At 63.5% G+C, this 57,671-nt stretch carries 46 protein-coding genes, 1 pseudogene and 1 riboswitch (2 of these 48 only partly in view); of the genes and pseudogenes, 19 read left to right on the forward strand and 28 right to left on the reverse strand.

The features are described from left to right. Positions 1–12 carry the start of an NAD(P)/FAD-dependent oxidoreductase gene (locus tag OKA05_RS11810; RefSeq protein ID WP_264487345.1) on the reverse strand. Its footprint begins 1,278 nt before the window's first position, so the window shows 12 of its 1,290 coding nt (coding positions 1–12); it begins with the start codon at positions 10–12; the stop codon falls past the left edge of the window. 120 nt (positions 13–132) lie between these two features. Between OKA05_RS11810 and OKA05_RS11815 the strand changes: the two genes are divergently transcribed. From OKA05_RS11815 to OKA05_RS11825, 3 genes and pseudogenes are all read left to right on the forward strand, one after another. Beyond that, positions 133–855, forward strand: coding sequence for an RNA polymerase sigma factor (locus tag OKA05_RS11815; RefSeq protein WP_264487346.1), 723 nt, complete (start codon positions 133–135; stop codon positions 853–855). A 273-nt stretch (positions 856–1,128) separates the two neighbouring features. Then, positions 1,129–4,124 (forward strand): annotated as a pseudogene (locus OKA05_RS11820) (protein kinase domain-containing protein). A gap of 48 nt (positions 4,125–4,172) precedes the next feature. Beyond that, on the forward strand, positions 4,173–5,480 hold the full coding sequence (locus OKA05_RS11825) for a CCA tRNA nucleotidyltransferase (protein ID WP_264487347.1): 1,308 nt from the start codon (positions 4,173–4,175) through the stop codon (positions 5,478–5,480). A 64-nt stretch (positions 5,481–5,544) separates the two neighbouring features. Here the strand turns inward: OKA05_RS11825 and OKA05_RS11830 are convergent, their stop codons facing one another. Beyond that, positions 5,545–5,889 (reverse strand): hypothetical protein, encoded by a 345-nt coding sequence (locus tag OKA05_RS11830; protein WP_264487348.1) that lies wholly within the window; start codon positions 5,887–5,889, stop codon positions 5,545–5,547. Positions 5,890–5,986: 97 nt separating this feature from the next. Continuing rightward, on the reverse strand, positions 5,987–8,035 hold the full coding sequence (locus OKA05_RS11835) for a TonB-dependent receptor (RefSeq protein WP_264487349.1): 2,049 nt from the start codon (positions 8,033–8,035) through the stop codon (positions 5,987–5,989). Between the two features lie 143 nt (positions 8,036–8,178). Here OKA05_RS11835 and OKA05_RS11840 point away from each other — a divergent pair, with 143 nt between their 5' ends. Beyond that, positions 8,179–10,470 (forward strand): DUF7133 domain-containing protein, encoded by a 2,292-nt coding sequence (locus tag OKA05_RS11840; protein WP_264487350.1) that lies wholly within the window; start codon positions 8,179–8,181, stop codon positions 10,468–10,470. Positions 10,471–10,650: 180 nt separating this feature from the next. Here the strand turns inward: OKA05_RS11840 and dnaN are convergent, their stop codons facing one another. Together dnaN and dnaA are read right to left on the reverse strand one after the other, a co-directional pair. Then, positions 10,651–11,748, reverse strand: a complete 1,098-nt coding sequence (gene dnaN, locus OKA05_RS11845; protein WP_264487351.1) for a DNA polymerase III subunit beta — start codon at positions 11,746–11,748, stop codon at positions 10,651–10,653. 140 nt (positions 11,749–11,888) lie between these two features. Beyond that, entirely contained in the window at positions 11,889–13,307 is a 1,419-nt protein-coding gene (gene dnaA, locus OKA05_RS11850; RefSeq protein ID WP_264487352.1) for a chromosomal replication initiator protein DnaA, read from the reverse strand. 424 nt (positions 13,308–13,731) lie between these two features. Between dnaA and OKA05_RS11855 the strand changes: the two genes are divergently transcribed. The 4 genes from OKA05_RS11855 (at position 13,732) to pyrG (ending at position 18,201) form a co-directional block, all read left to right on the forward strand. After that, a complete protein-coding gene (locus OKA05_RS11855) occupies positions 13,732–15,510 on the forward strand; it encodes a sodium:solute symporter family transporter (protein WP_264487353.1) in 1,779 nt (592 codons plus the stop codon). A gap of 9 nt (positions 15,511–15,519) precedes the next feature. Further along, complete coding sequence (locus OKA05_RS11860; protein ID WP_264487354.1) at positions 15,520–15,762, forward strand: hypothetical protein; 243 nt, start codon at positions 15,520–15,522, stop codon at positions 15,760–15,762. A 64-nt stretch (positions 15,763–15,826) separates the two neighbouring features. Next, entirely contained in the window at positions 15,827–16,588 is a 762-nt protein-coding gene (kdsB, locus tag OKA05_RS11865; RefSeq protein ID WP_264487355.1) for a 3-deoxy-manno-octulosonate cytidylyltransferase, read from the forward strand. Further along, complete coding sequence (pyrG, locus tag OKA05_RS11870) at positions 16,585–18,201, forward strand: CTP synthase (protein WP_264487356.1); 1,617 nt, start codon at positions 16,585–16,587, stop codon at positions 18,199–18,201. Before kdsB ends, pyrG begins: the two co-directional genes overlap by 4 nt. Here the strand turns inward: pyrG and OKA05_RS11875 are convergent. Next, positions 18,195–18,599, reverse strand: coding sequence for a hypothetical protein (locus OKA05_RS11875; RefSeq protein ID WP_264487357.1), 405 nt, complete (start codon positions 18,597–18,599; stop codon positions 18,195–18,197). The two genes, pyrG and OKA05_RS11875, sit on opposite strands and share 7 nt — an antisense overlap. Before the next feature lie 62 nt (positions 18,600–18,661). Then, the gene (locus OKA05_RS11880; RefSeq protein WP_264487358.1) at positions 18,662–18,871 is read right to left on the reverse strand and encodes a hypothetical protein; all 210 of its coding nucleotides are present in this window, start codon (positions 18,869–18,871) and stop codon (positions 18,662–18,664) included. A gap of 47 nt (positions 18,872–18,918) precedes the next feature. Between OKA05_RS11880 and OKA05_RS11885 the strand changes: the two genes are divergently transcribed. Then, complete coding sequence (locus OKA05_RS11885) at positions 18,919–20,094, forward strand: BaiN/RdsA family NAD(P)/FAD-dependent oxidoreductase (RefSeq protein WP_264487359.1); 1,176 nt, start codon at positions 18,919–18,921, stop codon at positions 20,092–20,094. Positions 20,095–20,346: 252 nt separating this feature from the next. Continuing rightward, a complete protein-coding gene (locus tag OKA05_RS11890; RefSeq protein WP_264487360.1) occupies positions 20,347–24,795 on the forward strand; it encodes a beta strand repeat-containing protein in 4,449 nt (1,482 codons plus the stop codon). Positions 24,796–24,879: 84 nt separating this feature from the next. Here OKA05_RS11890 and OKA05_RS11895 read toward each other — a convergent pair whose 3' ends face one another. Both OKA05_RS11895 and OKA05_RS11900 read right to left on the reverse strand, forming a co-directional pair. Beyond that, complete coding sequence (locus OKA05_RS11895; protein WP_264487361.1) at positions 24,880–26,451, reverse strand: endonuclease/exonuclease/phosphatase family protein; 1,572 nt, start codon at positions 26,449–26,451, stop codon at positions 24,880–24,882. Positions 26,452–26,579: 128 nt separating this feature from the next. Further along, entirely contained in the window at positions 26,580–28,649 is a 2,070-nt protein-coding gene (locus OKA05_RS11900; RefSeq protein WP_264487362.1) for an SPFH domain-containing protein, read from the reverse strand. Between the two features lie 138 nt (positions 28,650–28,787). Beyond that, a riboswitch (cyclic di-AMP (ydaO/yuaA leader) is annotated at positions 28,788–28,969 on the reverse strand. Between the two features lie 93 nt (positions 28,970–29,062). Here OKA05_RS11900 and OKA05_RS11905 point away from each other — a divergent pair. Beyond that, a complete protein-coding gene (locus tag OKA05_RS11905; protein WP_264487363.1) occupies positions 29,063–29,998 on the forward strand; it encodes an endonuclease/exonuclease/phosphatase family protein in 936 nt (311 codons plus the stop codon). Between the two features lie 42 nt (positions 29,999–30,040). Continuing rightward, positions 30,041–30,997 (forward strand): endonuclease/exonuclease/phosphatase family protein, encoded by a 957-nt coding sequence (locus OKA05_RS11910; RefSeq protein WP_264487364.1) that lies wholly within the window; start codon positions 30,041–30,043, stop codon positions 30,995–30,997. 4 nt (positions 30,998–31,001) lie between these two features. Here the strand turns inward: OKA05_RS11910 and OKA05_RS11915 are convergent, their stop codons facing one another. From OKA05_RS11915 to OKA05_RS11940, 6 genes are all read right to left on the reverse strand, one after another. Further along, complete coding sequence (locus OKA05_RS11915; RefSeq protein ID WP_264487365.1) at positions 31,002–31,805, reverse strand: TIM barrel protein; 804 nt, start codon at positions 31,803–31,805, stop codon at positions 31,002–31,004. A 181-nt stretch (positions 31,806–31,986) separates the two neighbouring features. Continuing rightward, on the reverse strand, positions 31,987–32,505 hold the full coding sequence (locus OKA05_RS11920) for a PH domain-containing protein (RefSeq protein ID WP_264487366.1): 519 nt from the start codon (positions 32,503–32,505) through the stop codon (positions 31,987–31,989). A 60-nt stretch (positions 32,506–32,565) separates the two neighbouring features. Then, positions 32,566–33,642, reverse strand: a complete 1,077-nt coding sequence (locus OKA05_RS11925; RefSeq protein ID WP_264487367.1) for an alpha/beta hydrolase fold domain-containing protein — start codon at positions 33,640–33,642, stop codon at positions 32,566–32,568. Between the two features lie 204 nt (positions 33,643–33,846). Next, positions 33,847–34,893: a type I glyceraldehyde-3-phosphate dehydrogenase gene (gene gap, locus OKA05_RS11930; RefSeq protein ID WP_264487368.1), complete on the reverse strand. Its 1,047-nt coding sequence runs from the start codon at positions 34,891–34,893 to the stop codon at positions 33,847–33,849. Between the two features lie 213 nt (positions 34,894–35,106). Continuing rightward, positions 35,107–35,520 carry a type II toxin-antitoxin system VapC family toxin gene (locus OKA05_RS11935; RefSeq protein ID WP_264487369.1) on the reverse strand — a complete coding sequence of 138 codons (414 nt, stop codon included), beginning with the start codon at positions 35,518–35,520 and terminating at the stop codon, positions 35,107–35,109. Beyond that, positions 35,517–35,759, reverse strand: a complete 243-nt coding sequence (locus OKA05_RS11940; RefSeq protein ID WP_264487370.1) for a ribbon-helix-helix domain-containing protein — start codon at positions 35,757–35,759, stop codon at positions 35,517–35,519. The genes OKA05_RS11935 and OKA05_RS11940 overlap by 4 nt, the downstream gene beginning before the upstream one ends. A 131-nt stretch (positions 35,760–35,890) precedes the next feature. Here OKA05_RS11940 and OKA05_RS11945 point away from each other — a divergent pair, with 131 nt between their 5' ends. The 3 genes from OKA05_RS11945 to OKA05_RS11955 all read left to right on the forward strand — a co-directional run bounded on the left by OKA05_RS11945 (position 35,891) and on the right by OKA05_RS11955 (position 39,038). After that, positions 35,891–36,997 carry an Lrp/AsnC family transcriptional regulator gene (locus tag OKA05_RS11945; protein WP_264487371.1) on the forward strand — a complete coding sequence of 369 codons (1,107 nt, stop codon included), beginning with the start codon at positions 35,891–35,893 and terminating at the stop codon, positions 36,995–36,997. Between the two features lie 77 nt (positions 36,998–37,074). Continuing rightward, on the forward strand, positions 37,075–37,752 hold the full coding sequence (locus tag OKA05_RS11950; RefSeq protein WP_264487372.1) for a response regulator transcription factor: 678 nt from the start codon (positions 37,075–37,077) through the stop codon (positions 37,750–37,752). Between the two features lie 2 nt (positions 37,753–37,754). After that, positions 37,755–39,038, forward strand: coding sequence for a sensor histidine kinase (locus tag OKA05_RS11955; protein WP_264487373.1), 1,284 nt, complete (start codon positions 37,755–37,757; stop codon positions 39,036–39,038). Between the two features lie 66 nt (positions 39,039–39,104). Here OKA05_RS11955 and OKA05_RS11960 read toward each other — a convergent pair whose 3' ends face one another. Beyond that, positions 39,105–40,400, reverse strand: coding sequence for a reverse transcriptase family protein (locus tag OKA05_RS11960; protein WP_264487374.1), 1,296 nt, complete (start codon positions 40,398–40,400; stop codon positions 39,105–39,107). 368 nt (positions 40,401–40,768) lie between these two features. Between OKA05_RS11960 and OKA05_RS11965 the strand changes: the two genes are divergently transcribed. From OKA05_RS11965 to OKA05_RS11980, 4 genes are all read left to right on the forward strand, one after another. Beyond that, complete coding sequence (locus OKA05_RS11965; RefSeq protein ID WP_264487375.1) at positions 40,769–41,356, forward strand: 50S ribosomal protein L25; 588 nt, start codon at positions 40,769–40,771, stop codon at positions 41,354–41,356. Between the two features lie 70 nt (positions 41,357–41,426). Continuing rightward, positions 41,427–42,014: an aminoacyl-tRNA hydrolase gene (gene pth, locus OKA05_RS11970; RefSeq protein ID WP_264487376.1), complete on the forward strand. Its 588-nt coding sequence runs from the start codon at positions 41,427–41,429 to the stop codon at positions 42,012–42,014. Positions 42,015–42,029: 15 nt separating this feature from the next. Beyond that, a complete protein-coding gene (gene rpsF / locus OKA05_RS11975) occupies positions 42,030–42,317 on the forward strand; it encodes a 30S ribosomal protein S6 (RefSeq protein ID WP_264487377.1) in 288 nt (95 codons plus the stop codon). Positions 42,318–42,389: 72 nt separating this feature from the next. After that, a complete protein-coding gene (locus OKA05_RS11980; protein ID WP_264487378.1) occupies positions 42,390–42,896 on the forward strand; it encodes a single-stranded DNA-binding protein in 507 nt (168 codons plus the stop codon). Between the two features lie 246 nt (positions 42,897–43,142). Here the strand turns inward: OKA05_RS11980 and chrA are convergent, their stop codons facing one another. The 12 genes from chrA to OKA05_RS12040 form a co-directional block, all read right to left on the reverse strand. Then, positions 43,143–44,441 (reverse strand): chromate efflux transporter, encoded by a 1,299-nt coding sequence (gene chrA, locus OKA05_RS11985; protein WP_264487379.1) that lies wholly within the window; start codon positions 44,439–44,441, stop codon positions 43,143–43,145. Positions 44,442–44,531: 90 nt separating this feature from the next. Continuing rightward, positions 44,532–45,059 carry a hypothetical protein gene (locus OKA05_RS11990; protein WP_264487380.1) on the reverse strand — a complete coding sequence of 176 codons (528 nt, stop codon included), beginning with the start codon at positions 45,057–45,059 and terminating at the stop codon, positions 44,532–44,534. A gap of 25 nt (positions 45,060–45,084) precedes the next feature. Next, positions 45,085–46,236: an ABC transporter permease gene (locus OKA05_RS11995; RefSeq protein ID WP_264487381.1), complete on the reverse strand. Its 1,152-nt coding sequence runs from the start codon at positions 46,234–46,236 to the stop codon at positions 45,085–45,087. 2 nt (positions 46,237–46,238) lie between these two features. Continuing rightward, the gene (locus OKA05_RS12000; RefSeq protein ID WP_264487382.1) at positions 46,239–47,387 is read right to left on the reverse strand and encodes an ABC transporter permease; all 1,149 of its coding nucleotides are present in this window, start codon (positions 47,385–47,387) and stop codon (positions 46,239–46,241) included. A gap of 268 nt (positions 47,388–47,655) precedes the next feature. Next, positions 47,656–48,336 carry an ABC transporter ATP-binding protein gene (locus tag OKA05_RS12005; RefSeq protein WP_264487383.1) on the reverse strand — a complete coding sequence of 227 codons (681 nt, stop codon included), beginning with the start codon at positions 48,334–48,336 and terminating at the stop codon, positions 47,656–47,658. Next, positions 48,333–49,703 (reverse strand): efflux RND transporter periplasmic adaptor subunit, encoded by a 1,371-nt coding sequence (locus OKA05_RS12010; RefSeq protein WP_264487384.1) that lies wholly within the window; start codon positions 49,701–49,703, stop codon positions 48,333–48,335. Before OKA05_RS12010 ends, OKA05_RS12005 begins: the two co-directional genes overlap by 4 nt. 89 nt (positions 49,704–49,792) lie before the next feature. Continuing rightward, positions 49,793–50,182, reverse strand: coding sequence for a hypothetical protein (locus OKA05_RS12015; protein WP_264487385.1), 390 nt, complete (start codon positions 50,180–50,182; stop codon positions 49,793–49,795). Positions 50,183–50,196: 14 nt separating this feature from the next. Continuing rightward, positions 50,197–52,188 carry a heavy metal translocating P-type ATPase gene (locus tag OKA05_RS12020; protein ID WP_264487386.1) on the reverse strand — a complete coding sequence of 664 codons (1,992 nt, stop codon included), beginning with the start codon at positions 52,186–52,188 and terminating at the stop codon, positions 50,197–50,199. A 127-nt stretch (positions 52,189–52,315) separates the two neighbouring features. After that, entirely contained in the window at positions 52,316–52,801 is a 486-nt protein-coding gene (locus tag OKA05_RS12025) for a hypothetical protein (protein WP_264487387.1), read from the reverse strand. A gap of 58 nt (positions 52,802–52,859) precedes the next feature. Further along, a complete protein-coding gene (locus OKA05_RS12030) occupies positions 52,860–55,991 on the reverse strand; it encodes an efflux RND transporter permease subunit (RefSeq protein ID WP_264487388.1) in 3,132 nt (1,043 codons plus the stop codon). Between the two features lie 4 nt (positions 55,992–55,995). Then, on the reverse strand, positions 55,996–57,141 hold the full coding sequence (locus OKA05_RS12035; RefSeq protein WP_264487389.1) for an efflux RND transporter periplasmic adaptor subunit: 1,146 nt from the start codon (positions 57,139–57,141) through the stop codon (positions 55,996–55,998). A 19-nt stretch (positions 57,142–57,160) separates the two neighbouring features. Then, positions 57,161–57,671 carry the final stretch of a TolC family protein gene (locus OKA05_RS12040; RefSeq protein ID WP_264487390.1) on the reverse strand. It continues 689 nt past the right edge of the window, so the window shows 511 of its 1,200 coding nt (coding positions 690–1,200); its start codon lies beyond the right edge, outside the window; its stop codon occupies positions 57,161–57,163.

The raw sequence follows: 57,671 nt of genomic DNA on the forward strand, positions 1-57,671 counted from the left end.
ATCGGGTGTCATGCGGCGGGAGAGTTGCCGCGCCGTCCGGGTCTGCGAAGTCAAAAGTCCCGGCGTGCGTCATCCTCTGCCGAAGAATCGGTGTAACAGTAGCGGCCCACCGTGGTAAGTGAGGCCAAGCCCATGCCCGAGCACGACGCCGCTTTCTTCGCCTCCACCCGCTGGACGATCGTGTGCGATGCTGCGAGCGGCGGTGATGCCGTGGCAACGGAGGCCCTCGGTGCCCTCTTCCGAACCTACTGGCAGCCGCTTTACCGCTATGCCCGGCGGCGGGGAAAATCGAAGGAGGACGCGGAAGACCTGGTGCAGGGATTCTTCGGCCATCTGCTTGAAGCCCGGGCACTGCGCGACACGAGCCGCGACAAGGGCCGCTTCCGCGCCTTCCTGCTGGCCTCCTTCAATCACTGGATGATCAACACATGGAAGCGCGAGACCCGGCTGAAGCGCGGCCGCGGCATTCCTGCACTGTCATTCGATTGGGAGGAGGCGGAGTCCGGCTTGAAACTGGAGCCCGCCGACGACAGGAGCCCCGACCGCTTGTTCGACCGCGAGTGGGCGCTGACTCTGTTAGGCAAGGTGCTCGATGACCTCGAAGCAGCCAGCCGCGACGAGGGCGACCTTCGCTTTGATCGCTTGAAGCCGTGCCTGACGGCTGACTCCAGCCGCATTCCCTACGCGTCTCTGGCGGCGGACCTGGAGATGAGCGAGGGTGCCCTGCGGGTCGCCGTCCACCGGCTGCGCAAGCGCTACCGCGCCTTGCTGACGGAGGAGATCGCGCGCACGCTGTCCTCGCCCGAGGCGGTGGAGGATGAAATGCAGGCGTTGTTCGCGGTGCTGGCTGGCTGAAGATTTTTCGTAACGAATTCCGCCGCGGCTTTTTGACGGAGGCAGAGCACCATGACCCAGCCCCATTCATCCCCCTGCCCCGACTGTGGCGCGCCCCTGCCCGCTGATTCGCCGCAAGCGCTTTGCCCGGCGTGCCTGCTCCGGCAGGCGCTGGCATCCCGGACCATCGTGGCCGGCCAAGCGAGCACTCCCCCGCTGCCGCCGCCCTCGCCGGAGGAGATCGCGGACAAGTTTCCCCAATTCGAGATCACCGAATGCCTCGGCAGCGGCGGCATGGGCGTGGTTTACAGGGCCCGCCAGAAGTCGCTCGACCGTTGGGTCGCGATCAAGATCCTGCCGCCGGAGAAGATCGGCAACGAGCGCTTCGCCGAACGCTTCGCCCGCGAGGCCCAGACCCTGGCGCGGATGAATCACCCGAACATCGTCACCGTCTTCGACTATGGCGAGACCGGCGGCCTGTTCTACATCGTGATGGAGTCGTGGACGGAGTGAATCTCCGCGATCTGCTGCGCGAAGGGAAACTGGAGCCGGAGCAAGCGCTGGCGATCGTGCCGCCGATCTGCGAGGCGCTGCAGTACGCGCATGACAAGGGCATCGTCCACCGCGACATCAAGCCGGAGAACCTTTTGTTAGATCGCGATGGCCGCATCAAGATCGCCGATTTCGGGATCGCCTCGCTGGTCGGTGCCGGCGCGGAGCTGGCGGGCACGCCGCCCTACATGGCTCCCGAGCAAAGCGGTGCGCGCACGAAGGTCGATCATCGTACGGACATCTACGCGCTCGGCGTGGTGCTCTATGAAATGCTCACCGGCGAGCGACCGGCGAAGGATCTCGTCGCGCCCTCAAAGAAGGTGCAGATGGATGTGCGGCTCGATGAAATGGTGCTGCGCGCCCTCGATCAGGATCCCGAGCGCCGCTATCAAACCGCGGAGGAGTTTCGCACGATGGTGGAAACGGTCGGAGCCCCCGCCGCGCCGCCCGCGATGCCCGCAGCAGCTCCCGCCAAGCGAGGTGCCTTTGCCCGCTTCTGGTGGCTCTTTCTCGTGATGATCCCGGTCGGAGTCGTGCTGGGACTCGGAGTGGGCACCCTGCTGCTGGGTCTGGCCCCGAAAAAGTATGAAGCGAAAACGGTCCTCCTAATCAGGCCGGAGCCGGTCGATCTGAATGCTCCCACCTCCCTCGCCACTTGGATGGAAGCCATCAAGTCGCAGAAGACCTTGAGCGAAGTTGCCACGTTGCTGGACCTAAGCAATCGATGGAACACGACAGACTTTCAAGTCGCAACCACCTTGAGATCCATCGTCAGCGTGGATGAAATCCGCGGGACCTCCCTGATCCAGGTTCGCGTTCGCTACCCGGATCGAAAAGATGCTACTAAAATCGCGAGCACGCTGGCCCAGGTCTTCCGCGAGCGCTCGGGCAACACCACCTCGGGCGAAGCGATCGTCATCGTGCACGAGGAAGCCGTGGCACCGCTGAGACCGATCTCTCCAAACACCACCATCTTCCTCGGAGCCGCCGCCGGAGCCGGCCTGGTGCTGTCGCCACTGGCAGCGTTACTGCTGATCGTGGTGCTGGGTCGCGGCCGAGTCCGCGGCTGCCTAATCGTCTGCGGAGTGCTGTTTCTAACAGGGTGTGCCACGGCCGCCGTCATCTGGACGATGAGTGCCAAGCGATCACCGCAGGCTCCCCGGACCAGCTCTTCTCTGTCCACGCCGGCTGCTGCGGCCCGGCTGATGGCCACCTTGCGGATCATCGACATGCCGGTGAGGCAGGAGATCCCACAGTCCACCGAAGCCTTGAGCCCGGAAATGCGGGTGCTTGCGGTGCTGAGAAGCGTCATCGCCACAGACAAGGAAGAAGAATTGCTCATCCCGTTTATTCCCGGCCGCGAGGTGATTGGTGAATGCCGTCTCCCCCGCGAGGGAGCGCTTATGATTCGGGCGCACTTGAAGGACGGAGTCGTCACCTATGACCTCGAAGGTTTCGAAACAGGGGCGGGAGGTCCGGCGCGGACGAGCCTTGGGAGTTATCATGTCCCCTTGGGCGAGCCCGGCTTTCTGGATGAAAGGTTCGCCGCCCGCGGACGCAAGCAAGTCGCCCTGCTTTCCTTTGAGATCAATGATTCCGCCCCGGGACCACGTCCGCCGGCTACCGGTGGCTATGCTTATGGCCCCGTGATCGAGCGCGTGGTTTCCGACTGGAACTTTTCCACCACGAACTGCCTGATCGACCTCGACACGGGCAAGTTGTTCAGCATTGCCCCTGACTCCGGCCTGATTGTTCTTCCGCAGCAAGACCCGGATTGGGAGGGCTACCTAGAGAAGGAAATCCAGCCAACATCTGACGGAGCGATCGTAACGGACGCATTCGGCTTGGCACATGGCGACGGCCACGAACGGAAGCCTGGCCTAGTCGGCACTCACTTGCTCACTGCCCCTTACACTTGGAAGTCGAAAGATGCCGCGCTCCTGATGGATGCCTTCAATCTTAAAGATCTGGAGGAAATGCGGAAGCTGCCGACGCTGACCGCCATGCCGTTCCCATCATATTTCGAAGCGCAGGACGACGTTGCATGGGCGTTTTGTACGAGCGAGGGCCGCAGGGGACTGTTGCAAGTGATCGGTTTAAGCGACGACCGGAAAGGCGTGAAGATCCGCTACAAGCTCGTCGACGAACCTTCCGTAGGTTGGGATGGCACGGCCGGACTTCCTCCATCACTTGGCAGCACTCCGGAGGAAATACTCTTGCCTGGAGGCTTGTCCCCAAAGAACGGCTACCAGGTCAGGATCCGGGGATTTCCCGACGACCTGCCATTCAGCTACAGCATTCATATTTACGGGAAGGACAAGAAGGAGCTGATCTACACGCTTCCCCAAGCCGGGGGCTATCTTCGCTATTCGGCAGCGAAGGACCAATGTACGGTCTATTGGCATCACTCGGGTGAATTCGTAATCATCACGGATCGCGGCACCCAGCGATCGAAAGAGATCTACCTGCTCGCGGTTTCCGGAGACAAGGCGGAGCGCGTGGCACTCCCCGATTTCGTTGCGAACGCTCTCGGCCGGGTCGATGCCACCCGTAGTTATCGCGGAAGCATCGCCACACCCCGGCGATGGGAAGGAGACGACCTGCATCTGGATCTCGGGCTCGACACACTGAAAGGGCACTTCAACTGTCAGGTGGTCCTGGAGTTACAGCACGGCCCCAATACAGCCCCGCGAGTCATCCTGAAGAGCTGCACGACTCCCCAGCCCCCGAACGAGTGAACTGCCTCGCGTCTTGCCGTGCGAGACGCGGTCGACTAACAACAAGGCGTGTCCGATGCCCGATCGACCGCGGTTGCCCTTGCCAAGCGTCTCAAGGACGCGGGGCACACCGCGTACTTCGCCGGCGGCTGCGTACGCGACCGGCTGTTAGGAAAGCAGCCGAAGGACTACGACATCGCCACCTCGGCGATTCCGGAGCAAGTGTTGAAGTTGTTTCCCGGGGCAAACGAGGTAGGTGCGCACTTCGGCGTGGTGATCGCCAAGTCGCATGGCCATCACATCGAGATCGCGACCTTCCGCACTGATGGCTCGTATCGCGATGGCCGGAGGCCGGAAACGGTGAGCTTTTCGACGCCGGAGGAAGACGCGCAACGGCGTGACTTCACGATCAATGGGCTCTTCGAGAATCCGGAGACCGGCGAGGTGATCGACTTCGTCGGCGGCCGGGAGGATCTCGCGACCGGTGTCTTGCGAGCGATCGGCGAGCCTGCGGCGCGCTTTGCGGAGGACTCGCTGCGGCTGATGCGTGCGGCGCGGTTCGCGGTGACGCTCGGCTTCGAGATCGAGCCCGCGACGTGGGCGGCGATGTGCGAGCATGCCGATGGCCTGGCGCGGATCTCGCCGGAGCGGATTCGCGATGAGTTCTCGCGAATGATCGTGCTGCCAAAACGGGCACGGGCACTGGAGCTGCTCGTGGACTCCCGCTTGATCCAGCACTTCCTGCCAGAGGTGCTGGCACTCATCGGCTGCGAACAGCCGCCCGAATGGCATCCAGAGGGCGACGTCTTCACGCACACGAAGATCATGCTGACGATGTTAGAGAACGACGCACCGCTGGAGCTGTGCCTCGCGGTGCTGCTGCATGATATCGCCAAGCCACCGACCCAGACTCTCGATGGCGAGCGGATCCGCTTCAACGGCCACGACGCACTCGGCGCGACAATGGCGGAGGAAATCCTGCGCCGGCTGAAGTATCCGAACGACGTCATCGAAGCGGTGAGCTTCATGGTCTCACGTCACATGCAGTTCATGAATGTGCAGCAGATGCGGGTGGCGAAGCTGAAGCGCTTCATGGCGGAGCCGACCTTTCCGCTGGAGCTGGAGTTGCATCGGGTGGATTGCGCGTCGTCGAATGGCTTCACGGAGAACCTGGAGTTCGTGAAAGCCAAGCAGACCGATTTCGCAGCCCAACCGCTGATCCCGTCGCCGCTGGTGACAGGCCGGGACCTGATCGCCCTCGGCCTGAACCCCGGGCCGCTTTTCAAGGAACTGCTGGAGGCGGTGCAGACCGAACAACTCGAGGGGCGTCTGTTAGAACGCGAGAAGGCCATTGAGTGGGTAAAGGAGCGGATCTAGCAGCACCTTTCGAGCCTCCACGGGACCTATGCCAGCCAGGATCCGACTGGCGCAGTCCGATCCGCTATCCTCGCGATAGATCAGGATGCATGTCGCCTGCGACAGCAAGCTCACACCTTCTCGATACCGCTTCGCGCAAGACCTCGCAGAGCAACGGAACCTGTGGGTGTATAACTTTTCCCGCAGCATAAATTCGTTCTAGATCACTCAGCGTTTCGGAAACTTGAGTGCCGGTGAGGATAATCTCGTCATCATAACCAATTGACACCATCGCCTTGAGGGGAGAATCGCTTTCTGGCTCTTTGCAGTAGTCGAAGAGCAGCTCGTAGAACCTCTGATCAAGGTAGATCACCTTCTTGGACCAATCTACCTCTGAACAAGCTTCGTGAAAACAAACGAGGAGCGCCATGTCGTCATTCCTTTCCAATCATGGGCGAAACTTGAATGAAGGCAGGAAAAGGTGACCTGCCTGCCACCCTGCCTGCGATCGAGCAACGTGCCACCTCTCACCAAAACCACGTGAAGCTCGCCCGCAGCGTCCGCGGCTCCGTCGGGTGGAAATGGATGTCATCCACGCCGCCGGCCGGTTCACCGGGAAGCCTAGACGCATAGTAGTACTCGATGTCGTTGTCGGCGCGGTCGAGCAGGTTGAGGCAATCGAGCGCGAGTTCCCAGTTCTCGGTTCGGTAGCCGGCGCGGGCATTCACCATGAAGGATTCGCTGCCCTGCACGCCCTTCGTGGCGGTCAAAGGACGCTCACAGAAATAACGGCCGCGCAGCGCGCCGAAGAAGCCGGTGCCACCGCCCAGCGTGATGCCGCTCGAAATCACGACCGGGACCTGGTTCTCCACCCACGGGCCGCCGGTGGACCAGATGTCATTGTAGCGGCCCTCGGCCAACGAGACTTCCGCATCCACGGCGAGCCAGTTGTTAGGCCGGTAGTAGCCGGCGAACTCGATCCCGTAACGCGTGGTCGCCGGACCCGCTTCCACATTACCGGCGTCGCCGACGTAAAGCAGCTCCGAGTCATTAAACAGCGCCCACAATGCGACCGTGGTCGTGAAGCACTGCGTCCACTGGCTGCGAGTGCCGAGCTCGGTCCCCCAAGTGCGCACGATCGGATCGACAGACTGAGCCGGCGCTCCCGTGTTCGGGTCGATCTTGAGGTTCACGCCGCGCGGGTCGTTGCTGTGGAAGCCTCCGCCGAGATTCAGGTAGTACTCGTGATGGTCGCCGGGGCTGAAGATCAGGTTGAGCTTCGGCACGATCATCGCGTCCACTTCGCCGCCGCTGTTGGCAGGCAGGTCACTATCCACCTGGCTCACGAAGAGATCGCCGCGCACACCGGCCTCGGTGCGGAACCACTCGGTCCATGTCGTTTTCGATTCGGCATAGAGCGAGTAGCTGCCGATGAAGACATCGTCCTCGCGCACCGTGGCCAATTCGTTTCGCGCGACGGTGTCCGAGAGCCCGAGATCGCTGATCCAGTCGTTCTGCGTCTGGAAGCCGAAGGTGTAGGTGGTTCCGGCATTGAAGATCTGCCGGTTTTCCAGATCCACGGCGAAGTCGGCACCGGCGAAGCCACGGGCATCCGACTGGTGGAATTGGTCGCCATTGACCGGATCGTCGAGGAAGTAGGTGAAGTTCGAGAACAGATCGAGATCGTAGTAACCGGCCCACGCCTTGCCGCGGATCACGGTATCCTGATCGCGCATGCCGAAGGTGGTCGAAAGCGAGTAGCGCTGCGACTCGCCGCCGTCCGTGGGATCGATGTAGCCGAAGCGATCGATCTGCCCGCCGGCCACCGCACGCAGCGCGATCTGGTCGGTGGCCCGCCACTCGCCCTGCGAACCGAGGAAGGTGATGTTGAAATAGTTGTCCTCATCCCCGCGATGCCAGCGGACGATGCCATTGAAGCGGCTCGCGTCCTCATCCAGCACCCACGGGCCTTCGTAGTAGGTCGCCTCGCCGCCGAAGGTAAGCACGCCGCCCCAGGCATCGACCGAGTCGCCGAAGACCCCGCGCCAGTAGTTGTCCTCGCCGAAGGTCACGCCCGCGAACCCGTGCTCCAGTTCATTCACCAGCGAAAACTCGGCGGCACCCGCGGTGGTCATGTCACCCCGCTCGGTGAAGAACGGTCCCTTCTGGTAGTCGAGCTGCTGGACGAACTCGGGGATGATGAAATTGATGTCGGTGTAGCCTTGGCCGTGGGCGTGCGCGCGGTTGTTCGCTGGCATTCCATCGACGAAGACCCCGAAATCGGTGCCGTGGTCGAGGTTGTAGCCGCGGACGAAATACTGGTTCGCCTTGCCGTCGCCAGAATGCTGGGTGACCACCAGCCCGGGCACGGATTCCAGCAGTTCGCCCTTCCGCAGCCACGGCCGCTCCAGCAGTTCCTCACGGGATGCCTGCCCTTTCGAGGCCGTTTCCGCCTCGCCGAGCATGAATTCCGCCTTTCCGCTGACGATCAGCGGGGTCAGCTCGCTAGCGATATCGTGCGCTTGGAGCGTGGCGGTTCCTAGGGCCAGCAGCAGCAGCGGGGAGCGGGAGAACATGCCGCCGATTCAAGCGCCCCGGGCGGGGCTGACAACCGCTTTCCGGGAGCGATTCCGAGGCCACGCATTTCTGTCATACAAATTTTTGACTTTCCGCCACGCTTTAGGAAAAGTGCGCTCAGCAAACCCGTATTCTTTCACTCATGCGTCCGCACACTTTCGTCGCCGCCCTGCTCGGCACTCTCCAGCTCGCCGCCCAGCAGGGCGATAATAAGGCGCACACCAAGATGGACCCGGTCGTTCCGGAGAAGGACATCCCACCTTCGCCGGTGCTGTCGGTAGACGATGCCTTGAAGAGCTTCAAGATCGCGCCCGGCTTCGTCATCGAGCCCGTGGTCACCGAACCGCTGGTGGAAAAGCCGGTCTGCATCGACTTCGACCCCGCCGGCCGGATGTGGGTCTGCGAGATGCGCGGCTACATGCCGGACATCGATGGCGCTGGCGAGAAGACCCCCGAAGGCCGAATCTCCGTGCTCGAGGACACCGATGGCGACGGCACGGCCGACAAGAAAACCGTCTTTCTCGACAAGGTGCTGCTCCCCCGCGCGGTGACCGTATTCGAAGACGGCATCCTTTTCCTCGATGAAAATCGCCTGTGCTGGGCCAAACGCGACGGCCTCAAGATCGTCGGCGAACCAGAGGTGATCGACCAGAAATTCAACGGCGGCGGTAACGTCGAGCACAAGCCGAACGGGCTGATGCCCGACCTGGACAACTGGCTCTACCTCGCCAAGTCCGAGAAGCGGCTGCGCCGGGTCAACGGCAAGTGGCAGATCGAGCCGACCTCGTTCCGCGGTCAGTGGGGCATCGCCCGCGACGACTGGGGCCGCCTCTACCACAACCACAATTCCGCCTTCATGTTCGGCGAAAGCCTCGCCCCGAACCTGCTGCAGGGAAATCCGGCGGTGAAGATGAAGTACAACGATACCGCCGCGCTCGGCAACAATCGCACCTGGCCGGTCCGCGTCACACCAGGATTGAACCGCGCCTACCTCTCGAAGGCCAACGGCTACAACGAGCAGACGCTCGATCCGAAGACCCACAAGCTGATCAACTGCACTGCCGCCGCCGGTCTCACCGTCTATCGCGGCACGAATTTCCCGAAGGACTGGTATGGCACGGGATTCTCCACCGAATCCTCGGTCAATCTCGTGAAGGCGATCAAGATCGAGGAGAACGATGGCAAGCTGAGCGGCACCCACCCTCTCGGCGAGAAGGAATTCCTCGCCTCCACCGACGAGCGCTTCCGGCCGGTGAACGTGTACACGGCACCGGATGGCTCGCTCTACCTGGTGGACATGTATCACGGCATCATCCAGCACAAGACCTACCAGACCACCTATCTGCGCCAGCAGCACCTCTCGCGGGGGCTGGACAAGCCGGGCTTCGGCCACGGCCGCATCTACCGCATCCGTAGTACGTCCGGAAAGCTGGAGCCAAAGGTGGACATCGGCGCGCTCAAGGGGCTCGACCTCGTGAAGATGCTGATGCATGCGAACGCTTGGCACCGCGAAACGGCCCAGCGCGTAATGGTGCAGAGCAAGGATGCGGCACTGGTGCCATTGCTCGCGAAGCTCGCAGCCAGCGGACCGCCGGTCGCCCGCGTCCACGCATTCTGGACGCTGGAAGGAATGGGCGAGCTGAAGTCCGAGCATCTCAAGGCCGCACTGACGGACAAGGATCCGAAGGTCCAGTCGTCCGCCTTGTGGGCCTGCACCCGCCTCGATCCGGCGGAGCTTTCCAAGATCGAAGCCGGGCTGGTCGCGCTCAAGCCCGCCGCGCCGGAGGTGGCCCCCTATCTGGCCCGCGTGCTCGGTTCGCTCGGCACGCAGAAGGCACTCGACGCGCTCGCGGCGCTTTTGAAGGACGAGTCGAAGGTCCGCTTTATCCGCGAGGCCGCCGTCTCGGGCCTGCATGGCCACGAGGCCGAGTTCCAGAAGCTGGCCGACCCGAAGGACAAGGCCCTCGCCGGCTGGCTTGAACAGGGTGCGAAGAACGGCCCCGCCAAATCCGACGGACCTTCGCTCAAGGGAGCGGAGCTGGCATCCTTCAACCGCGGCAAGGCGCTCTTCGCCGGTGAAGCGGTCTGCTTTAGCTGCCATGGACCGGACGGAAGCGGCGTCGTCGGCCTCGGCCCGCCGCTCGATGGCTCCGAGTGGGTCACCGGCAAGCCGGAGATCCTGATCAATATCATGCTCCACGGCATGACCGGGCCGGTCACCGTAGCGGGTGTGGAGTACAAGCCGACCGCCGACATGCCGTCGCTGGGAGTGAATCCGATGTTCACCGACCAGAAGCTCGCCGACATCGCGACCTACGTCCGCAATGAGTGGGACAACAAGGCCCCCGCCGTCACCGAGGAGACGGTCAAGAAGCAGCGCGATGCCACCAAGGATCGCGCTGGCAAGCCATGGACGGCTGGCGAATTGAAGTAACGGCCCCTTCCAAATTTACGCGGCCCGACCGGATTTCGGTCGGGCCGTTTTGTATTCAGGAGGAGTGCACAGGGCCAGACCTATGGGTCCTATAGGTCGTATGGGACCTATTCCGCGAAACGAAAAAGCCCGGAGCACCTCGCGGCGTCCGGGCTTGGGAAAAGCAGTCTCGGCACCTCTTCAGCCCGTCACGCGCATCGGCATGATCACGTAGAGGAAGCTGCCATCGATGCGGACGACGCCGGGGCTCATCTCGTCGATCAGGTCGAGGTAAACGGTGTCGCTTTCGAGGTTGCGCAGCGGGGCCATCAGGAACTCCGGATTGAACGCGATCTGCATCGCCTTGCCGCCGTAGGCGACCTCCATCGTTTCGCGAGCTTCACCGACATCCGGCGAGTTGGCGGTGACTTCCACGACATTCTCGCCGAAGACGAGCTTCACCGAGTTCGACTTGTCGGAAGACAGCAGCGAAACGCGGCGGACGGTGTCGAGGGTCGATTCACGTGGCAGCTCGACGCGCTCGGTCGAGTCGCCCGGGATCACTTGGCGGTAGTTCGGGTAGTTGCCCTCGATCAGCTTGCTGATCAGCAGGTGCTCCCCGATGGAGAAGGAAATCTGGCTGTCGGAAAGGCGGATGAGCACTTCGCCGGCTTCGCCGAGCAAGCGCTGGAGTTCTTGGACCGCCTTGGTCGGCACGATCACGTCGGTCTCGTGGCTGGCCGGGAAATCGAGGTCGTTCTCGACCATCGCGAGGCGGCGGCCGTCGGTGGCGACGAGCGTCAGCTTGCCATCGCGGAACGAGGTGTAGATGCCGTTCAGCACGTAGCGGGTCTCGTCGGTCGAGATCGCATAGGAAGTCTTCTTGAGGCCGTCGCGCAGCAATTGCTGCGGCATGCGGAATTCCTTGGCGCCGTCGAAGTCCGGGAGCGGCGGGAAGTCGTCCTGGCCCAGGCCGATGATCTTGAAGAACGACGGGCCGCTCTGGATCGAGGCGACATTCTTGGCATCGACGGTGATCTCGACCTCGCTGGCCGGAAGCTCGCGGACGATGTTGACGAGGCGCTTGGCCGGCAGAGTAGTCGCGCCTTCCTTTTCGATCTTGGCCTCGACCGAGCCGGTGATGCCGACATCAAGGTCCGTGGTGGTAAACGTCAGACGGCCGTTTTTCGCCACCAGCAACACGTTCGAAAGGATCGGCAGGGTCGTGCGGGTGCTGACCACGTGCTGGACCTTCTGCAGCCCCTCAAGGAGGGCTTCTTTGGAAATGCTGAACTTCATGGGGAAAAGCGGGAGACGCGTTGGCTGGGCGCGATGCTCTCCGCAATCTCTAACCCTTGGCAAGCCAATCTATCGGGAATGCCATGGAAGGCCGCCCACTTCGGACGACCTCCCGGAATTTCAAAAAATCCCCGGCGGTTTCAACGCCTCAACGAGGCCTCGATCACCCCGATCGAATCCCGGGTCGAGGGGTCCAGTTCCATCTGCGCGGTGATCCGTTTTACCGCATGGATGACCGTCCCGTGATCCCGTCCGCCGAAGGCCTCGCCGATCTCCATGAGAGACTGCTTGGTGAGCGTCCGGCTCAGGTACATGGCGATCTGGCGGGGAAAAGCGATGCTGGCCGGGCGGCGGCGACTGGTCATGTCGGCCAGACGCACGTCATAATGGTCGGCCACGGCACGCTGGATGGAGTCGACGGTCACCTGCTTGCCTGTTTCCTCCCGCAGCAGGTCGCGCAGCAGGTGCTCCACGCGATCCTCGGTCACGCGCTCGCCGGCGAGCGAGGCAAAGGTGGCCACCCGCATGAGGGCGCCCTCGAGGCGGCGGACATTGCTGCGGATGCGCTCAGCCAGGAAACGGATGATCCCCTCCTCGACCTTCACCTTCCACTCGTCGCGCTTCTTCTGGAGAATGGCGAGCCGGGTCTCGAAGACCGGCGGCTGGATCTCTACGGTGAGCCCGCATTCGAAACGGGATACCAGGCGCGGCTCGAGGCTCTTGATCTCGCTGGCCGGGCGATCGCTGGTGAGGACGACCTGGCAACGGCCATCCAGCAGCGAATTGAAGGTGTGGAAGAATTCCTCCTGCGAGCGCTCCTTGCCACCGATGAACTGGATGTCGTCGATCAACATCAGCTCGGCGTGGCGATAGCGCTTGCGGAAGCGCTCAAGGTCGCCTTTCCGGACGGCATCGATGAACTCGTTGGTGAACTTTTCGCAGGTCAGATAGACGACCCGTGAGGTCGGCGAGCTGCGCAAATACGCTTGGCCGATGGCCTGCATGAGGTGGGTCTTGCCGAGCCCGGAGCCGCCATGGATGAAGAGCGGGTTGTAGCCCGGGCCCTTGCGCTTGCCGACGGCCTCGCAGGCCGCGTGGGCGAACTGGCTGTTCGCGCCGACGACGAAATTATCGAGCGTGAACTGCGGATTGAGACCGGAGGTTTTGAGGCGTTTCTCAAACGGCACCTCACCCGCTGCCGAAGCGACGTTCACCGAGCGGGCTGGCACCGCGCGGTCGAGGTCGGAGACCGGTTCAAGGATCTCCGGGAGCTTGTCCTCCACCACCAGCTTCACCCCGCGGACGCCTTCCATCGTTTCCGCCACCGCGGTGGCGAGTTCCGGCATGTAGTTCGTCTCGATCCACACCTGGTGAATGTCATTCGGCACGGCCACCACTGCCTTCGAATCCTCCACTGCCACCAACCGCGAAGCCCGGAACCAGCGCTGGTAAGCGTCCTTGCTCACCAGACCACCGAGAACTTCGCAGGTTGCCTCCCATTGAGCGGCGACGTCGGTGACGGCCGTCATTGCATCCTCTTCGAACTCCTCAGAATCCATGTTTGTCACGTGTGTAATCAGAAAATGGTTTTTGTGTGCCGCGCCCCTTTCCCAAGCAGTTGTTTGGGAGCTCCCCGAAGCGCGGCGGGGAGGAGGGATAGCCTGTCCTCCACGGCGAGTGGGATTCAAATTTCACCTGCTCTAACAGCTCCTGCGCCCGCTCCCACTTTCCACAAGCGTTCCACGACAGAAGTTTTTTAAACCTTGACCCCTACTTTCCTTAATTTTCCCGAAAGATCCGGGGTGCATCCCCATCCCCAAAAGGCGCTCACCGTTTGAAATCAACGGATTTCCGCACCTCGGATGTGACATAAAATTTCATTCGGATACGTTGAGCGCGCGGAACTCCTTACATACGAAAGGAAAGCGACGTGGACCCGCCTTTCGCTTGTCGCCCTGCACGTGACGGGAAAGACTCCGCCGCATGTCCGGAGCCGGTTTCGACCTCGCCATCATCGTCGTTTACTTCGTGGTGATCATCGGCATCGGGCTTTACGCCGCGCGGGGCCAGAAAACGATGGAGACCTACGCGCTGGGCAACCGCTCGATGCCATGGTGGGCGGTCCTCGCGTCGATTCTCGCATCTGAAATTTCCGCCGGCACTTTCCTCGGCACACCGAGCGAAGGCTACGCCAAGCTGAACTTCCTCTACGCCCAGCTCGTGATCGGCACGATCATCGCACGGCTGCTGGTGGCCGCGGTCTTCATCAAGCCCTTCTACGACCTTAAGGTGGTGAGCATCTACGAGTTCCTGGAGATCCGCTTCGGCCGGATGACGCGAAGGATCTCGTCGTTCGTGTTCCTGCTCACGCGCTCCTTGGCCAGCGGCTCGCGGATCTTCGTCGCAGCCATCTTGCTGGTGCTCGCGTGGGAGGTGCTGCATCCGGCATTCCGCCAGCTCGAGGGCGAGGCACGGTTCCAGCAGGAGCTTTTTATCTACGTCGGCGCGGTGGTGGTCATCACTTTCCTGACCGCACTCTACACCACCCTCGGAGGCATCAAGGCCGTGGTCTGGACCGACCTCATCCAAGTCAGCCTGATGTTCGGCTCCGCGATCTACGTGTTCTTCTGGCTGCTTGGAAAAACCGGCGGATGGGGCGGCTTCTTCGAGTCGATCAAGACTCCCGCCTTTGTCGATACAGGCATCGATTCCACCAAAGGCTTCGGCGAGAACGTCCGCGGGATCCTCACGCAGGAATACACGCTGTGGGCGGCCTTCCTCGGCTCCGTCTTCACCACGCTGGCAACCCACGGCACCGATCAGGACATGGTGCAGCGGATGCTCACGTCGAAGGACCACAAGAAAGGCCAGCGCGCGGTGATTCTCTCGGGTCTGATCGATCTGCCGGTGGTGATCGGCTTCCTCGCCATCGGAATCCTGCTCTTCCGTTTCTACACGCAGAATGCCGATCGCGCCCCGGCACACGATCCTGGCATCTTCGCTTGGTTCATGGTTCACGATCTCGCGCCCGGGCTGCGCGGTCTGCTGGCCGCCGGCCTTTTCGCCACCGCGATGGGCTCGCTGAGCACGGCCCTCAACGCACTGGCCACCACCTTTACGAAAGACTGGTATGTCGGCTACTTCCGTCCGAATGCGTCGTCGAATGAGCAGTTCAAGGCAGCGCGTTGGGCTACCGCGGGTTTTGCGGTGCTGCTCGCTCTCATTGGCATCGGCACTGCATTCATCAAGCTGAAGAATCCCGACCTCCGCATCATCCCCATCGTCCTCGGCAGCTTCGGCTACACCTATGGCTCGCTGCTCGGGGTGTTCCTGATCGGCATGCTCACCAAGACCCGCGGGACTTGCCGGGGCAACGCGATCGCGATGGCCGCAGGCCTGCTGGTCGTCTGCTTTTTCTCCAGCGCGCACAATGACGTTTACGACATCTTCCACGACAAGGAGGCCAAAGTCCGCAAGGCCCTCGTCGCCCTGAAGGCCGCGCCCGCCTACTCCACTTTCGCCACCTCCTTCCAACCGGCCACGCCCGAACTCGTCGCCCAGGTCGTCGAAAAGACCAAGCTTCCGGAAGCCGAGGTCCGAGACCTCTGGGCCAGTCGCACCAGCCACGAACCGTGGTACCTGCCATCGTGGGTGCCGGTGATTGCCTTCACCTGGCGCATCATGCTGGGCACGCTGGTCACCGTGATGGTGGGCCTGTGCTTCCCGCGCAAGGGAGCCGCCTACGTCGCCCAATCCGCCTGAGCCTGAACCATGCACGACGACCTCGCCGACCTGCTCCGCCGCCGCAAGGAAACCATCGCCGACCACGCGTTCCGCGACCGCGATCCCGCCGCGCACCTTGAGTCCCTGAAATCGGTCTCCGAGGAAATCCTCGCGTGGCATCAGGCGCATCGCGGCGAGATCCCGGCACGGCTTGAGCATTTCCTGACGAATTGCTCGTTCGATAAGGCGCTCGTTTTCCTCGAAAGCGGCGGCACGTGGACCGGTCACTGAGGAATTTCCACACCGCTCTTGCCCGGCCCCGGAGTCGCCCCCTAGTCTCCGCGCCGAGCAATTCATGGGCGGAGCGGCACCACACATCATCGGTATTCTTCCAGCGCGCTGGGGGTCCACTCGCTTCCCCGGAAAGCCCCTCCACCTCATTGCCGGCAAGCCGCTCGTCCAGCACGTCTGGGAGCAGTGCCGGAAATGCACGCGCCTCGACGACCTCTACATCGCCACCGATGACGAGCGGATCTTCGCTGCTGCGGAGAGCTTCGGCGCCAAGGCCATCATGACCTCGCCCGAGCACCCGACCGGCACTGATCGCTTGGCCGAGGCCGTCCGCTCGCTCCCACAAGTCGACATCATCGTCAATATCCAGGGCGACGAACCGCTGATCGATCCAGCCCTCGTCGACGAACTCGCCGCCGCGATGGCCGCCGACGCTTCGCTCGACATGGCGACCGCCGCCAACCCGCTCGATCCCGACGATCCCGCGGTGCAGGATCCGAACGTCGTGAAAGTCGTCACCGCACTCGACGGCCGCGCGCTCTACTTCTCCCGCTCTCCCCTGCCCTTCTTCCGCAATGCGGTCGAAGGCCTGCCCGTCTATCGTCACAAGGGGATCTACGCATACCGTCGTACTTTCCTTGAGCGCTTCGTCACCTGGCCCCCCTCTCCGCTCGAGCGGGCCGAATCGCTCGAACAACTCCGCGCCCTTGAAAACGGCGCGTCCATCAAGGTCTTGCCTACCCACGACACCTCGCCCGGTGTCGACACTCCCGAACAGGCCGCCCACGTCGAATCCATCCTTACCAGCCAACTGTCCCACCCATGAAATACATCTTCGTCACCGGCGGCGTCGTCTCGTCTCTCGGCAAAGGCCTCGCCGCGGCCTCCATCGGCGCGCTGCTCGAGCACCGGGGGCTCAAGACGCTGATGCAGAAATTCGACCCCTACCTCAACGTAGACCCGGGCACCATGTCGCCCTACCAGCACGGCGAGGTGTACGTCCTCGACGACGGTGCGGAGACCGACCTCGACCTCGGCCACTACGAACGCTTCACCTCCGGCGTGATGTCGCGGCTGAATAACCTGACCTCCGGCCAGGTCTTCGACGCCGTCATCAAGAAGGAGCGCAGGGGCGAATACCTCGGCAAGACGGTGCAGTTCATCCCGCACGTCACCGACGAGATTAAATCCCGCCTTCACGCCGTCACCGACAACAACCCCGACGTGGATGTGCTGATCACCGAGATCGGTGGCACCGTCGGCGACATGGAAGGACTCCTTTTCATCGAAGCCCTACGCCAGTTCGCGCTCGAAGTCGGCAAGGACAACGTCTGCTTCATCCACGTCACGCTGCTGCCTTTCATCAAGGCGGCCGGCGAGGTGAAGACCAAGCCGACCCAGCAGTCCGTCGCCAAACTCCGCGAACTCGGCATCCAGCCGGACATCATCATCTGCCGCACCGAAGCCGACCTCGACGAGGACAACCGCAAGAAGATCGCGATGTTCTGCAACGTGGAGAAGAAGAACGTGGTCGCCTTCCGCGATGTCGCCCACACGATCTACGAATGCCCGCTGGACCTGCGCCGCGACAAGATCGACCGCCTCGTGGTGGACAGGATCGGTCTCGGCCATACACCTTCTCCAGCCCTTGACGATTGGGAGCATTTCGTCCGCCGCGTCATCCACCCGAAGAACAAGGTGACCATCGCCGTCGCCGGCAAATACATCGAGCTGCAGGACGCGTACAAGTCGATCTACGAATCGCTGATCCACGCCGGCGCGCACCACGACACCAAGGTCAACATCATCCGCGTCGAAGCCGAGGCGATCGAGGACCACGGCGCAAAGGCGGTCATTGGCGAGGTCGATGGCATCCTCGTCCCCGGCGGCTTCGGTGATCGCGGCATCGAGGGCAAGATCCAAGCGGCCCAATACGCGCGGGAAAACAACATCCCGTATTTCGGCATCTGCCTCGGGATGCAGATCGCGACCATCGAGTTCGCGCGCAATGTCTGCAAGCTGCGTGGCGCAAACTCGACCGAGTTCGACAAGAACACGCCATTCCCCGTCATCTGCCTACAGGAAGAGCAGAAGGGCGTGGAGGACATGGGCGCCACCATGCGCCTCGGTTCCTGCGAGAGCATCGTCTTCGCCGGCACCAAGGCCGCCGACCTCTACGGCAATGCGGATCGCATTCATGAACGCCACCGCCACCGGTATGAGTTCAACTCCGACTTCCAGGAAAAGCTCCAGGATTGCGGGCTGGTCATCTCCTCGGTCTCCGAGAAGGAAGGCCTCGTTGAAATCGTCGAGCTGCCGAATCACCCCTTCTTCGTGGGCGCGCAGTTCCACCCCGAGTTCCAGTCGAAGCCGAACAAGCCGCACCCGCTGTTCGCCGGCTTCGTGAAGGCATCGCTCGAGCGCGCGCAGGCTCAGTGACGCCCGGCAAGCTGGCGCAGCCGCCGCCGTTGCTCGCGGCGGCGAGTCTGGTTCCGAACCACCAGCGCGGTCGCGAGAAGCGCGATGCCGCTGCCGGTCGCGATGAGCAGGCCCAGGTGCATGGCTTCGGAAAGGTTCGGCACTTCCATCTTGTAACCGAGGCCGAGCAAAAGCGCGCCACCGCCGAAGATCACCAGCGCCCACAGTCCGAGGATGAATCCGCTGATCACCATCGACGCCGTGGCAAAGCCATCGGTCGGAACACCGGCGGCCTCAGACTGCCGCTTCGAGATCACGGCGCAGATCAGGGCCGGGATTACGGCGATCCCGAAGCTCAGGATGGCTGCCACCGCGAGGATGAATGCCGCGAGGCCGGTCTTCTCATGATTCTCTTTCATGGCGCGTTCTACCGTACACCATGCCCGGATGGTCCCCGCCGCGGCAAGCCCGCATTTGCCGGCTATGCCTCCGGTTCCCCCTCGGTCTCCGACTCCACCAGCGTCGCACCCCGCACCAAGCGGCAGAATTCCTTTTTCGGCAGCACGTGGTGCTCGCCTTCCTTCGTGGACAGGTCGGCCATCGTCTTGTAGGCCACTTCGAATCGCTCCAGCCGCGTGATCCGGATGAACTCCGCGCCCTTCTTCCACAACTGGTCCTGCTGCAAACGCATGCCGCAGCCTGACGCACGCGCCCCGCAATGACCAGCCTCGCGACAACATGAAACTCGGGGTCATCGGTGGAGGACCGGCGGGACTGCGCGCCGCGGAAGTGGCGGCGTCTGCGGGCGCGTCCGTGACCATCTTCGACGCCAAGCCATCCGTGGGGCGCAAGTTGCTCGTGGCAGGTCGCGGCGGACTGAACCTCACGCATGGCGAAGACCTCGGGCGCTTCATCTCTCGTTACTCGGGTCCGGCGGATTTCTGGCAGCACGCCATTTCCGCCTTCACCCCGTCCGATCTGCGCGAATGGGCGGCCGGCCTGGGCATCGAGACTTTCGAGCAGCGCACCGGCCGCGTTTATCCGCGCGAGATGAAAGCCGCCCCCCTGCTCCGGCGCTGGGTGGACCGCTTGCGCGGGCTTGGCGTGACCTTCGAAATGAATCACCGCTGGACCGGCCTCAAGCCGGGTCCGCCGCACGAGCTGGAGTTCTCGATCTACGATGAACACCGTACTTTTACGAGCGATGCCGTGATCCTTGCACTCGGTGGTGCATCATGGCCCATCACCGGCTCGGACGGTCATTGGACATCGATTCTTACGTCCCTTGGCATCGGTGTGAATCCACTCGCTCCCGCCAACTGCGGTTGGGAGACTGCGTGGCCTCGGGAAGTCCTCGCGACCGCGGAAGGCAAGCCGCTGAAGAACCTCGTCGTCCGCGCCGGAGATCACGAAGTGAAAGGAGAACTGATGGTCACGTCCTACGGACTCGAAGGCGGTGCCATCTATCAGCTCGGCACTCACCTGCGCGCGATGCCCGAACCCGTCGTACACATCGACTTCAAACCTACCTACTCGCTTGAGGAGCTGGTCACGAAACTAGCAGCCTCCAAGCTGCCCGCCGTCACCGCCTGCAAGCAATGCTGGAGATTGAGCGATGCCACGCACGCGATCATCTGCGCCGGGCATTCGGATCAGTCCTCTGCCACAGGTTTAGCGGAAAGGGCCAAAAGCTGCGCAATCCCGCTCATTGGTCCACGTCCGATCGATGAAGCGATTTCTTCCGCTGGAGGTGTTAGATGGGACGAGCTCGATGTGAATTTGATGCTACGTAAACTTACCCGTGTGTTTGTCGCGGGAGAAATGATCGATTGGGAAGCGACCACCGGCGGCTATCTCATGCAAGGTTGTTTCGCCACTGGAACGCTTGTAGGCAAAGCGATTGCCGCCTCTTGAGCGGGGCGTATCAAACGCCGGATCGAAGAAAGCCCACTCAGGTTTTTTCTGGAATCAACTAAACCTACGGCGTCCATCGTACGTGATGGCATTGAATGGTCCGGATGCATTCATCCAGAAGCTCGCTGGCTTCTGTTAGTCGCCGACATGTTTCCTTTGGGAGGGTCTCCCCTCGCCCGACATCGCCCATGGGCGACCTGCACGTCGACTTCGAATGCACTCTGCATCGCTCATATGCCCTCGAAGCTCCCAATGAAAAAATACTCGCTCAGCTCCTACCTGCTCCCATCCTCCGTGATGGTTTTCACCTGTGCCGCGATCCACACGGCGCGGGCCGCCGATGACCTGTGGAGCGTCACCGGCCCCGCCACATGGACCGTCGGTACCAACTGGTCCCTTGGCAACCCGCCGACCACCCTCGACCGCGCCATCATCTCCAACGGCGGTTCGGCCACCCTCGCCTCCGGTGACGCCATCACGATTGACAAGTTCCGCCTCGTCAACGGCTCCCTCGCCATGACCGGGGGAACGCTCGCCACAACCACCCTCACCGACACCGATAGCCTGAAGATCGGGGACTATGCCTACAATTTGGCCGGCGGAACCGTCGCGCTGACGATGTCGGGCGCCTCCGCCATCACCGCCGCCGATCGCATCTACGTTGCGGACGGCGAGGGCACGGGCGTGACCACCGTCGTCACCAACGTCACCGCGACCCTCTCGGACACGGCCTCGCTCACCGCCACCAACGATTACGTCATCCTCGGTCGCGTGAATGGCACCGCCAACGTGACGCTAAACAACAGCGCCGTCATCGAGAAAAAGGGTGCCACCAACACCTTCATCATCGGCGATGGGGTCCGGGGCACCGGTAACGTCACCCTCAATGACAGCTCCTCCCTCAAGTCCGCCAACCAGTTCGTGATCGGCAACGCCGGAACCGGCAACGTCACCCTCAAGAGCACCTCCTCGGTGCTCGCTTCCGGCGGCACTGTCACCATCGGCAATGCGGCAAACTCCATCGGCACCGTCGCCCTCCAGGACTCCTCGACCTTTACCCTGTCCACCGGCACCTGCATCCTGGGGAACGCGAACACCGCCCAAGGCACCCTGACCCTCACGGGATCCTCGGCGTTCAACGTCCTCGCCAATGAGATGTATGTCGGCAACGCCTCCGGCGGCACCGGCACCCTCACCATCTCCGACAACGCCACCCTTACGAAAGGTGCCACCGGTTTCGCGTTCACCATCGGCCGCTCCAACGGCACCGGCACCGTCACTGTCCAGAACAGTGGCAAACTGGTCTCCCAGAACTCCCTCCGCATGACGGAAGGCGCCACGGCCAACGCCACCCTCAACGTCAAGGACAGCGGCATCGTCCAGGTGACCGGCTCGATGCAGATCGGCTACTCGGGCACCGGACTGCTCGATGTCACCTCCAACACCGCGACCGTCACCGTGGGCGGCGAGCTGTCCGTCGCCAGCAACGTGGGCAAGGGCACCCTCCGCATGACCGGCGGCACCCTCAACGCCACCGGTGCCGGCACCTACGTCATCGGCGGCGGCAATGGCGCCCAAGCCACCGTCACCCTCTCCGGCACCAGCGCCCTCAACGGAGGCAACATGAAATGGAAGGCCGGCGACTACGGCGGCGCTGCCGGGGCCACCGGCAGCACCAACGTCACCCTGTCCGACACCGCCTCGCTCACCCTTAGGGAGTTCACCCTCGGCCACATCGGCGGCGCCCCGGCCACCGCGACCGTCAACCTCCTCGGCACCTCCACGCTCACGGTGAACAACTACGTCACCCTCGGCCGCGATGACGCCGGCACCAACGGAGGCATGTCCGCCACCCTCAACCTCAACGGGGGAACCCTCGCCACCAAGTCCGTCCGCTCCGGCGGCTCCGCGTCCGCCCTTCTCAACACGATCAATGGCGACGGGGGGGCCATCAAGGCGCTCGCCACCGAGCCGGATTTCTTCCAGCCCACCGCGAACAATGCCGCGCGCCCTAGGGTGGTACTCGGCAACAGCGGACTGTCCTTCAATACCAACGGCTTCACCGTCGGCATCAAGAATGCGCTCACGGGCACCGGCGGCTTGACCAAGACGGGCGCGGGAAAACTGGTCTTTTTCTCGTCCCAGCCCTTCACCGGCACCACCGCCGTCAACCAGGGCACCCTGGAGCTGGATACGGCCAGCAGCCTCGCCGGCCCCCTCTACGCCGCCTCCGGCGGCACGGTCTCTATCAGCGGTAGCTCCGGCTCGTCGGCGTTGGTGCCGGACCTCACGCTTGCCGGTGGCTCCCAGCTGGTGCTCCCCGCCCAATCCACCGCTCCGATCACCGCCTCCACCGTCCTTGCGACACTGGGCCCCGTGACGGTCACCATCTCCGGCACGCTCGCGGTGGGAGACTACCCGCTGATCGACCACTTCGGCGCCGGCGCCATCCAGGGGGTTGGCGCCAGCGCTTTCCAGCTCGCCCCGCTGGGGCGCGGCGTGGTCGCCAGCATCGTTGACGAGGATGGGATGGTGAAGCTCCGCGTCACCGCCGTGAACCCGCTGCAGTGGACGGGCGTCAATGTCAACTCGCTGTGGGACATCAACACCACCTCCAACTGGACGCTCAGCGGCGTGTCTAACACCTACCAGGAAAACGACAACGCGCTGTTCAATGACACCGCCACCAGGACCGATGTCATCCTCAACAGCACCGTCAATCCGTCCAACGTCAGATTCAGCAACAACAGCAAGGACTACACGCTGAGTGGCACGGGAGCCATCGCCGGCGCCACCGCCGGACTCACCAAGGAGGGCAGCCGCAAGCTCACCGTCACCACCGCCAACACCTACGGCGGCACCACCGCCGTCAACGGCGGCACCCTGCAATTCGGCGACGGCACCTCCAACGGGTCCATCGCGGGACCGCTCGCGGTCAATGGCGGCAACGTCGTTTTCAACCCCACGGGCAGTTCCACCTACGCAGGATCGATCTCCGGCTTCGGCTTTGACGCGACGAGCGGCCTTTCCAAAACCGGCGGCGGCACCCAGATCTTCACCGGGCTCGCCAACACCTTCGACGGTCCGTTCGCGATCAGCGGGGGCACCGTGAAATTCGGCGACGGCGTGGTCAACGGTGCGCTTGGCACGACCACCGTGTACGATCTCGCTGCTGGCACCACGCTGGCCATCGACTTCGCGACCGCCATCAATTTCTCCGCCTCGGGAATTTCTCCGTGGTCGAAAGTCACCGGTCCGGGGCTCGTCACCCTGAACTCCGCACAGGCCGTCAACGGCTCGGCCAACTGGGGCGATCTGGCGTTCACGCCGGATTTCACCGGCACCCTGTCCGTCCTGAAGGGCCGCGTGCAGACCCCAACCCCCGACAGCATGGGCGGCACCTCCGCGCTGGTGCTCGCCGATGGCTCGCAGATCCTGGTGCTCAACAGCGGCACTCCCTACACCACCCCGCTCCAGATGGCCGGTTACGGCTGGGGTGAAGGCGGCTTCAACGCTGGAGCCCTGCGCGTGGCTGCGAATGCCGGCGCGACGTGGGGGGGAAACATTACCCTCACCGCCAACGCGGGCATCTTCGCCCAGGTCAACGGCCAGCTCACCGTCACCGGCACGATCAGCGGACCTTATGTCTTGCAACTACACTCCCAAGCGCAGGCCGCGGAAGCCTTCCCCGGCACCCTGACGCTGGCTCCGTCCGTGCAGAACTCCTATGCTTCCACGCTCATCAACGGCAACGCCGGCGGCATGGTGAAGGCGGGGAGCCAATACGCGTTCAGCACCGGACCGCTTGAGGTGAACAGCTCGAACATGTGGCTGAACGGCTATAGCTTCACCTTTGCCAGCCTCACCGGTACCGGCGGGAAGATCGGCAACTACGGCACGACCCCGTCCGTCCTGACCGTTGGCAACTCGACCAGCACCACCTATGCCGGCGTCCTCCTCGACGGCGGAACGGGCACCCTCAGCCTGGTGAAGAACGGCACCGGCACCCTCACCCTCACCGGAGCGAACACCTACACCGGCAACACCACCGTCCACGCGGGCGTTCTCTCGGTGAGCACGGCGTTCCTCGGCGACGCGTCGGCGGTGACCATCGACAGCGGCGCGGTGCTCAATCTCGGCACCGGGACGGAGGACACCGTCGGGACCCTCTTCCTCGGCGGAACGCAGGTTCCCGCCGGAACCTACGGGCCCACGACTCCCGTCTACGGCACGTATTTCACCGGCAGCACTGGCACACTCGTGGTGACCACCGGTCCGGGCAATGCGTTCGGCACGTGGGCCACCCTCAAGGGCCTCGACGGCTCGCCCGGCCGTGAAAACGGCACGGGCGACGACCCTGAGAAGGATGGCATGGACAACCTCACCGAGTTCTACCTGGATGGCAATCCGCTCGCCAGCGACCGCTCCATCCTGCCCGTCGCCAGCCTGAGCCAAGACTACCTCACGCTCACCTTCCATCGCCGCGACGACGCGGAGGGAATCTTGAGCGAGCAGCTCGTCCAATACGGCCAAGACCTCACGACCTGGGCCGAGGCCACCATCACCGCCGGTGATTCCACCGATCCGAACGGCGTGATCGTCGATGTGGAGGAAAACGATGCCGGGGCCGATCTCGTCACCGTGAAGATCCCGCGCGCGATCGGCAAGTTCTTCGCCCGCCTCAAGGTCGAAGTTCCCTGAAGATATACTTCAAAGTGGTATGGCAGGGCCGCCACCGGATCATCCGGTGGCGGCCTTCTTCTTAATCCCTCGTTACCCAGAGAGTCACGGCCAGGCGAGCTGGAACGTCACCACCACCGAGGCATGATCGCTCGGCCAGGTGTTGTTCCGCGTCGCCTGGACATTGTCGCTGTAAACATAGCCGGCGTTCTCCACGGCGTTCGTGAAAACCTCCGCTGAGACGGGGGTCGCAGGGCTGCCCTTGTGGAAGACGAAATCGATCCGGTCCTGCGCTTCATTCGGGCTGCTGTAAACCGGCGACCAAGTGATTCCCGGCTGGGATTGGGGATTGGGGAAGATTTGGCGGAACGAGTCGGTCATGCCGGCATTGGCCACCGCCACCGTGACCGGCCATTGCACGACCTTGCCATAGTGAGCCGAGGCATTCGCACTCGTCCAATCGAGATGCGAGGGGCAGTTGAAGTCACCGGTGAGGAAGACAGGAGCCGTACTTGCATTCGCCAGGTAACTCGTCATTCCACTGAGGATGCCCGCGATCTGCTCGTCGCGTTGCGAAGCGAGTTCCTCGGCCAGAACGCTGGCATTCGTGGAGCCTGCGCGCTTGGCCTCGTAGGGGCCGTAGCGCTGGTGGTCGAGATGGGTATTGAAGATCACCACCTCGCGCAGCGGATTGCTGCAAAGGCGGACCCGGGCTCCCTTGGCGACGCCATTGGCGGCGGTGTAGGTCGCCGTGATCGGGTAACGGCTCGCGATGCCGCTGTCTCCTGAGCCGGTGGGGCTGTAGTACCAGCCGAGCTCATTGGCGATCGTCTGCACCCGGTAGGCATTCGAGCCCGACACATTGTCCACCGTCTCCTGCGTGCCGATGATGTCCACGTCCGCCTCGATGATGGAACGAATGCCTTTGGTGGTGCCTTGATTCACCTGGCCCCAGCCGTGCCACAGGTTGTAGGACATGACGCGCAGCACCGCGACAGTCTCCTGACCCGCTTGGAACACGGGAATCGACATCGTGGCCGTGCTGGAATTTCCTAACAGATCCGTGGCGCGGACGACGAAGCTGCCATTACCGGCATCGCCTGCGGCCGGTGTTCCCGACAGCACGCCGGCAGCGGAAACCTGCAGCCATGCAGGACCGGAGACCTTGGAGAAGACCAACGCATCTCCCGGATCGGGATCGAAAGCGTAGGCGTGAACCTTTCCCGAATACGCCTGCCCGGCCACCGCGTGGCGCTGCACGAAGCTCGCCACGACCCACGCCGGCTGGGCCGGACCACCCGTCGGCGTCACGCTGAACTGGGCCGGACCAGCGAGCTTGGTGTAGCCATTCGCGGCGAGGAACCACACCTTGTAGTTGCCGGGGACCAGCGTCGGATTGGCGAAGGTCACGTTGCCATTCTTCAAGTTGCCGCCCGGAGTCTGCGTGCCGTTGGTGTAAAGCCAGTCAAGGTAGGTGCCGGTGGACGGCGTGGTGATGCTGGCCGGAAAGATTCCGATCCAGTCGTTGTTGTTGCCAGGGCCGCCGCCGAAGGTCGCGGTGATCGGGCTGCCCGCGGGGTACGACGCCGCATTCAGCGTGATGGTTTTGGGGGCGGCGCGCAGCGGGGCGAGGACCGCCGCGGCCCATAAGATTCCGGATACGAGGGCTTTGATCATGGCATCTCCATTCCTCCGCACTTCCACGAGGACCGCAACAGGCAGAATCGCCGCGCACGGTGGCAGAATCGACGCAAACGAGGGGTGCCGGGCATTGCCAGCACCCCTCGCGTTCGCAATTCATCGGCTCAGGCCGCCTTCGTTGGTTCCACCGGTGCGATCTTCGGTGGGGCCTCAGCGTCGGTCTCCTTCATGTTGTCCCATGCGGTGAGCAACTGCATCATGGACTGGAAGATGCCGGCTTGGGCTCCGGCACCGCCGCCCTCGCCGCCGCCGAGCATCACCAGCTTCTCGGGGACCAACGGTTGCTTGCTGTTCGCCAGTTCCCCGGCCACGAGGTTCAAGGCATACAGGCGGTTGTCGCCATAGGCCGCGACCTTCTGGCGGCTGACCTCGGCTTCGGACTCACCGATGCGGGCGATCTTGTCGGCTTCGGCCTCCGCAATCTGGCGGATGCGCAGGGCCTCGCCCTTACCTGTCAGCTCGGCCACGCGGGCTTGGCCTTCCGCCATGGCGATCTCTCGCTTGGCGAGCTTCTCGGCCTCGGCAAGCTGGGCGGAACCGCGGTTCGCGGAAACCTCGATCTCGATCTGCGTTTCCGTCAGGTGAGTCTGCCGGGCAGCTTCGGCCTGTGCCTGGTTGAGCTCCTTGAGCCGGTTGGCAGCCTCCTGCTGCTTGGCGAACGTCTCCTTCTGCTCTTCCGCCAAACGGCGCTGGCGGAGTTGGTCGAAGAGCGCATCGATCGGGTCCTCGCCATCCTTGCGGTGGACACTTTCCGGACGACCGATCAGCACGGCCACGCAGTTGATGTCATAGCCTTCGAAACGGCGGCCCAGTTCCTCGGTGGCGAGGCGCTGGATCTCTTCGCGGTGGGTCAGCAGGTCGAGCATGTTGCTGCTCTGCGCGACGTCGCGGAAGTAAGCGGTCAGGATCGGGTCGAGGGTCTGGCTGATCAGGCGGTTCACGTCACCGAAGCGCTGCACCACGCGCGGTGCCTTCTGGTAGTCGATGTGGAGCACCAGGCTGAGAGGCAAGGTCGGCTCATAGCCGTCCGCGGTGATGATCGGGATGCTGGTGAGGTGTTCATCGTACCTGTGGTTCTCCGTCTGCCCGCTGATCCAGCGAAGTACGAAGTTCACAGTAGGTACCAGCTCCACCTTCAGCGCGTAGGGATTGAGCGCATACTTGCCGGGAGTGAGCGCTTGCTTCCACACCCCGCGGCGGCCGCTTTCGACCTGCTCGCCGTAGCGGAAGTTCGCACCGGTCACGTCCGTTCCGTCCCCACCGAAATAGCCGATGACCACGCCGACGTAGCCGATGGGAATCAGCGTCTTCGGCTTCAGCTCGACCGTGGCGAACCAGCGGTTGATGAAGTAGGTGCCGTCCGTCAGCACCTGGAGCTGCTTGCCGCGGCGGCCACCGAGCTTCAGGAAGGTCTCCGGATCCTGGAAATAGTTGTGACCGGAGCCGCCTTGCGTATCGCGGACTTCCGGGGCGATCACGTCGCCGGCCTCCAGTGAGGGACCATCGTGGATGGTGACCACGCCGACATTGTCCGACTCGGCGAGACCTCCGGGTTTCGGAGGCTCCGAGGACTGCTTGCCCTTGGGATTGCCGACGATCACCGGGATGAAGCCGTTCTGCTCCTGAAGCTCCTCGCGCCAGAATTGGGCCATGCGGTTCTCCTCGGTCGAGATCGGGCCGGTGTGCACGCCCATCTCGGTGATCACCATGAAGACCGCGGTATTGATGGCATACACGCCCTCACGCAGGATGCCGCGCTGGCGACCACGCTGGCCGCCATTCTGCAGGAAGCCGACGGCGTCCTGGAAGCCATTGCAATCGGCGAAGTGGCCCAGCGTCTGCACCGGCTGCAAGGGATGGCCATCCCGCGCATAGACGTAGCCGATGCGGCCCTCCGCGACGGTCACCAGCGGGACCTTGTGGATCGTGAATTTCCAGAACGGGTAGCCGAAGTAGAGGCCCCCACGCAGGACCTTGGCCTGGAAGCCGGCCTCGCCATTGAGGGCGATGATCCGGCCCTCTGTTAGAGAGCCGCTGGCGGACCAGAGTTTCTCGATGATCCCAACCCGGCGGTGCGGTATATAGCGCACGCCGAGGAAGAGATAGACGGCCACCGCGAGCGCAAGCAATGCAGCCACGGTGACTCCCACGCTGAACAGTAAGTCAGCAATCATGTTGTTCTCCTTTTCTTTCTTTTCGAGACCGGTCCCGCCGCCTGCGGGAGGCGGGGGCCGGATGTTTGTTGTCTGGGACTGGCGAAGCGGCGGCGGCTCCGGCGTGCCCCTTGTTTCAGGAGAGACAACCGAACGATCCGCGCCCCGCGGTGATGCCTACGAGGTTAGCTGTCGGGCTGGAGCCACCACGTGCTCCCGGTGCCGCAGGCACCGCTTGCCCCAAAGACCTCCCCGCAGGAAATAGCCCTGCGACAGTCGGTCGGGATTGGTTCCCCCGCTGCTCCGGACCACACGTCCGGTGCACTCGGCTGACGGTATCGTTCTCAAAGAACTCGGGATCGTTCTAACCGTTTCCGCGGCGGTTTCAATGCAGGCGTTTGTAACCGGCCGCAGGATCTGAAAGGCTGGCCGAAATGAATTGGCCGTCGTTCCTGCCGAAGCCTCGCTTGCTCGTCGCCGCAGCGGCCTCCCTCACGGGATCGCTGCCCATCATCGGTTGGATCGGCGGTGCTTTCTTCTGGCCGCTCGATCTCTTCAATCATTTCCAAGTCCAATACGCGCTGGTGCTGCTATTGACGACGGTCGTCTTGCTCTGCCTCAAGTCACGTCGCGCCGCGATCATGAGCGCGGCGCTGCTGCTCGTTCCGCTTGCGCGCATCGTTCCATCGCATGTCGCGCCGGACTCAAAGAAGCCCGTCGGTGTGCCGGTGCGGGTGGCCTCCTTCAATGTGTTCGTTTCGAACGACCGCTACGATGACACCTTGAATTGGGTGAGGGAGGCGGCACCGGATTTCATCTACTTCACCGAAACGACGGAAATCTGGGCGAACGAACTGGAGCGACTCGGCGATGTTTATCCTCACTCGATCGAGGAGGGCACAGGTTTCGCCTTCTACTCGAAGCTGCCGATCACCAGCCACGAAATCATCCGCTGCAGCGACATCGAGTTTCCTCTGCTGGTTGCGCGGATCACGACTCCGAATGGTGAGGTCACGGTATTCGCCGTCCATCCCCTGCCCCCGGTCACCCGGCATTGGTCGGAGGCGCTCGACGAGATGATGGCCGTCCTCGCCCGCGAAGTCAGCAGGAGCTCCGGCCCCGTGATTGTTGCCGGTGATTTCAACACCACCCGGTGGAGCCACAAATCCGCGCCACTTCAAAAGGTGGGGCTGAAGGACGCCTCGCATGGAAAAGCACCCGGAGCTACCTGGATGCGGAGCAATTCCCTCATCTCCATCCCCATCGACCGCTTGCTGTTCCGCGGCGAGGGGATGCACTGCAGTCGTTTTGAAATCGGCCCGGAGCTTGGATCGGATCATCGACCGCTGATCTCGGAGTTTGCTTGGTAATTTGGAGACAGATCCGGATTGAGTGGAGTTACTTCTTCTGACATGGCCGACGCAATCAAGTGGCGCACACGCCTCCTCCCCAAGCCGCTGCCGTTCATCGCACGGCTCGCAGCGCTCGCCGGATGTTTTCCGATTCTCGGTTTCTTCGGAGGGATTCACTGGAAGATGGATCTCTTCAACCACTTCCAGGTCCAGTACGCGGTGTTCATCGCGCTCGCGGTGATCGTGCTTCTCGCTGTGAAATCGTTCCGGCTCGCTGCCTTTGCTGCCGTGTTTCTCGTGGTGCCAGCCGTGCGGCTTGCCCCGTGCTTTTTCGGAACCGCGGGAAAGCCCATCGGCACGCCGCTACGAGTAGCCACCTTCAATGTCCTCACTTCTAACATGCGCTACGACGACGCGGTGAAGTGGGTGCAGAATACGGACCCCGACGTGGTCTTCCTGCCTGAAGTGGACGCAGTGTGGGCGGAGGCCCTGCGTCCATTGCTGGCGAGTCATCCGCATTCGATTGATCACCTCGTCGAGGGCAACTTCGGCTTCGCGCTCTACTCGAAGCTTCCGATTGTTTCTCGGGAGATCATCCCGTGCGGGCAGATGGAGCTCCCCTTGCTCAAGGTGCGGCTTTCCGGGCCCAAGGAGGAATTCATCTTCTACGGCGCTCACCCGGTGCCACCCACGACGGAGTTCTGGTCCAACGAGCGGAATGCCTTCCTGCACACCCTCGCGGATCAAGTATCGAAGGAAACGCTGCCGGTCATTGCCACGGGTGACTTCAACGCCACGCGTTGGAGCCACGGCATGAAGCCGCTGTGGAATGCCGGCTTGCTCGACAGTGCCAACGGCCACGGCGCGGGAAGCACCTGGATGCGCGGCAGCCTGCTATTTGCCGTCCCGATCGATCACGTGCTGTTCCGCGCGCCCGGGGCCGTTTGCACGAAGCGCTGGATCGGCCCGGACCTGGGCTCGGATCACCGAGCAGTGGTCGCGGAGATCGCGTGGTGAATGGTTAGGCCGACTCCGAGTCCGCCTGATAGAGACGCTCGGCGGCACGGCGGGCATCCGCGCCCTTCGGCAAGCACTCGGCTCCCAACGGCAATGGCAGCCCCAACTCGCGGACCTTCCGGAAGACCTCGCTGTAACGGATCTCGCCGGTGCCGGGCTCATTGCGCGCCGGAGAATCGGCGAATTGGACGTAGCCGATCCATTCCTTCCCCTTCTCCAGATTGTCGATGAGGTTGCCCTCGTAGCGCTGCATGTGGAAGAGGTCCCAGTTCAACTTCACCCATGGCGAACCCACCGCCTCGCAGATGGCGATGCCATCGGCGCTGCCGTAGAGGCAATGGCCGGGGTGATTGTAGGGATTCATCGGCTCAAGGATGATCATCTTCCGCTTCGCCTCCAGGACTGGCACCGCCGCGCGGAGCTTCTCGATGACCGAGGCATGCATCTGCTCCTTCGTCAGCCCCGGGATGTCGTCGCCGCCGACCACGCAAAAGCGGTCGCAGCCGGGAAGCAACTCCGCAGCATCGCAAGCAGCCGCGATCTCGGCAGCGAAGTCCTCCTTCGGGAAATTCGGATCGTTGATCTGCTGACCGAAGCCCCATGCGGTGAATTGCGTGGCGATCATGCCATGCCTCTTCAGGACTCCCGCACCGGCCGCGAGATCCTTGTCGCGCCACGACCACAGCTCGATCGCGGGAAAGCCGAGTGCTGCGGCTTGCTCGATGCGCTCCGCGAAGGAGCCCTCGAACCACATCTCAATATTGACGGCGATCGGAGTGTGCGGCGTGCGTCCGGGAAGGTCAGTCATGCGCGCGGAGGAAAGCGCAAAGCCCGGACGTTGGCACGCGGGATTTTGCCCCAGCCGGGACGATCCCAGCGGCCCCGCCCCAAAGTGTAAGTAGTCCCGGCTTCAGCCGGACACGCTGGGAATGCAGGCGCTGCAAGCGGAGTCCTCCAGCTAACTTGAAAGGATCAAAAAAGCCAGCACCTCACACCACAGTCTGATCATCCGAACCAGCGGCAGTCCCCCCATCCGCGAGGCTCTCGTCGAAATCCACCTCGCGGACGCGCTTCTTGTCGCGCCAGAACTCGACCTGCTTGCGCAGCGTCTCACGCAGTTCATCGCCATTGTGTACCGCCTTGATCTCGATCCGCGGCTGCGAGCGGTCCGAGGTCTCGATGATGAGCGAGGAAAGCCCGAACATCCGATACCAGAACGGACGCTCCATCGACGTGTCCTTCACGCGGTAAAGCTCCACGTCGTCCATCTGCTGGTTGAAGACGCCCGCGGACATCCGGATCCGCTCGGTGGTCAGTTCGTGGCGGACGCTTCTCGTTTCGATGAAGATCCACAGCGCCCAGCCGAGCGGCAGCACCAGTGCCACCCACACCGGCGGGAAGAACAAGCCACCCACGGCGATACCGATAGCCAGCAACAGGGCAACGAGATACTTGCCGAGGTTGAGAACCTGCGACGGGCTGCCTTTCCAAAGAACTTCTTCGCTCACGATCGCAGGCTGCACGAAACCGGCCGGTTTCAACAAGTGGAGAATCCGTCGCGAATTGGATCACCGGATCCGGATCGGCTCCGACGAGATCTCCGCCGGCATCCCGCGGAGGTGCATGTCGAGGAAGAGCCGGATGCGGCGGTTCAGTTCCGGGCTGGCGAAGCCGTGGCCAGCTCCTTGCATGGCGACGAGATGGCTTTCCACGCCGGCTTTCTCCAAGGCCGTGTGGATGGTCGTCGCTTGGGTGAAAGGCACCAGCGTGTCCTTGGTGCCGTGGGCGGTGAAGAAGGGAGCATCGTCCTTGGTGACCCAGGACGCGGGCGAGGCGGCTTTCGCATTGCGGCGTGCCTCCGCTTCGTCGCGACCGAGGAGCTGGACCACCATCCTCCGGCCATCGGCCTTCTCCGGCGTGGGGTTCGGCAGGTAGTCGGTAAAGAAATCGGTGGGGCCGAAGAAGTTCACCACGCATTGGACGCGGCTGCTCACCTTGGCAAAGGCACCGACCCCGCCTTCGAGGCCGGCATCATCGTTGCCGGTTCCGAGCAGTGAGACGAGGTGGCCGCCCGCAGACATTCCGACCACGCCGATATGACTGGCGTCGATGCCATACTCGTCCGCCTTTGCGCGGAGGAAGCGAATGGCCGCCTTGCAATCATGGATCTGTGCCGGCCACTTGGCTTCCTGGGAAAGGCGATAGTTGATCGTGGCGGCCGCATAATCGCCGGTCGCCGTGACCGCGCGGATGACATCGAGCCCGTCCTCCTTGCGGCCGGACTGCCAGCCACCGCCGTGGACGAAGACGATCATCGGCCGCTTCTTCGCCTTGCGGTCCTTCGGCAAGAGGAGGTCAAGCTTCTGGCGCGGGTTGCCGCTGCCAGCGTAGTCGATGTCCTTGAGATGCTCCACCTCGCCGCCGGTCGCGGGTCCGAGGCCGGCTTGGCCGGAGACCGCCTTCATGAACTCCGCACGCGTCACGAAGCCGTCCCCATTGGTATCCACCAGCGGGAATTGCGGGCGGATCTGCTCGGGAACCTCGGAGCGGCTGAGCTTGCCGTCCTTGTTCGCATCGATGGAGGCGAACGGATCGGCTTGGGCGAATGCGGCCGGAGTGAGAAGCAGGAAAAAGAGCCAACGCATGGCGGAGCAAACACTACGGCCGCAGGGCTGTCGCGGGGAAAGTCGATGATCTCCTCACGTAGGCGCATTCGTGAGAATGCGGAGTGGTCCCCGAAAGAGCGCCTTCCCGGTGGCTTCCGCGTTGTCACCAACGTGCCTAGGGAAAAACAAAAACGCCCGGCCTCTCGCGAGGCCGGGCGTTTGAAATTAGCGGTGCCGAATGGCTCAGATCCCCTTCTTCACCACATCGAACAGAAGGTCGATCACGCGGTTGGAGTAGCCCCACTCGTTGTCGTACCAAGCGACCAGCTTGAAGAAGGTCGGGTTCAGCTCGATGGACGAGCCGGCGTCGAAGATCGAGGAGTGCTTGTCGTGGATGAAGTCGGTCGAGACCACTTCGTCTTCGGTGTAGGCGAGGATGCCCTTGAGGTAGGTCTCGGAGGCGGTCTTCAGCGCGGCCTTGATCTCGGTCAGCGAGGTGGCCTTGGTCGTCTTCACCGTGAGGTCGACCACCGACACGGTCGGGGTCGGCACGCGGAAGGACATGCCGGTCAGCTTGCCCTTCACTGCGGGGCAAACCAGCGCGACGGCCTTGGCGGCCCCGGTCGTGGACGGGATGATGTTGATTGCGGCGCTGCGGCCACCCTTCCAATCCTTCTTCGAAGGGCCGTCCACGGTCTTCTGCGTGGCCGTGTAGGAGTGGATGGTGGTCATCAGGCCTTCCTCGATGCCGAATCCTTCCTTGAGCAGGACGTGGACGATCGGAGCGAGGCAGTTGGTGGTGCAGCTCGCGTTGGAGATGATGTGGTGGTTGGCGGGATCGTAGAGCTCGTCATTGACGCCCTGGACGAAGGTGCCGTCTTCACCTTGCGCCGGAGCGGAGATGATGACCTTCTTGGCACCGGCGGTGATGTGGCCGCGGGCCTTGTCGGCAGCGGTGAAAAGCCCGGTGGACTCGATCACGACTTCCACGCCGAGTTCCTTCCAAGGAAGGCCATCGGGAGTGCGTGCGGAGACAACCTTGATCTCGTGGCCGTTGACCACCAGCACGTCGTCTTCTTCCAGTTCCGGCTTGGACTTCTTGGAGGTGACGGTGCCGTCGAACTTGCCTTGGGTGGAGTCGTACTTCAGCAGGTAGGCGAGGTTGTCGGCCGGCACGATGTCGCCCACGGCGACAACGTTGAAGGTGGTGCCGAGGTGGCCCTGCTCGACGAGAGCGCGGAAGACGAGGCGGCCGATGCGCCCGAACCCGTTGATGGCGATGGTGGTCATGATGGTAGGTCGTGTGCCTGGCGGATTTCGCCGCCCGGGGGCGGGATGATGCACGCGCTCCCGTGCCCGTCAATGGCCCGGTAAGTCACGAAAAAAGCAGCAGCCATCGTGCCCGCGGAGCCTCCGGCGGGCGAGCGACCCACGTTCTCGCATCATCTGCCGCAATTTCCGCGTGCTGGGAGCGACCGCAACTGGCTTATCGCATTCCCCCTTTCACTCCGGTCGCAGCAAGGGAATCACCCGCCGCTGGGACTTCCGGTAGATCGTGAAATCCGAGTCGAGAGTGAACACCGTCGAACGCTCGTGAATTTCTGACATCCGCACTAGGCAAGCGTCGGCCAAGGACATCGGGACATTTCGATAGCGCTGCATCAGCTTCATGATGGCGTCCGCCTCGTCGTGAAGCCGGAACTCCGGAATCACGAGTCCCCGGGTCACAAGTTGGAGCAAGGGGTCCGGAGAAATGCCGCCCCGGCGCAAGAGGAACAGGGACTCGGCGACCACCGCCTCGCAGGTCAGCAAAGGCTCATGGAGACCGGCGAAGCAGGTTTTCGCCCAAGCATGGTGCTGATCATCGCGATCCAGATAAGCCACGAGCGGCCCGGTATCTACCAGGATCGCATTCACTCTCCGAAGCCCTTGAGATGCTCTGGATTCGAAGCGAGGTCGCCGATGCCGCTCCCTCCGGAGCCACAGAGATCCGCGCTTTGGTCCAGCAGGCTGGGCCGGCTCTCGCTCGCCAAAGCCTCCAGCTTTTCCTCCAAAGCCTCCCGAAAAAGGGCGGAGCGGCTGGTCTGCTGAGCCCGCGCCGTCGCCTCCAGCCGTGAGGCGAGGTCGTCCGGAATCTTCAGCGAGATAGTCGTCACGCAGATTTGGTATCACAATCTGCGCAGAATGGCAATACCATAGGAGGAGCAGCCACGCTTGCCGACTTCCCGCGTCATTTCCCGCAAATTCCGCGTGGCGGGGGCGTATCTGGCTTACTAGCGTCCCATCCATGCACACCATCCCCGTCGAGCATACCGACCCGATCAACGCCCAAATCCTGGCCGTTTCGGAAGACCTCGTGTCCGGTTTCCACCGGCATCCTTTCCATGTGATCGCGGAGAAGAGCGGCGTGGATCTGGGCACCGTGCTGGAGCGTATCCGCGCGATGCTGGAAGGCGGCGTGGTGCGCCGGGTGCGCCAGACGCTGCTTTCCACCAAGCTCGCGCACGGCGCGCTGGTCGCGTGGAAGGTCCCGGAGGAAAAGCTCAATGCCGCGTTTGATTTCATGGCCAAGGAGGACCCCTTCTCTGGCCACGTCGTGATCCGCTCGACCGATACCGAGGTCTCCGGCTCCGGCTACCGATTGTGGACCACGCTGAAGGTCCCGGTCGGCGAATCGCTCGACGAGCACGCCACCGTCTTGCTCCGCCTGACCGGAGCCACGGAATACCTCCTGATGCCGGCCAATGGAGTGTTCGCGCTCGGCGTGGGTCACGTCCGCCGCCGCTCGCTGGAGCCGGGAGAAAAGGCCGACGAAACCGCCGTGATGATGACCACCGTCCCGGTCGACCTGACCGAGGAGGAGTGGAACGTGCTGCTCGCCCTGAAGGAAGAGCTTCTCCCCGAGGAAGTCGTCGCCAGCCCGTGGGATGGCCGCGCCGCCAAGGCCGGAGTCTCCGTGGACCGCTTCTGCGAGGTCGCCACGACGCTGAATGACAAGAAGGTCATCGGCCGCTTTTCCACCTTCCTCGAGCACGTCAAGCCGTCCTCGACCGGCGAACGCGTCACCCGTTTCAATGGCCTCTTCCACTGGGCCGTGCCGAAAGGCCGTGAAATCGAGGCCGGCGGCGAAGTCGGCCGCCACTACTGCATGACCCATTGCTACTGGCGCGAGGGCGGCCCGCAATTCGGCGACGTCAATGTCATGGGCGTGGTCCACGGCACCGAAAAGCCCCGCGTCATGGAGCACAAGGCCGCCATCGACCGCCACCTCGAAAGCATCGGCATCCCGGTTTCCTACACTAACGTCTTCTGGGGCGGCCGCTCCGAGATCAAGCCGTCCGAAATTTCCCCGGTGGTTTACAAGGAATGGCATGCGAGAATGGCGGAAGCCTGATCGACCTGACCATGCGACGATTTCGTCACAAGCGCCCCGTTCCCGCGGTCAAGGGGCGTCCCTAAACCTCACCGCGCATGCAGAAAATCCTGATAGTCGAGGATGAACGCGACATTGCCGACCTCGTAGGCTTCAACCTGGAGCGCGCAGGTTATTCCGTGATGAAAGCGCACGACGGCATCACCGGTGCCGAAGTCGCGATCCGTGAACGCCCGGACCTTGTCATCCTTGACCTGATGCTTCCCGGGAAGGACGGCTACGGGGTTTTCAAGGAACTCCGCCGCGACTCCCGCAGCCGCGACATCCCGGTCATCATGTTGACCGCCCGCGCCCAAACCGAGGACCGCATCCAGGGCCTCGAAGCCGGCGCCGACGACTACCTGACCAAGCCCTTTTCGCCGAAGGAACTCATGCTGCGCGTGCAAGCGGTGCTCAAGCGCAGCGATGGCCCGCCCGGCTCCGTGGAGGTGACCTACGGGCCCTTCCGTTTCGACAAGAACTCGCTCAAGTTTTACCTCAAAGGCGAGCCCGTCGAGCTGACCTCGACCGAATTCAAGCTGCTGCTTTTCCTGACCGAGCGGGCGGGCAAGGCGCAGGACCGCAATGATCTTCTCCGCACCGTCTGGGGTTACAGCGACGAGGTCCACAGCCGGACTCTCGACACCCACATGAAGCGGCTCCGTCAGAAATTGGGCGAACATGCAGCGATGGTTGAAACCGTGCGTGGCATTGGCTACTGCGTGTCCTCTCTCTGAGGATGCCCGAGCCATTTGCCACACTCTCCACCGTCGCCGCGCTGGCCGCTCTCACCGCGCTTGGCATTACCGCCCTGCGCCTGCGACGCGCCAGAAAGGAATTCAACGAGGAAGTCTCCGCGTGGAAAATGAAGCTGGACCTCGACTTGCGACAGGCGAAACGGGAGCGCGACCAGCTTCTGGATGCGCTGGGCGACGCCTTCATGCTGGTGGATGCGAATGCCCGCGTCCTCTTCGCCAACAAGGCGGCGCGCACGCTCTTCCGCGGCCGCGACCTCACCGGGCGGACGGTCCAGGAAGCCTTCCTCGACCAACGTCTCGCGGCGGCGCTGATGCGCTGTCTGGAAACCGGCGAGCCGACCGTGACCCGCGCGGTGCTGCCACAACAATCCTCCCCGCTCGGCGATCAGGAGCGCCGCGGAATGAACGCATGGGTCATCGATGCCGCGCGGCTTTCCGACAGCCCGGCCGACGACCCCACCACCCGAGTTGTGATCCGTGACGTGACCAGCGAGTATCAAACCGAGCAGATCCGGAAAGACTTCGTGGCGAATGCCTCCCACGAGCTCCGGACGCCTCTGGCCATCATCAACGGCTATCTGGAGAACCTCATCGACGACGACCTGCTCGACGACAAGGAGCTGACGCGGCGTTTCCTCAAGGTGATGCGCAAGCACACCGAGCGCATCTCGCGCATCGTCGAGGACATGCTCGTCATCTCCCGCCTCGAGTCCGGCGAAGCCGCGGCGCTGAAGGTGAAGCCATTCCGGCTCCGTTCCTGCATCAGCGACGTGCTGGAGCGGCTCGAATCCGTGATCCACAACCAGCAGGCCACGATCAAGATCGACATGCCGGATCTCGACATGATCCTCGCTGGCGACCGCTTCTACTGGACCCAGGTGCTTTTCAATCTGGTTGAGAACGCGCTGAAGCAGAACCCGCGCCCCAAACTCACCGTGACCATCGGCTGCAGTCGCGACGAAGAGTCGACCCGCGTCTGGGTCGCGGACGATGGCGTGGGCATCCCGAGCGCCGACCTGCCACACATTTTCCGGCGCTTCTACCGCGTCGAAAAGCACCACTCGCAGGAGGAGATCAAGGGCACCGGCCTCGGACTCTCGATCGTGAAGCGTGCGATCGAAGCACACGGCGGAGCCATCCGCGTCAGCTCGACGCCCGGCCAGGAAACGCGCTTCACCATGGAAGTCCCGCGTGAAGCCGAGGCCCGCCTGCTGGCCGAAGCCGAAGCGAACGCGCTGCCGGAGCTTCAGAAGACGGAGGGCTGAGTATCCGCGGACAATAAGGAGTGTCGACGTTCCGTCGACACGGTGTGGACGGAACGTCCACACTCCTTATGGCTCGCCCCACGCAATCCGCTCGTAGATCGCGCGTAGCTTCCTCCCCTTCTCCGGATGAATGAACGCAACCCACGCCAGCTTGCCCGACAGATGGGCGGCGAACTCCGCATGACCCTCGCGGTTCTGTGACTGTGGGCCGTGGCGCACGCAGTTCGTCAGGATCGCCTTGAGCCGGTCAAACTCGCGGCGGTCGAGGTTCGGCCGCTCATTGAGGACCATGCCCGCGGCATGCTGCTTCTGCCCCTGCCGCATCACCCGGGTCTTGCGATGATTCGGACGGAATCCTTCCTCCAAAATCACCGCACCAACGGTGACGAGGAAGCGCTTCACCTGTCGCGCGAAATCCTCGCCGCCGGAAAACAGCAGATCATCCGCATAGCGCGTGTAGTCCGCTCCGGCGGCTTTCGCGAGCGCGGCCAGACGGCAATCGAGCCGGAACGCGCACAAGTTTGCCAAGGCTGGCGAAGTCGGCGCGCCCTGCGGCAGATGGGGCGTCGCCAGTCGCCGCCGCGCCTCCCATGCGAGCGCCTTCTGCGCCAGGACCGAAGCGGGCCCAGCATGAGTCACCAGACGCGTCAGCGCCCGAGCGACCGGCTCCGGGTAGCCGGCAGTCAGAAAAACGCGCAGCACCCTCGCCGCCCCAATGGACGGGAAGAAGTCCTCCAGATCGAACCGCACCAAGACGTCCTTGCCGGTATGCGGCTCCACGAAATCGCGCACGGAATTTCCCCGGCGGAATCCCTTCGCCGCTTCGTGCGGCGGGATGGCGTCGAGGATGTGCCGCAGCACCCGCCGCTGGGCGTGCTTCAGCAGCGTCTTCGGCATCTCGATCAGCCGGAAGCGGCCGTCCCGTTTGTCGTGCCAGCGGTGGCGATAGTGCTCCGCGGTGCCATAAGCCGTCAGCCAGCCCAGATCGTCCGAATGCACTCCCAACTCCCCTGCCAGATCCCCCAACGTGGCGACCTGCGGAATTTGCCACTCCAGCGGTGCTCCGGGCGCGGGGGCCATTTGCGGCTCGACCAGCGCCGGAATCGCCCGCCCTTTCCCCGCAATCCATGCCCGGATAAACGGCGGATGAGCAGCAATGCGGTCCGCCACCTGCCGGACGGCTGGCCGGGCTTTCCCGCCAAATTCCTTGCTCAGCGCATCCGCCAGCGTCGGCAGCCAACGCGCTTTCTTCAAATCCGCCACCAGCGGCTCCGCCCGCTCCACCAGCGCCGCGGGGTCATCCAGCGGCCCGGCCGCCAGCGCGGCGGCGAGGAGGCGGATGCTTTGGGCCTGGGAGGACATCGGGAAAAAACAGAGGATGCGGGGAGGCACCGCGCGCCAACGCGTCCGGTCTGGCGCGGGCAGTTTCACGCGGGAGCGTGATTAGGCCCTCGTCTCGGGATGGCTTGGTAATTCGATCCCCCGGGGTAGCCCCGGAGAGGCCGCATGCGTTTCCACACACGGCCAGCTTGGCGCACGGGCCTCCCCGCGATCCGGTCACCAAGCTAGGCAGCAGCAAGCCGCGGCGTCAAAGCCTGCGGCTTCCAGGAGTGGCCCCCGGAAAAGCCCCTCGAACAAAATTTTGACAAACCCCGCCCCTACCGCTACAGACCCCGCCCCCGGCCGCGGAAGTCTCGCGGCTGGATCCCAATCCTCACGCCCATTTCGTCATGGCCAAGAAGCACGTTCTCAAAGCCGAACCGCGCCAACGCTCCGGTTCCGGTGTCCTCAAACAATTGCGCCGCGAGGGCTGGGTCCCTTCCGTTATCTACGGACGCGGAAACGAAAACCAGAACCTGAAGGTCGACGCCAAGGCCTTCGGCGAGTTGCTGGCCCACGCCACCTCGGAAAACATTCTCATCAACCTGGACCTCGGTGGCAGCAACCAGCTCGCCTTCCTCCAGGCCGTCCAGCACGACCCGCTTTCGGGCAAGGCGCTGCACGTGGATTTCCTCTCGGTCGACGAGAACAGCGAACTCACCGCCCACATCCCGGTCCACCTCACGGGTGAAGCCGCAGGCGTGAAGGCCGGTGGTCTGCTCGAGCAACTCGGCCACACCCTCGAAGTCCGCTGCGCTGCTTCCGCACTGCCGGATGTCCTCGAGTTCGACGTGACCCACCTTGAAGAAGGCGACTCGCTGCACATCGGCGACGTCAAGCTTCCCGCCGGTGTCGCCGCGACCCATGCCGACGACGTCGTCATCGCCCACGTGGCGAAGAGCGCCGCCGCCGTCTCTGAAGCCGCCGCAACCGCCTGATCGGCATTTCTTTCCCGAAAGCCCGGTCCGCACCAGCGGCCCGGGCTTTTTCGCACTTGGAACGTTTCACTTGGAATCCGGAGCCTCCATCCCCGTCGTCATCGGCCTCGGCAATCCCGGCCGGCAGTACGAGAACACCCGCCACAACGTGGGGTTTATGGTGCTCGACCGTCTGGCGCTGCTCGCCGGTGTGCCCTTCGAGTCGAAGCCGAAGTGGCAGTGCCATGTCGCCAAGCTCCCCGGCTCCGGCGTGCTGCTGGTGAAGCCGCAGTCCTTCATGAATCTCAGCGGCCGGCCGGTCCGCCAGATCGCCACCTTTCACAAGTGGACGCCGGAGCAGATCCTGACGGTCTATGACGACGTCGCCCTGCCCCTCGGCAAGCTGCGTTTCCGCGAGAAAGGCAGCGCCGGCGGACACAACGGCATCAAGTCGATGATCGAACACCTGGGAGGCGATGGATTCCCCCGGCTCAAGGTCGGCATCGGCGCTTCGGAGCCCGGAAACATGACCGGCCACGTGCTCGGAACCTTCCGCGAGGAGGAGCGGGAAGTGCTTGAAAACACGCTTGCAAGGGCCGTTGCGGCTGTGCAGCTTGCGCTCTCCCAAGGCCTCCCCGCCGCCGCCGGTTTTTACAACAGCAACAACGGAACCACCTAACCAAAACGTCCCCACATGAGCCGCAAGTACGAAGGACTCGTCATCCTGAACACCAAGTCGATCGAAGGCAGCGTCGAAGACCTCGTCACCGCCGTCAGCAAGGAAATCGAATCCGAAGGCGCCAAGGTCGCAGATGTCAAGCAACTCGGCCGCCGCAAGTTCGCCTACAGCTCGCGCCACCTGGATAACGGCCACTACGTGACCTACTCCTTCAAGGCCGAGCCCGCCATGATCGACAAGATCCAGGCCAAGCTCCGGCTGAACACCAGCGTTCACCTGCAGCACTTCGAGCGCGTCGCTTGAGGTCTCGCTTGACGCGTTCACCTGAACACGTCATTTCTTTTTCTTCTTTGCCCTAACTAGCCTGACTCTGCCATGGCCAATCTCAATAAAGTGATGTTGATCGGGAACCTCACCCGTGACCCGGAAGTTCGTTACACCCCGAAAGGGACTGCCGTCGGTGACCTCGGCCTCGCCGTGAACCGGCGCGTCTCGGACGGCAACGGCAACTGGTCCGATGAGACCACATTCGTCGACATCACGGTTTGGGGCACTAATGCGGAAAACGCCCAGAAGTTCCTCACCAAGGGCCGCGGCGTCTTCGTCGAGGGCCGCTTGCAGATGGATACCTGGGAGGACAAGCAGTCCGGCCAGAAGCGCAGCAAGCTCAAGGTCGTCGCCGAAGTCCTCCAGTTCCTGCCCGATGGCAAACAAGGTGCTGGCGGCAGCGGTGGTGGTGGTGGCCCACGTCCCGGCAACGGGGAGGGCGGCAATGGCGGCAGCTACTCGCAGCAGCCACGCCAATCTTCCGGCCCGCCGCAAGGCGCCTCGCCAGCCGGTTCCGGCGAATACCACGACGAGGAAGACGACATTCCATTCTGATCCAAAAAGATCTGAAAAGGCCGGGCAGCAATGTCCGGCCTTTTTCTTTGTCGCCAGATGATCGCTGGGAACGGAGTCCGGATGCGGGAGCTCCAAAGTTCTTCGTCCCAACGGGACGGCTTATAAAAGCCCGGCACGAAGTGCCGGGTGGAATGAACAAAGGAATCGCGTCACAACGTGACGCCTCATGCGTCTGACAGCTGCATTCCCGGACCAGCTCCAAGCCACCTAAACCCCATCGACGATTCAAAACATCATCGTCACGACCACGCCCAAGCCGGCACACCCTGCAAGCACCGGCATCACGCCAATTTTGAACCGCTCCATCGCCACCCACGCACCAATGGCTGCCAGCGCAACGAACACGTCGAACTTTCCCTTGTCTGGAACGATCGCGTGAAGCGCGAACCATATGGCGAGGTTGAGGATGACTCCAACCACCGCCGCCGTAATCGCCGTCAGCACCGACGCCAGCCTCTTCCGCTCATGCAGCCCCTCGACATGGGGCGCACCAAGGAAGACGAACAGGAAGCACGGCAGGAAGGTCACCCACGTGGTAATCGCGGCACCAAGCGTCGCCGCTAGCAGCGGTGACAAGTCTCCGGGATGCTGCCACGCGGCGACGAAGCCGACGAACTGCAGTACCATGATCAGCGGCCCTGGCGTCGTTTCCGCGAGACCAAGGCCAGTCATCATCTGTCCGTCGTTCAACCAGTGATAGTTCTCCACGGCCATCTGCATCACATAGGGCAGGACCGCATAGGCACCGCCAATGGTCACCATGGCGGTCTTGCTGAAAAACAAGCCCTGTTGGAAATGGATTCCTTTCCAACCTAACAGAAGCCCGCAGGCCAGCACGGGCAGCCACCACAGCATGAGGCAGACCGCGGAGACAAGGAAGGTCCTCCGCCACGTCGCCGGTGGTGATGGAGGAAGTTGGACGAAGGGAGCTTCACCCACATCCGCCCTGCCGTGCCCCCTCCCCGCCGGGAATTGCTTGGGGAAATATTTTCCTCCGATCCACCCGATCAAGGCGGTGCAGAGGAGAATCTCCACGAAGTTGATCTTATAGCGGAAAATCGCGACGAAGGCTAACACCGCCAGCACCCACAGCGCCGGAGTCTTCAGCGCCTTCGAGCCGATGCGCTTCACTGCCGAGGCCACGATGGCGATGACCGCCGGCATCAAGCCGTAGAATATCCCCTGCACCCACTTTATCTCCCCCCCCGCCATGTAGAGCCAGCTCAGGAAGAACAGGATGAACACCGACGGAATCACGAATAGGGCGCCCGCCGCGATCCCGCCGCGCGCACCGTGCAAGCGCCAGCCGAGGTAGGTGGCAAGCTGCTGTGCCTCGGGCCCCGGCAGCAGCATGCAGAAATTCAGCGCGTGGAGGAAATGGTCCTCACTCAGCCAGCGGCGCTTCTCGACCAGCTCCTTGTGCATGATCGCGATCTGCCCGGCCGGTCCGCCGAAGCTGATCCAGCCGAGCTTGATCCAGAAGCGCAGCGCTTCGCCAAAGGTGGGAACGGGAGGTGGGCTCATCGCCGGGATCTGAGATGAAGGAAGGCAAAGGGAATCGCTCCCGGATGCCCGGAAAGATGAGTGGCGAAAACGAAACGCGCACGCCCTTACTTACTTCACCTGCAGCGCCGTCGCATTCACGATCAAGGCATCCGCGGACGAACCGGGGGCGACCTTGCCCGACACCACGACGGTTGCGAGGTTCTTCAAGCCACCGACCCCTTCGATGCCTTCACCTAACACCTTGCCGTCGGCACCGGCGATCTGAACGGTAGCGATCCCAGTTTTCTTCTCCTCCGCCGAATCACAGCAAGCATCCCACGGCGTCTTGCACTCGTCGCCGGGCATCTCGTTGCAAGGCGTGAGGACTTCCGGGTCGCCCACGATGAAGGCGGCGCGTCCTTCGACAAAGGGCTTCTTGCTGCCCATGATGCGGCCGGTCAGCGTGATCTCGTCTCCCGGCTTGGCAGTGGTGCGGGCGACATGAATCGCCTTCGCTTCACCCGTCGGCGCGGTGCCGAGGACTTTCGAGAGTTCGGCGCTGGGTGCCGCCGGGGCCTTCGGCTCAGCGGTGGAAGTGGATTTCTCCTGGCAAGAAGGGAGCAGGCAGAGGGCGGCAAGGATCAGTTTTGTTTTCATAGGATGGAATTCAGATGTTAGAGATTCAGGAAGAACGGAGCGCCACCGGCAGCGATGGCTTCAGGCAACGGATCGCCGGCGGCAACGCCCCTAACAAGCCGAGCAACAGGCCGGTGACCACTCCGGTGACAGCAACGCCGGGGCCGATATCAAGAGTGAAGGCCCCGATGGAGAATGGCACCGTACGGCCATCGAGCAGCAGCACCGCGACGAGCGAGGCGACCAGCGTGCCGGTCAGGCAGGCGAGCGTGCTTTCCTGCACCAGGCTCGCCAGCAGAGCACCGCGGCCGTAGCCGATCGCCTGCAGCGTGGCCATCTCGCGGACCCGCGAGGCAAAGGCGGCATAGAGCGTGTTCACGCCGCCGAACAACGCGCCCGCCGCGATGAGTCCGGCGGTGATCCAGGTCATCGCGCGCAGCGGTTTGAAGAACGAACTCAGGCGGGCATAGTAGTCGCTCTCGCGCAGCGCGCTGAGTTCGAGGTCGAGCCGCTGCTTGGCAAACAGGTCGGCATCGGCGAACCCGGCCGGATCATCCAGCCGCAGCACGACGCACGAGACGGTGTCGCGTTTCGCCAGCACCCGCAGATCGCCGAGCGTGGCCCACAGCTCCGACTCCAGCACCGTGCCGGGCGCGGCGAAGATGCCGGAGATCACCAGATCCTGGCCATCGAGCGCCACGTGCTTGCCGGGCTGTAGATCAGCTTCCGACACGCCAAGCTTCCGCCACGCGAGCCGGCCCACCATGAGCTGCCCCGCGCCAGGAAAACTGCCGGTGATGATCCTTACTTCGGGGTGCACCCGCAGGGCCTGCGCGGTGACGCCGCGGAACATCGCCTGGGCGCGCTTGCCGCCGCCGAGATCGAGATAGTTCATGTAGTGGATCTCGCTGGAAACGGCGCGCACGCCGAGTTCCTCGCCGATGCCTGGCACCGCGGCCTCGGCGATGCCCGCGGCGCTATCGGCAACCTCGCTGCGCTGGATGCTCTCCTCGGAGCCCGCACCGACGAAGACGACATTGTTCGGCGACCCCGAGGCGGAAAGCACGCGCTTCATCCCCTGATTGATCGCCACCGCAGCCATCACCAGCAGCACCACTAGCGCGCTGCCGCCAATGGTCTGGAGCAGGCGCGCTTTCGAGCGGGAGAGATTCCGCACAGCGTATGAGAAAGGAAGCATGTCTAACTGCGGAGGTTCTTGACGATCGGTTGCATCACGGCCTGCCATGCCGGCCACAGCGAGGCGAGGATGCCGAGCACGAGCGCGGCGACGATGCCGGTGAGGATGACTGCGGCATCGGGTTGAATGGCGAGGGTCTGGCCCTCATTGCCCATGGTAAAGCTCTGCCAGCGAAGGAAGGCCGCCGAGAGCCCGACGCCCGCGATGCCGCCGGCCAGCCCGAGCATGCCGCCTTCGCCGATGACCAAGCACCCGATCGCGCGACCCGGATAGCCGAGCGTTCTCAACACCGCATTCTCCTTCACGCGGCCGCGGACGACGAGCAGCAACGCGTTTGCCACCAGCGCCGTGACCGCCAAAACAGCACCAATCCCAAGCCAGCGCGTGAAGCCAATCAGCTCGATCAACTCGGCGGCGGTCTCGGCGAAGAAGGCCTTCTCCGGACGGGTGTCGGTCGGCTGCGCATCCGAATGAAAGCGCTCGTCGATGGCCTTGGCGACGGGCTTGAGATCCTGCGCCGAATTCACGCGGACATTGAACTGCGTGACCACGCCGAGCCCCGACTTCGACGCGCGCTGTAGGAAGGGCAACTTCACGTAAGCGACGTTGTTGTCCTGCGGGAACGGCGAGCGCAGGATCCCCGCCACGGTGACGGTCACGCCCGCACCATCGAAGCGGTCGCCGGGCTTCAAGCCGCGGCGCTGGGCGAAGACCTCGCCGAGCAACGCTCCGTCGCCGCGCTTCTGCCATTCCTCCATGCTTCCCTCGATCACCTCGATCTCCGGCGCAAACTTCGCGAGCTGGTCGTCCGGAACGCCGCGGAAGGTGATCACATCGAGAGAGGCGCCGCAGTTGTTGACCACGATTTGTACGGGTATGACGTCGCGCACACCATCGATGCTGCGGATCTCGTCAGCATAGTGTTCCGGCAAGCGGCTGGCAGACGGGCAGAAGCGATTCTGTCGATAGACGACCAGGGTGGTGTCCGCCGCGGTCTGCTCGGTCGCCTTGGCCAACGACCGCTGCAAGGTTTCCACCGCTGTGAAAAGAAACATGCCGGACGCCACGCCGAGCACGGTCAGCAGCGAGCGCACCCGGTGGCGCGTGAGCTGCGTCCACGAGAGACGTAGTAGATTGAGGATGGCACTCATAACGCTGGGACCGATAACGCTGGGAGCGCGGAGCCGCCGGCCCGCAGAAGCACGGCGACGGCTCGCTTTCTGGGTTCGGAGGCGAAGAAAAGCACTTCCCTAAGGACCGTTCCGCGGGCCGCTGGGAGCGCGGAGCCTCTGGCCCGCAGAAGCACGGGGACGGCCGGCTTCCTAGGTTCGCGGGCGTAGAAGAGGATTCCCCTGAGCACCGTTCTGCGGGCCGGAGGCTCCGCGCTCCCAGTGGCTGGCGCATGCTTCGGAGTGTCTTTCATGACAGGATCAATTGCCCTTTCTCAAGATGCAGTGTCCGGTCCGCGGCCTCCGCGGCACGGGGATCGTGAGTAACCATCACGATGGTCTTCCCATGCTCGCGCGAAAGCTGCTGGAGCAGGCCGAGAATGCGGGTCGCGGACTCGCGATCGAGGTCACCGGTGGGCTCGTCCGCCACCAGCAAGGCCGGATCCGCCACCAGCGCGCGGGCGATGGCCACGCGCTGCTCCTGCCCGCCGGAAAGCTCGCCCGGCGTGTGATGCATCCGGTCGGCAAGGCCGACGAGCGAGAGCGCCGCCTCGACGCGGGCGTGGCGGTCCTTCTTCGCCATCGGCGCGAGCAACAGCGGCAGCTCGACATTCTCAAAGGCGCTCAGCACCGGCACCAGATGATAGAGTTGGAAAATGTAGCCTACATGATTGGCCCGCCATTTCGTCAGCTCGCGGCGGTTGAGCTTCGCCAGCTCCTTGCCGGCGATGACCAGCGAGCCCTCGGTCGGCGAGTCGATGCCCGACAGCAAATTGAGCAACGTGGTCTTTCCCGAGCCCGATGGTCCCATCAGCGCGAGGAACTGCCCGCGCGGCACATCCAGATCGAGCTTCTCAAGCGGCGTCACCACCGAGCTGCCCTTGCGGTAGCTCTTGGAAACGCCGCGGCATTGGATCATCGGTTCGTTCATGGCAGGACGGGATTCACGCGCTGGCCCTCGCGCAGGTTCTTCGGGGAAAGGATGACGTGCTCGCCGGGACGCAGGCCGTCAATGATGCGGACGTGGCCATCGCGCGTCTCGGAGGATGCTTGGATCTCACGCTTATCGACGCGCTTTGATTCAGGATCGCAAACCCATGCGACGCCATCGGCCACGGCCGATTCGGGAACCCACGTCGCGAGATCTCCGCCGCCAAACTGACCGGGAGAAGCGGAGGCTGAACCAAGGAACTCGACACGGCACAACATCTCTGGCCGGAGCTGCTCGCTCGGATCGGCGATGCGCACCTTCGCCTGAAGAGTATTCCGCGCAAGGTCCGCCTCCCCGGTGATGCGGGTGACTTCGCCGGTGAAGATCTTTTCCGGCAAGAGGCTGCAGCGGATCTTCGCCGCTTGCCCGACGCTGAGACGCGCGGCATCGGCCAGCGGCACATCGACCCGCACCTGCAGCTTCTCCGGCTGATAGAGAATCGCGATGGTCGAGCTGTCGGGGTCATCCATCAGCAGCATCTTCTTCTGTCCCGGCGCGGCAGCGAGCCGGAGCACACGGCCATCGATCGGCGCGAGGATGCGGGTGCGGGAAAGCGCCAGCTTCGCCTGCTCCACCTCGACGGCCGCGGATGCGATCTCATCGTCCTTCGTGTGGGTGTCGAGTTCCAGCCGCTTCACCTCCGCCTCGGCTTCATCCGCCATCGCCTGCGCAGCGAGGCAGCCCGCCTTGGCGCGTTCTAGGGCGAGCCGGGTGGCGACGATCTCGACGGCGGACACGGCACTTTTCAAATCCTTGATCCGCTCGTGACGGTCGGCGGCTTCCTGCTCGAGAGTCGCGGTGGCGAGGCACTGGGCCCTCACATTCTCGAGCTTCCTCTTCCCGCCATCGATCGCGACGAGGTGCGACGCGCGACCGGAGACCAGCATGCGGTGCTTGCTCTCCGCCCCGGCGAGAGCGAGCCGGGCGTCGGCATCGACGAGAGTCGCCAGCGTGTCGCCCTGCTTCACGGCCTGTCCTTCCAGCACGTGGACCACATCGACCACGCCGTCGATCAGGGCGGTCGCCTTCACCGGCAGCGGATCGGGTTCGATCCAGCCGCTGGCTTGGAAGAGCATGTCGCCGGATCCGGAGGCAGGAGCAGCGCTACTTTTTTCCCCGCCAACCGTAGCGAGGACGATCGCGGTCTCGACCGTCGCAGCGGGCAACAGCCGATCACGAAAGAGCGCGAGAAAGAGCAAGGCAAAGCCCGCGAGAAGCGCGAGCGGCACCAGCCACGCCGGCATGCGCCGCACGGGCTTGGAAGTCTCCGCAGGAGCGCGGGACAGGGAATCAAGGGATGGATTCATTTCAGGAAATCGGGAGACGGGCGCCCGTTCACGGGCAAGCAACCCGGCCGTGGCAATGCACAGCCGACAGCGGCAACCAAGGTGCCGCCTTACAGTCTCCAGACTTCAAACAAAGCTCGCCACGCCGCGGGCGAATCCGGCCCGCGGATCGGCACCGCTGCCTCAAAGATCGAGCACTCCACCAAGGTCACCGGCGGCAAGACAAACACCGGCGGCGGCAAGTCGATCGCTACGACGGCAGGCAGCCCTTCCGGCACGGAAGGCGCCGGCGCGTCGGGCAAATCCTCCAGATCCACGCAGCACGGCACCTCGTGATGTTCCCCACAATCCGGGCAGCACGAGGATTTCTTGGATTCGCACTCCGAGACACCCGGCATCAGCAGCCGGTGCTCCAGCAGGCAGAGGCGCACGGGCGTCGCCGCCAGCGGGAGCAATATCCCGAGGCAGGCCAGAAGCAGTGCTGCAATCGCCCGTCGCATCTGAAAGCAAAGTCTCACACCTGAGATGCGCGGGTCAAGGGTCCTATTCCCACTCGCGACTCCCCGGGCCTAAGAAGCCGCAAGGAATTCAAGATCACCAAGAGCGTCGCGCCCGTGTCCGCCAGGATCGCAAGCCACAAGCCGGCCATGCCGAAAAACGCGAGCACCAGAAAGACCGCCTTCACCACCAGGGCGAATACGACATTGAAGCGAATGATGCCCACGGCGCGACGGCCGGTCCGGACCGCCTCGGCGACCTTGGTCAGGTCGTCCTTCATCAAGGCAATATCCGCGGTCTCGATGGCGGTGTCGCTGCCGATGGCGCCCATGGCGAAGCCGACGCTGGCGACGGCAAGCGCGGGCGCGTCATTCACCCCATCGCCGATCATGCCGACATGCCCATGCTCCGCCACGAGCTTGCGGATGTGCTCCACCTTTTGATCCGGCATCAAGTCGCCGATCGCCTCGTCGATGCCGGCTTGCTGCGCGATGGAGGAAGCGGTCCGCTGGTTGTCGCCACTGAGCATGACGATCTTCGAGATGCCAGCAGCGTGAATCGCCTTCAGCGCCTCGGCGACTTCCGGGCGCAGGGTATCGGCAATGGCGATGACACCGAGGACCTCTCCGGCGCACCCCTCATGCGGCGCGTGCCCGAGCACGGCCAGCGATTGGCCCTTTGACTCGATGCCAGCGAGCAACTCCTCCACCGCCGGGGTGCAGACGCCCGCATCGTGAGCCATGCGGTGATTGCCTATGAAGTGCGGATGCCCATCGAGCGTGGCACGGGCTCCACGGCCGGTGACGGAGACGTAGTCGGGTGCAGGATTGAAATCGATGCCGCGGGCACGCGCTGCTTCCACGATGGCAGTGGCGAGCGGATGGCCGGAGTGGCTGTTGATCGCAGCCGAGCGGCGAAGGATCTCTTCTTCCGTTAGATCCGCGACGGGCGAGACGCCGACTACCTCCGGGTTTCCGCGGGTGATGGTTCCGGTCTTGTCCACGGCGAGGGCACGGAGCTTGCCCACTTCCTCGAGATAAACGCCGCCCTTTACCAGAACGCCTCTTCGCGCAAGCGCGGTGAGCCCCGACACGATGCTGACCGGTGTGGCGATCACGAGCGCGCAAGGACAAGCGATGACCAGCAGCACCAGCGAGCGATAGAACCACGCATTCCAAGGCTGCCCCAGCAGCAGCGGCGGCACCACCGCCACGAGCAAGGCCATGGCGAAGACGGCCGGCGTGTAGATCGCGGCAAAGCGGTCAACCCATCGCTGGGTCGCCGGCTTGTTCTCCTCGGCCTCGGCGACCAGCTTGATGATGCGCGCCAACGTGGAGTCACCGGCGGCCTTGGTGACCTCCACCTCCAAAGAGCCCTCGCCATTGACGGTGCCGGCAAAGACGGGATCCCCGGGCGACTTGTCCACCGGCACGGATTCGCCGGTGATCGGGGCCTGGTTGACCGGCGAGTTTCCGGAAAGGACCTTGCCATCGAGAGGAATGCGGCTGCCGCTGCGGACGCGGATCTTTGCACCGATCGCCACCTCCGCGACCTTCACCTCACGCTCCGACCCATCAGCCCCGATGACCACGGCGGCCGGTGGTGACAGGTCTAACAAGGCCGCCACGGCACGGCGCGCGCGGGTGCCCGCCCACGACTCCAGAAGCTCTGAAAGCGCGAACAGAAAAACGACGGCGGCGGCTTCGGCATGCTCGCCGATGATCCATGCCCCGGCGACCGCCACCGACATCAGGACATTCATGTCGAGGCGACGGGCTAACAGGGCCTTCCAGGCGGCGGGAAAGACGAGCAATCCACCGGAAATCGTGGCGAGTGCAAAGGCTGCCGTATTCAGCCACTCCGGCCCGGCATGGGACCACTGGAGCAAAAGGCCGGCACCGGTCAGCACGACGGAGGCCGCGACCAGAAAGGTCCGCGGAAAAGGAGAGTCATCGTGGCCATGCTCGCAGCTGGAGCCGTGGCTATCTCGGGAGGGAGTGCAGGTCATGACTGGAAGCGGACAGCAGACGAAACCGGCTCCCGGATTGGGATGTCCATCTCACGTAACAGCAGAATCTCAAACGGGAAGAGGCGCGGGTCAGGCGGACGATGCCAGACCCGCGCCGTGAAACTCCTCAATGGAGGTGAAGCTCGAAGCGCTCCGTCACCGCCTTGGCATCCGCGGTGGTCTTGATAACGAGGATCACCGGCACGTGCGCGCCCTCGGGCAGCGCCTTGTCGGAGATCAGCACGTTCGCGTCGGCGTCCTTGCCCTTGGCGAAGGCGAGTCTCACCGGAGCGGAGCGTTCGCCGGCGGAACCGGTGATCGTCTGTGCTTCCAGGGCGACGGCCGCCTTCTTGTCCTTGTCGAGGAAGACGACGCGGGCCTTGCGCTCCTTGTCGACGACCACTTCCAGAGTGAAGCCGGCCTTGGACTCCACGAGGTGGCCGCCATTCGGGCCCTTCTTCGCGTGCTCATGCTCGTCTTCATCCTCGTGGTCGTGATCATGCTCGGCATGCTCTTCTTTGGTCTCCTTGTCGTGGTCGTGGTCGTGCTTCTCCTCGGCAAATGCCAGCGGGGTTCCGAGCAAGGCGAGCAGGATCAGTTGTTTCGGTTTCATGGTCGTGTTGGTTTCTACGGTTGGTTCGTTATATGGACGGATGTAACGGATGATTCATTCAATGGGTCGCCGGAGCGTTTTGCTCCAAGGCCCTCAGGGCAGCCTTGCGCCCGAACAGGCGGAAGACCGCGGGCGTCACGGCAAAGTCGAGCAGCGTGGAGGTGACCAGCCCGCCGACGATGCAGATGGCCACCGGGCTGATGATCTCCTTGCCCGGCTCCCCTCTCGACATCACGAAGGGAATCAGCGCGATCCCCGCGGAAAGGGCGGTCATCGTGACGGGCACCAGCCGCTCCAGCGTGCCGCGCTCGATCATGGCATCCGTGAATCCCTCGCCCTCGTGCTTCATGAGGTGCAGGTAGTGCGAGATCATCATAATCCCGTTTCGCGCCGCCACGCCACCGACGGCGATGAAGCCCACGAGCGTCGCGATGCTGATGTTGTTCACCAGATCCTGAGTCAACCAGAGGCTACCGATGAGTGCCATCGGCAGATTCAGCAGCACCTGCAGCGCGAGCATCAGGCTGCGGAAGTACGACCAAAGCAGTAGCACAATGACCGCCAACACGCCGGCAAACAGAACCGCGATCCGCCGGGCGGCGGCCTGCTCCGCCTGGAACTCGCCCTCGTAGCTGATGAAAACGCCTTCAGGCATTTTCACCTCCGCTGCGACTTTCTCCTGAAGCTGCCGCACCAGTTCGCCGGCATCCCGTTGCGTCGGCGTGATCGAGATCACGTAGCGCCGCTGCGTGTTCTCGCGATGCACGGAACTCGGCCCGGATGCCTCGCGAACATCCGCCACCAGCTTGAGCGGGATGTTCCGGCCGGTCTTGGTATGGATCGGCAGTTCGCGGATCTTCTCCGGCTCGCTTCGCCACTCCTCTGGAAGGCGGATCGCGAGATCAACCGTGCGCTGGTTCTCCCGAAGCTGCGCGACCGCATTACCGCCGAGCAAGGTGGACAATTCCGAATTCAGCTCGCCGGGCGACACGCCGTGGGCCAGTGCGCGCTCGCGATCGAGCTCGATCCGGAGCTGGGGGATCGGCGCCTGCTGGTCGAGCTTCGCATCCTCCAGGCCGGGGATGGTCTTCGCGATGGCCTGCACCTTCGCGCCCACCGCAGTAATCGTGGCAAGATCAGACCCGAAGATCTTTACCGCCACCGGTGCCGTCACGCCGCTCAGCAAGTGGCTGATTCGGTGGGAAAGCGGACCGGAGAGCACGCTGAAGGTGCCAGGCACGGTGCGGATTCGCGCGCGGATGTCATCGAGGATTTCCTCGTTGCTGCGGCTACCTTCCCCCTTCTTGAAGTCAATGTCGAATTCCGCATTGGAGATCGGCACGACATGGTCACTGCGCTCCGCGCGACCGATGCGCCGGCCGATGTGGTGGACTTCCGGAACCTCGCGGATCTGCTTCTCTACCGCCTCGGCGAGATTCTCCATTTCCGCCAGCGAGGTTCCCGGGGCAGCGCCGGTGGTGACGACAACCGTCTCCTCGTGGAACGCGGGCAGGAAATCCTTGCTCATCTGCGGATAGAGCATCAGCGCCCACGCCAGCAGCACCGAGACGACAGCGATGACGATCATGGGTTGCTTCAGGCTGAAGCGGAGCAAGGTCACCTTGAGCAACCACTTCAGCCCCCTAACAAGTCGCCCATCCTCGTGCGCGTGTTCCCCGCCCTTCGTCTTCACCTTGAGCAATAGCGAACACAGTACCGGAATGGCTGTGAGCGAGACCACGAAGGACGCGATCATGCTGACGATGGTGGCAATCGCAATGGGCCCGAAGAGCCGGCCTTCGACCCCGCTCAGGCCGAGCAGAGGAACAAACACCAACACGATGAGAATGGTCGCGTAGAGGATCGAGTTCCGCACCTCGCCAGACGCCTTGGCGATCACCTCCAGCTTCGGCAGGGGACTGGCCAAGGAAGCGTTCTCCTTGAGCCGGCGGAAGACGTTCTCCACGTCCACGATCGCATCGTCCACCACCATCCCGATGGCCACCGCGAGCCCGCCGAGGGTCATGCTATTCACGCTGAGGCCGAGCCATTTGAAGGTCAGCAGCGTGATCGCAAAGCTAAGCGGCATCGCCATCAGCGTGATGAAGGTCGTCCGCAGGCTGAGCAGGAACAGCAGCAGCACGATGGTCACCATGATCGCGCCTTCCTTGATGGCATTCGTCAGATTGCCGATTGCGCCATCGATGAAGTCGCGCTGGCGGAAGAGCACCGTCGCCTCCACGCCTTTCGGTAAGGAGGGCTGGAGTTCTTGAATCGCCGCTTCGATCTTCTCGGTGAGCGCGATGGTGTCGAAGCCCGGTGACTTGGTGACGCTCATGATCACCCCGGGAGTGCCGTTCACACTGGCATCTCCACGCTTCGGCTCGGTGTCCCACGCGACCTTGGCCACGTCGGAAATGGCGATGGGCCGGCCGTGGGTAACCTTCACCACCGTTCGCGCGATGTCCTCCAACTCGACGGTCATCGCGAGATTGCGGACCATGATCTCCTGCGCCCCCTTGTCGATGAAGCCGCCGGTAGAGTTCGTGGCGGCTTCGCGCACGGCTTGCTCGAGTTCTTCGATCGAGACGCCATTCGCCTGCATGCGCCACGGGTCCGGCTGCACCTGGGCCTGCTTCACGCCGCCGCCCATGCTCAGCACCTCCGCCACGCCGGAGATGGACTGGAGCCGCATGCGGATCGTCCAGTCGGCGATCGTCCGGACGTCCATAGGCGCGGTCTTGCCATCGGTGCTACTCACGCCGATGAGCAGGATTTCCCCCATCAGCGAGGCGACCGGAGTAAGGTAGGGCTGGGTGTTCTCGGGCAACGCCTCACGGGCCACTTGCAGCCGCTCCTGCACGAATTGCCGCGCCCGGTAGATATCCGTTCCCCACTCGAACTCGGCGTAGACGAGCGACAGCGCGATGTCCGAAGTGGAGCGCATCCGCGTCAGTCCGGAGACGCCCATGAGCGAGTTTTCGATCGGCTGGGTGACGAGGGCTTCGACCTCTTCCGGCGCGAGGCCGGGAGCCTCTGTTAGAATCGTGACCGTCGGCTTGGTAAGATCCGGCAGGACTTCCACGGGCAGCTCGCGGCCGGTCTTGAAGCCGAGCGCGAGAATCAGGAAGGAGATACAAAGGACGATCGCGCGATTGCGCAGCGACCATCGGATGAGAGCGTTCAACATCGGCTCAAGCGGGGTCGGTGGTTTCCTTCGCAGCGCTCCGCCTAGTGACGGAGCTGACGATCAGCAGCACGAACAGCAGCGCGGTGGTGGCCATGAAAAACTTCTCGCGCCACGCGGGTGCGGAGGATTCCTCGCCATGGTCGTGCCCGGCTTCGCCCCCCGCAGCTTTCGCGGCGGCCGCCTGTTCCGGCGTCATCTCGGAGCCGTCCTCGTTGTGCTTGTGGCCGTGGGCGGCATCCATCGCCTCCTTCAGCGAAACGCCCCCTCCCCCGCCGGCAAAGCCAAGCGAGTAGGAACCGCGGGTGACCACCTCATCACCTGGGTAAAGACCATCCACGATCTCGACACGGTCATCGCTGGTGTCTCCGGTCTGCACGTTGACGCGGTCAAAGGCATTCGGGATCTTCGCGTGCTTCACATAGACGTGGCGGTTCGCGGGATTCCCTTGCAGCGCTTCCTTCGGCACGGACATCACGCCCTCGCGCATGGATTTCACGATGGAGAACTCCGCACGCATGCCGGGCCGGATCACGCCGTCCGGATTCGGCATCATGAAGTAGGCATCGATGGTCCCGCTTTCCGGATCCGCAGCGGTGCCAAAGCGCAGCAACTCGCCCTCGAATTCCTTTTCGCCTAGCGCGGCAACCTTGATCTTCGCCTTCGCGCCGGGCTTCAGGGTGCCGGCCTGATACTCGGGCACGCGGGCCACGGCATGGACCTCGGACAGGTCGGTGATCTCTAACAAGGCCTTGTCCGGCTCCACCGGATCGCCTAGCCGTGCATCCGAATGCATCACCAGACCCTTCTGAGAAGCCCGAAGCGACACCACCGGCGGCGGGTCGCCGGCCTGGCGGCTCTCGACCTGGGCAACCACCTGATCGGCAGTCACCGAGTCGCCGGGAGAGACGCGGAGTTCGACAAGCCGGCCGGAGATCCGGCTGCTCACCGCCCCGGTCCGTCCGGGGATGGCCTCGATGCGGCCTAGCGCGAAGGCGGTCTCCTGGAAGTCCGATTCCTCGACCGTGACGACCTCGATCCCGAGGTTCTTCACGCCCTGTTCGGGGAGGAGCACCGTGCCACCCTCGGTGGCGGAAAAGGCGGCATGTGGGAGCAACAGCGCCCCCAAGCAAGTGACAACGAAAAGTTTCATGTGCGATCTAACAAAAGGTTCAAGGTTTGCCCGATGCCGCTTCGTGGCGGACGCGGGCGAGGTTGAATTGAAGCAAGGCATCCAGCTTCGCGGCGGAGAGTTGGAGCCGCTTCTCGCGATTTCGGAAGACGGTCTGGATGTCTCCCTGGCCCTGACGGAAGGCATCCTCTGCCGCCTTCGCCTGTGCTTCCGCGAGCGGGATGAGGTCGCCGCCGAGTTCCTCTAACAGCTTCGCCCACTGCTCCATCTCCGCGCGCGCCGTGTCCGCTTCGAGATGGATGGAGCGGGCCAGTGCGTTCGCTTCCTTGTCGCGGCGTTCCTTGAGCGCCTGCGCCTCCTCGATCGCACCCTCGTTCTTGTTCCACAAGGGCAGCGGGAACTTGAAGCGAAGGCCGACGAGCGCCTCCTTGTCGTAGCCTTCCGGCGCTTCCTCGGTCCGCTCGGCACCGGCGAAAACGCCAGCCTCCACGTCGTCGTAGCGCTTGGCCTGTTCGAGCGCCACGCCCTTCGCAGCGGCATCGGCTTGTAGC

The sequence above is a fragment of the Luteolibacter arcticus genome (genome assembly GCF_025950235.1).
In the GTDB taxonomy this organism is placed as follows: Bacteria; Verrucomicrobiota; Verrucomicrobiia; order Verrucomicrobiales; family Akkermansiaceae; genus Haloferula; species Haloferula arctica.

What these genes read in the sequence shown, in the direction of transcription:
- OKA05_RS11815 (WP_264487346.1), top strand. Translation starts at nt 133, where the DNA reads ATGCCCGAGCACGACGCCGCTTTCTTCGCCTCCACCCGCTGGACGATC.
- OKA05_RS11830 (WP_264487348.1), bottom strand. Translation starts at nt 5,889, where the DNA reads ATGGCGCTCCTCGTTTGTTTTCACGAAGCTTGTTCAGAGGTAGATTGG.
- OKA05_RS11835 (WP_264487349.1), bottom strand. Translation starts at nt 8,035, where the DNA reads ATGTTCTCCCGCTCCCCGCTGCTGCTGCTGGCCCTAGGAACCGCCACG.
- OKA05_RS11840 (WP_264487350.1), top strand. Translation starts at nt 8,179, where the DNA reads ATGCGTCCGCACACTTTCGTCGCCGCCCTGCTCGGCACTCTCCAGCTC.
- dnaN (WP_264487351.1), bottom strand. Translation starts at nt 11,748, where the DNA reads ATGAAGTTCAGCATTTCCAAAGAAGCCCTCCTTGAGGGGCTGCAGAAG.
- dnaA (WP_264487352.1), bottom strand. Translation starts at nt 13,307, where the DNA reads ATGGATTCTGAGGAGTTCGAAGAGGATGCAATGACGGCCGTCACCGAC.
- OKA05_RS11855 (WP_264487353.1), top strand. Translation starts at nt 13,732, where the DNA reads ATGTCCGGAGCCGGTTTCGACCTCGCCATCATCGTCGTTTACTTCGTG.
- OKA05_RS11860 (WP_264487354.1), top strand. Translation starts at nt 15,520, where the DNA reads ATGCACGACGACCTCGCCGACCTGCTCCGCCGCCGCAAGGAAACCATC.
- kdsB (WP_264487355.1), top strand. Translation starts at nt 15,827, where the DNA reads ATGGGCGGAGCGGCACCACACATCATCGGTATTCTTCCAGCGCGCTGG.
- pyrG (WP_264487356.1), top strand. Translation starts at nt 16,585, where the DNA reads ATGAAATACATCTTCGTCACCGGCGGCGTCGTCTCGTCTCTCGGCAAA.
- OKA05_RS11875 (WP_264487357.1), bottom strand. Translation starts at nt 18,599, where the DNA reads ATGAAAGAGAATCATGAGAAGACCGGCCTCGCGGCATTCATCCTCGCG.
- OKA05_RS11880 (WP_264487358.1), bottom strand. Translation starts at nt 18,871, where the DNA reads ATGCGTTTGCAGCAGGACCAGTTGTGGAAGAAGGGCGCGGAGTTCATC.
- OKA05_RS11885 (WP_264487359.1), top strand. Translation starts at nt 18,919, where the DNA reads ATGAAACTCGGGGTCATCGGTGGAGGACCGGCGGGACTGCGCGCCGCG.
- OKA05_RS11890 (WP_264487360.1), top strand. Translation starts at nt 20,347, where the DNA reads ATGAAAAAATACTCGCTCAGCTCCTACCTGCTCCCATCCTCCGTGATG.
- OKA05_RS11895 (WP_264487361.1), bottom strand. Translation starts at nt 26,451, where the DNA reads ATGATCAAAGCCCTCGTATCCGGAATCTTATGGGCCGCGGCGGTCCTC.
- OKA05_RS11900 (WP_264487362.1), bottom strand. Translation starts at nt 28,649, where the DNA reads ATGATTGCTGACTTACTGTTCAGCGTGGGAGTCACCGTGGCTGCATTG.
- OKA05_RS11905 (WP_264487363.1), top strand. Translation starts at nt 29,063, where the DNA reads ATGAATTGGCCGTCGTTCCTGCCGAAGCCTCGCTTGCTCGTCGCCGCA.
- OKA05_RS11910 (WP_264487364.1), top strand. Translation starts at nt 30,041, where the DNA reads ATGGCCGACGCAATCAAGTGGCGCACACGCCTCCTCCCCAAGCCGCTG.
- OKA05_RS11915 (WP_264487365.1), bottom strand. Translation starts at nt 31,805, where the DNA reads ATGACTGACCTTCCCGGACGCACGCCGCACACTCCGATCGCCGTCAAT.
- OKA05_RS11925 (WP_264487367.1), bottom strand. Translation starts at nt 33,642, where the DNA reads ATGCGTTGGCTCTTTTTCCTGCTTCTCACTCCGGCCGCATTCGCCCAA.
- gap (WP_264487368.1), bottom strand. Translation starts at nt 34,893, where the DNA reads ATGACCACCATCGCCATCAACGGGTTCGGGCGCATCGGCCGCCTCGTC.
- OKA05_RS11945 (WP_264487371.1), top strand. Translation starts at nt 35,891, where the DNA reads ATGCACACCATCCCCGTCGAGCATACCGACCCGATCAACGCCCAAATC.
- OKA05_RS11950 (WP_264487372.1), top strand. Translation starts at nt 37,075, where the DNA reads ATGCAGAAAATCCTGATAGTCGAGGATGAACGCGACATTGCCGACCTC.
- OKA05_RS11955 (WP_264487373.1), top strand. Translation starts at nt 37,755, where the DNA reads ATGCCCGAGCCATTTGCCACACTCTCCACCGTCGCCGCGCTGGCCGCT.
- OKA05_RS11960 (WP_264487374.1), bottom strand. Translation starts at nt 40,400, where the DNA reads ATGTCCTCCCAGGCCCAAAGCATCCGCCTCCTCGCCGCCGCGCTGGCG.
- OKA05_RS11965 (WP_264487375.1), top strand. Translation starts at nt 40,769, where the DNA reads ATGGCCAAGAAGCACGTTCTCAAAGCCGAACCGCGCCAACGCTCCGGT.
- rpsF (WP_264487377.1), top strand. Translation starts at nt 42,030, where the DNA reads ATGAGCCGCAAGTACGAAGGACTCGTCATCCTGAACACCAAGTCGATC.
- OKA05_RS11980 (WP_264487378.1), top strand. Translation starts at nt 42,390, where the DNA reads ATGGCCAATCTCAATAAAGTGATGTTGATCGGGAACCTCACCCGTGAC.
- chrA (WP_264487379.1), bottom strand. Translation starts at nt 44,441, where the DNA reads ATGAGCCCACCTCCCGTTCCCACCTTTGGCGAAGCGCTGCGCTTCTGG.
- OKA05_RS11990 (WP_264487380.1), bottom strand. Translation starts at nt 45,059, where the DNA reads ATGAAAACAAAACTGATCCTTGCCGCCCTCTGCCTGCTCCCTTCTTGC.
- OKA05_RS11995 (WP_264487381.1), bottom strand. Translation starts at nt 46,236, where the DNA reads ATGCTTCCTTTCTCATACGCTGTGCGGAATCTCTCCCGCTCGAAAGCG.
- OKA05_RS12000 (WP_264487382.1), bottom strand. Translation starts at nt 47,387, where the DNA reads ATGAGTGCCATCCTCAATCTACTACGTCTCTCGTGGACGCAGCTCACG.
- OKA05_RS12005 (WP_264487383.1), bottom strand. Translation starts at nt 48,336, where the DNA reads ATGAACGAACCGATGATCCAATGCCGCGGCGTTTCCAAGAGCTACCGC.
- OKA05_RS12010 (WP_264487384.1), bottom strand. Translation starts at nt 49,703, where the DNA reads ATGAATCCATCCCTTGATTCCCTGTCCCGCGCTCCTGCGGAGACTTCC.
- OKA05_RS12015 (WP_264487385.1), bottom strand. Translation starts at nt 50,182, where the DNA reads ATGCGACGGGCGATTGCAGCACTGCTTCTGGCCTGCCTCGGGATATTG.
- OKA05_RS12020 (WP_264487386.1), bottom strand. Translation starts at nt 52,188, where the DNA reads ATGACCTGCACTCCCTCCCGAGATAGCCACGGCTCCAGCTGCGAGCAT.
- OKA05_RS12025 (WP_264487387.1), bottom strand. Translation starts at nt 52,801, where the DNA reads ATGAAACCGAAACAACTGATCCTGCTCGCCTTGCTCGGAACCCCGCTG.
- OKA05_RS12030 (WP_264487388.1), bottom strand. Translation starts at nt 55,991, where the DNA reads ATGTTGAACGCTCTCATCCGATGGTCGCTGCGCAATCGCGCGATCGTC.
- OKA05_RS12035 (WP_264487389.1), bottom strand. Translation starts at nt 57,141, where the DNA reads ATGAAACTTTTCGTTGTCACTTGCTTGGGGGCGCTGTTGCTCCCACAT.